Source organism: Glycomyces artemisiae, assembly GCF_003002955.1.
Taxonomy (GTDB): domain Bacteria; phylum Actinomycetota; class Actinomycetes; order Mycobacteriales; family Micromonosporaceae; genus Glycomyces; species Glycomyces artemisiae.
This window is the reverse complement of the sequence record NZ_PVTJ01000001.1, coordinates 1-56,352: the sequence shown is the minus strand read 5'-3', so window position 1 is coordinate 56,352 and position 56,352 is coordinate 1. Positions and strand designations below refer to the sequence as shown.

At 70.0% G+C, this 56,352-nt stretch carries 51 protein-coding genes, 1 tRNA gene and 1 other RNA gene (1 of these 53 only partly in view); 18 read left to right on the top strand and 35 right to left on the bottom strand.

Going from position 1 to position 56,352, the window contains the following annotated elements:
* From B0I28_RS00260 to B0I28_RS00235, 6 genes are all read right to left on the bottom strand, one after another.
* Positions 1–58 carry the beginning of a DUF4233 domain-containing protein gene (locus B0I28_RS00260; protein ID WP_106361832.1) on the bottom strand. Its footprint begins 362 nt before the window's first position, so the window shows 58 of its 420 coding nt (coding positions 1–58); its start codon is at positions 56–58; the stop codon falls past the left edge of the window.
* A complete protein-coding gene (locus tag B0I28_RS00255; protein WP_106361831.1) occupies positions 51–1,388 on the bottom strand; it encodes a bifunctional folylpolyglutamate synthase/dihydrofolate synthase in 1,338 nt (445 codons plus the stop codon). Before B0I28_RS00255 ends, B0I28_RS00260 begins: the two co-directional genes overlap by 8 nt.
* 69 nt (positions 1,389–1,457) lie before the next feature.
* Complete coding sequence (locus tag B0I28_RS00250) at positions 1,458–4,076, bottom strand: valine--tRNA ligase (protein ID WP_106361830.1); 2,619 nt, start codon at positions 4,074–4,076, stop codon at positions 1,458–1,460.
* Positions 4,077–4,118: 42 nt separating this feature from the next.
* Positions 4,119–5,054 carry a methylmalonyl Co-A mutase-associated GTPase MeaB gene (gene meaB, locus B0I28_RS00245; protein ID WP_106361829.1) on the bottom strand — a complete coding sequence of 312 codons (936 nt, stop codon included), beginning with the start codon at positions 5,052–5,054 and terminating at the stop codon, positions 4,119–4,121.
* A complete protein-coding gene (locus B0I28_RS00240) occupies positions 5,054–6,211 on the bottom strand; it encodes an acetyl-CoA C-acyltransferase (protein ID WP_106361828.1) in 1,158 nt (385 codons plus the stop codon). Before B0I28_RS00240 ends, meaB begins: the two co-directional genes overlap by 1 nt.
* A gap of 116 nt (positions 6,212–6,327) precedes the next feature.
* Complete coding sequence (locus B0I28_RS00235) at positions 6,328–7,476, bottom strand: RNA-guided endonuclease InsQ/TnpB family protein (protein WP_106361827.1); 1,149 nt, start codon at positions 7,474–7,476, stop codon at positions 6,328–6,330.
* A gap of 51 nt (positions 7,477–7,527) precedes the next feature.
* Between B0I28_RS00235 and mce the strand changes: the two genes are divergently transcribed.
* The 3 genes from mce (at position 7,528) to B0I28_RS00220 (ending at position 11,348) form a co-directional block, all read left to right on the top strand.
* Complete coding sequence (mce, locus tag B0I28_RS00230; protein ID WP_106362570.1) at positions 7,528–7,956, top strand: methylmalonyl-CoA epimerase; 429 nt, start codon at positions 7,528–7,530, stop codon at positions 7,954–7,956.
* A 215-nt stretch (positions 7,957–8,171) separates the two neighbouring features.
* On the top strand, positions 8,172–9,371 hold the full coding sequence (locus tag B0I28_RS00225) for a coiled-coil domain-containing protein (RefSeq protein ID WP_106361826.1): 1,200 nt from the start codon (positions 8,172–8,174) through the stop codon (positions 9,369–9,371).
* Positions 9,372–9,545: 174 nt separating this feature from the next.
* Complete coding sequence (locus tag B0I28_RS00220; protein WP_106361825.1) at positions 9,546–11,348, top strand: DivIVA domain-containing protein; 1,803 nt, start codon at positions 9,546–9,548, stop codon at positions 11,346–11,348.
* A gap of 71 nt (positions 11,349–11,419) precedes the next feature.
* On the opposite strand, the gene mmsB is transcribed toward B0I28_RS00220, so the two are convergent.
* The 3 genes from mmsB to chvE form a co-directional block, all read right to left on the bottom strand.
* On the bottom strand, positions 11,420–12,715 hold the full coding sequence (mmsB, locus tag B0I28_RS00215; protein ID WP_106361824.1) for a multiple monosaccharide ABC transporter permease: 1,296 nt from the start codon (positions 12,713–12,715) through the stop codon (positions 11,420–11,422).
* Entirely contained in the window at positions 12,712–14,265 is a 1,554-nt protein-coding gene (gene mmsA / locus B0I28_RS00210) for a multiple monosaccharide ABC transporter ATP-binding protein (protein ID WP_106361823.1), read from the bottom strand. Before mmsA ends, mmsB begins: the two co-directional genes overlap by 4 nt.
* A gap of 96 nt (positions 14,266–14,361) precedes the next feature.
* Positions 14,362–15,450: a multiple monosaccharide ABC transporter substrate-binding protein gene (gene chvE / locus B0I28_RS00205; protein ID WP_106361822.1), complete on the bottom strand. Its 1,089-nt coding sequence runs from the start codon at positions 15,448–15,450 to the stop codon at positions 14,362–14,364.
* Positions 15,451–15,788: 338 nt separating this feature from the next.
* Here chvE and B0I28_RS00200 point away from each other — a divergent pair, with 338 nt between their 5' ends.
* On the top strand, positions 15,789–17,096 hold the full coding sequence (locus tag B0I28_RS00200; RefSeq protein WP_106361821.1) for a protein kinase domain-containing protein: 1,308 nt from the start codon (positions 15,789–15,791) through the stop codon (positions 17,094–17,096).
* A gap of 286 nt (positions 17,097–17,382) precedes the next feature.
* Here B0I28_RS00200 and B0I28_RS00195 read toward each other — a convergent pair whose 3' ends face one another.
* The 5 genes from B0I28_RS00195 to ilvA all read right to left on the bottom strand — a co-directional run bounded on the left by B0I28_RS00195 (position 17,383) and on the right by ilvA (position 20,838).
* Complete coding sequence (locus B0I28_RS00195) at positions 17,383–18,150, bottom strand: alpha/beta hydrolase (protein ID WP_106361820.1); 768 nt, start codon at positions 18,148–18,150, stop codon at positions 17,383–17,385.
* Positions 18,151–18,396: 246 nt separating this feature from the next.
* Positions 18,397–18,678, bottom strand: coding sequence for a hypothetical protein (locus tag B0I28_RS00190; RefSeq protein WP_106361819.1), 282 nt, complete (start codon positions 18,676–18,678; stop codon positions 18,397–18,399).
* Between the two features lie 8 nt (positions 18,679–18,686).
* Entirely contained in the window at positions 18,687–18,908 is a 222-nt protein-coding gene (locus tag B0I28_RS00185) for a hypothetical protein (protein WP_106361818.1), read from the bottom strand.
* 22 nt (positions 18,909–18,930) lie between these two features.
* Entirely contained in the window at positions 18,931–19,620 is a 690-nt protein-coding gene (locus B0I28_RS00180) for a uracil-DNA glycosylase (RefSeq protein ID WP_106361817.1), read from the bottom strand.
* Between the two features lie 3 nt (positions 19,621–19,623).
* Entirely contained in the window at positions 19,624–20,838 is a 1,215-nt protein-coding gene (gene ilvA, locus B0I28_RS00175) for a threonine ammonia-lyase (RefSeq protein ID WP_106361816.1), read from the bottom strand.
* Positions 20,839–21,205: 367 nt separating this feature from the next.
* Here ilvA and B0I28_RS00170 point away from each other — a divergent pair, with 367 nt between their 5' ends.
* Positions 21,206–22,483: an ABC transporter ATP-binding protein gene (locus tag B0I28_RS00170; protein WP_106361815.1), complete on the top strand. Its 1,278-nt coding sequence runs from the start codon at positions 21,206–21,208 to the stop codon at positions 22,481–22,483.
* A gap of 53 nt (positions 22,484–22,536) precedes the next feature.
* On the opposite strand, the gene greA is transcribed toward B0I28_RS00170, so the two are convergent.
* The gene (gene greA / locus B0I28_RS00165) at positions 22,537–23,031 is read right to left on the bottom strand and encodes a transcription elongation factor GreA (protein WP_106361814.1); all 495 of its coding nucleotides are present in this window, start codon (positions 23,029–23,031) and stop codon (positions 22,537–22,539) included.
* Positions 23,032–23,163: 132 nt separating this feature from the next.
* The gene (locus B0I28_RS00160) at positions 23,164–23,607 is read right to left on the bottom strand and encodes a DUF4307 domain-containing protein (RefSeq protein ID WP_106361813.1); all 444 of its coding nucleotides are present in this window, start codon (positions 23,605–23,607) and stop codon (positions 23,164–23,166) included.
* A 208-nt stretch (positions 23,608–23,815) separates the two neighbouring features.
* Between B0I28_RS00160 and mca the strand changes: the two genes are divergently transcribed.
* A complete protein-coding gene (gene mca / locus B0I28_RS00155; RefSeq protein ID WP_342761185.1) occupies positions 23,816–24,667 on the top strand; it encodes a mycothiol conjugate amidase Mca in 852 nt (283 codons plus the stop codon).
* 263 nt (positions 24,668–24,930) lie between these two features.
* Complete coding sequence (locus B0I28_RS00150) at positions 24,931–25,515, top strand: YqgE/AlgH family protein (protein WP_106361811.1); 585 nt, start codon at positions 24,931–24,933, stop codon at positions 25,513–25,515.
* Positions 25,516–25,525: 10 nt separating this feature from the next.
* Here B0I28_RS00150 and B0I28_RS00145 read toward each other — a convergent pair whose 3' ends face one another.
* Together B0I28_RS00145 and B0I28_RS28175 are read right to left on the bottom strand one after the other, a co-directional pair.
* Positions 25,526–25,975 (bottom strand): DUF2269 family protein, encoded by a 450-nt coding sequence (locus tag B0I28_RS00145; protein ID WP_106361810.1) that lies wholly within the window; start codon positions 25,973–25,975, stop codon positions 25,526–25,528.
* A 24-nt stretch (positions 25,976–25,999) separates the two neighbouring features.
* Positions 26,000–29,074, bottom strand: coding sequence for an AfsR/SARP family transcriptional regulator (locus B0I28_RS28175; RefSeq protein ID WP_106361809.1), 3,075 nt, complete (start codon positions 29,072–29,074; stop codon positions 26,000–26,002).
* A 125-nt stretch (positions 29,075–29,199) separates the two neighbouring features.
* Here B0I28_RS28175 and B0I28_RS00135 point away from each other — a divergent pair, with 125 nt between their 5' ends.
* The 3 genes from B0I28_RS00135 (at position 29,200) to B0I28_RS26765 (ending at position 32,146) form a co-directional block, all read left to right on the top strand.
* Positions 29,200–29,826 (top strand): hypothetical protein, encoded by a 627-nt coding sequence (locus tag B0I28_RS00135; protein WP_106361808.1) that lies wholly within the window; start codon positions 29,200–29,202, stop codon positions 29,824–29,826.
* 104 nt (positions 29,827–29,930) lie between these two features.
* Positions 29,931–31,031: a M48 family metallopeptidase gene (locus B0I28_RS00130; protein ID WP_106361807.1), complete on the top strand. Its 1,101-nt coding sequence runs from the start codon at positions 29,931–29,933 to the stop codon at positions 31,029–31,031.
* A complete protein-coding gene (locus tag B0I28_RS26765; RefSeq protein WP_146147917.1) occupies positions 31,016–32,146 on the top strand; it encodes a DUF4034 domain-containing protein in 1,131 nt (376 codons plus the stop codon). The genes B0I28_RS00130 and B0I28_RS26765 overlap by 16 nt, the downstream gene beginning before the upstream one ends.
* Positions 32,147–32,201: 55 nt before the next feature.
* Here B0I28_RS26765 and ssrA read toward each other — a convergent pair.
* The 8 genes from ssrA to B0I28_RS00085 all read right to left on the bottom strand — a co-directional run bounded on the left by ssrA (position 32,202) and on the right by B0I28_RS00085 (position 39,667).
* Positions 32,202–32,579: a transfer-messenger RNA gene (gene ssrA, locus B0I28_RS00120) on the bottom strand.
* 104 nt (positions 32,580–32,683) lie between these two features.
* A complete protein-coding gene (smpB, locus tag B0I28_RS00115; protein WP_106361806.1) occupies positions 32,684–33,190 on the bottom strand; it encodes an SsrA-binding protein SmpB in 507 nt (168 codons plus the stop codon).
* A gap of 39 nt (positions 33,191–33,229) precedes the next feature.
* Positions 33,230–34,465, bottom strand: coding sequence for a M23 family metallopeptidase (locus B0I28_RS00110; RefSeq protein ID WP_106361805.1), 1,236 nt, complete (start codon positions 34,463–34,465; stop codon positions 33,230–33,232).
* Positions 34,466–34,537: 72 nt separating this feature from the next.
* A complete protein-coding gene (gene ftsX / locus B0I28_RS00105; RefSeq protein WP_106361804.1) occupies positions 34,538–35,413 on the bottom strand; it encodes a permease-like cell division protein FtsX in 876 nt (291 codons plus the stop codon).
* Between the two features lie 22 nt (positions 35,414–35,435).
* A complete protein-coding gene (ftsE, locus tag B0I28_RS00100) occupies positions 35,436–36,116 on the bottom strand; it encodes a cell division ATP-binding protein FtsE (protein ID WP_106362569.1) in 681 nt (226 codons plus the stop codon).
* Positions 36,117–36,359: 243 nt separating this feature from the next.
* Entirely contained in the window at positions 36,360–37,478 is a 1,119-nt protein-coding gene (gene prfB, locus B0I28_RS00095) for a peptide chain release factor 2 (protein WP_106361803.1), read from the bottom strand.
* Between the two features lie 120 nt (positions 37,479–37,598).
* Entirely contained in the window at positions 37,599–38,102 is a 504-nt protein-coding gene (locus B0I28_RS00090; RefSeq protein WP_106361802.1) for a PadR family transcriptional regulator, read from the bottom strand.
* 230 nt (positions 38,103–38,332) lie between these two features.
* Positions 38,333–39,667 carry a serine/threonine-protein kinase gene (locus B0I28_RS00085; RefSeq protein ID WP_106361801.1) on the bottom strand — a complete coding sequence of 445 codons (1,335 nt, stop codon included), beginning with the start codon at positions 39,665–39,667 and terminating at the stop codon, positions 38,333–38,335.
* Positions 39,668–39,916: 249 nt separating this feature from the next.
* Between B0I28_RS00085 and B0I28_RS00080 the strand changes: the two genes are divergently transcribed.
* Complete coding sequence (locus tag B0I28_RS00080) at positions 39,917–40,723, top strand: PP2C family protein-serine/threonine phosphatase (RefSeq protein WP_106361800.1); 807 nt, start codon at positions 39,917–39,919, stop codon at positions 40,721–40,723.
* Positions 40,724–40,776: 53 nt separating this feature from the next.
* Here B0I28_RS00080 and B0I28_RS00075 read toward each other — a convergent pair whose 3' ends face one another.
* Positions 40,777–41,469 carry a TetR/AcrR family transcriptional regulator gene (locus B0I28_RS00075; RefSeq protein WP_106361799.1) on the bottom strand — a complete coding sequence of 231 codons (693 nt, stop codon included), beginning with the start codon at positions 41,467–41,469 and terminating at the stop codon, positions 40,777–40,779.
* A 120-nt stretch (positions 41,470–41,589) separates the two neighbouring features.
* Between B0I28_RS00075 and B0I28_RS00070 the strand changes: the two genes are divergently transcribed.
* The gene (locus B0I28_RS00070) at positions 41,590–42,264 is read left to right on the top strand and encodes a hypothetical protein (protein WP_106361798.1); all 675 of its coding nucleotides are present in this window, start codon (positions 41,590–41,592) and stop codon (positions 42,262–42,264) included.
* Between the two features lie 56 nt (positions 42,265–42,320).
* Here B0I28_RS00070 and B0I28_RS00065 read toward each other — a convergent pair whose 3' ends face one another.
* From B0I28_RS00065 to eno, 4 genes are all read right to left on the bottom strand, one after another.
* Complete coding sequence (locus tag B0I28_RS00065; RefSeq protein ID WP_106361797.1) at positions 42,321–43,244, bottom strand: Ppx/GppA phosphatase family protein; 924 nt, start codon at positions 43,242–43,244, stop codon at positions 42,321–42,323.
* Entirely contained in the window at positions 43,241–43,774 is a 534-nt protein-coding gene (locus B0I28_RS00060; RefSeq protein ID WP_106361796.1) for a DUF501 domain-containing protein, read from the bottom strand. Before B0I28_RS00060 ends, B0I28_RS00065 begins: the two co-directional genes overlap by 4 nt.
* Positions 43,775–43,802: 28 nt before the next feature.
* Positions 43,803–44,330: an FtsB family cell division protein gene (locus B0I28_RS00055; protein ID WP_106361795.1), complete on the bottom strand. Its 528-nt coding sequence runs from the start codon at positions 44,328–44,330 to the stop codon at positions 43,803–43,805.
* Between the two features lie 116 nt (positions 44,331–44,446).
* Entirely contained in the window at positions 44,447–45,727 is a 1,281-nt protein-coding gene (gene eno / locus B0I28_RS00050) for a phosphopyruvate hydratase (RefSeq protein ID WP_106361794.1), read from the bottom strand.
* A gap of 344 nt (positions 45,728–46,071) precedes the next feature.
* On the opposite strand from eno, the gene B0I28_RS00045 reads away from it, so the two are divergent.
* Positions 46,072–46,701 (top strand): hypothetical protein, encoded by a 630-nt coding sequence (locus B0I28_RS00045; RefSeq protein ID WP_146147916.1) that lies wholly within the window; start codon positions 46,072–46,074, stop codon positions 46,699–46,701.
* Between the two features lie 216 nt (positions 46,702–46,917).
* A tRNA-Glu gene (locus B0I28_RS00040) sits at positions 46,918–46,990 on the top strand.
* Between the two features lie 101 nt (positions 46,991–47,091).
* Here the strand turns inward: B0I28_RS00040 and B0I28_RS28395 are convergent.
* Positions 47,092–47,361 (bottom strand): helix-turn-helix domain-containing protein, encoded by a 270-nt coding sequence (locus B0I28_RS28395; RefSeq protein ID WP_106361792.1) that lies wholly within the window; start codon positions 47,359–47,361, stop codon positions 47,092–47,094.
* A 495-nt stretch (positions 47,362–47,856) separates the two neighbouring features.
* Here B0I28_RS28395 and B0I28_RS26760 point away from each other — a divergent pair, with 495 nt between their 5' ends.
* Complete coding sequence (locus B0I28_RS26760; RefSeq protein ID WP_146147915.1) at positions 47,857–49,788, top strand: hypothetical protein; 1,932 nt, start codon at positions 47,857–47,859, stop codon at positions 49,786–49,788.
* 72 nt (positions 49,789–49,860) lie between these two features.
* On the opposite strand, the gene murJ is transcribed toward B0I28_RS26760, so the two are convergent.
* Positions 49,861–51,414 carry a murein biosynthesis integral membrane protein MurJ gene (gene murJ / locus B0I28_RS00030; protein WP_106361791.1) on the bottom strand — a complete coding sequence of 518 codons (1,554 nt, stop codon included), beginning with the start codon at positions 51,412–51,414 and terminating at the stop codon, positions 49,861–49,863.
* Entirely contained in the window at positions 51,411–52,703 is a 1,293-nt protein-coding gene (locus B0I28_RS00025) for a helix-turn-helix domain-containing protein (RefSeq protein ID WP_106361790.1), read from the bottom strand. The genes murJ and B0I28_RS00025 overlap by 4 nt, the downstream gene beginning before the upstream one ends.
* 422 nt (positions 52,704–53,125) lie before the next feature.
* On the opposite strand from B0I28_RS00025, the gene B0I28_RS00020 reads away from it, so the two are divergent.
* The 3 genes from B0I28_RS00020 (at position 53,126) to B0I28_RS00010 (ending at position 55,825) form a co-directional block, all read left to right on the top strand.
* Positions 53,126–53,446: a hypothetical protein gene (locus B0I28_RS00020; RefSeq protein ID WP_106361789.1), complete on the top strand. Its 321-nt coding sequence runs from the start codon at positions 53,126–53,128 to the stop codon at positions 53,444–53,446.
* Between the two features lie 110 nt (positions 53,447–53,556).
* Entirely contained in the window at positions 53,557–54,645 is a 1,089-nt protein-coding gene (locus B0I28_RS00015) for a GDP-mannose 4,6-dehydratase (protein ID WP_106361788.1), read from the top strand.
* A gap of 31 nt (positions 54,646–54,676) precedes the next feature.
* Entirely contained in the window at positions 54,677–55,825 is a 1,149-nt protein-coding gene (locus B0I28_RS00010) for an NUDIX hydrolase N-terminal domain-containing protein (RefSeq protein WP_106361786.1), read from the top strand.
* Here B0I28_RS00010 and B0I28_RS00005 read toward each other — a convergent pair.
* Positions 55,797–56,270 carry an NUDIX domain-containing protein gene (locus B0I28_RS00005; RefSeq protein WP_106361785.1) on the bottom strand — a complete coding sequence of 158 codons (474 nt, stop codon included), beginning with the start codon at positions 56,268–56,270 and terminating at the stop codon, positions 55,797–55,799. The two genes, B0I28_RS00010 and B0I28_RS00005, sit on opposite strands and share 29 nt — an antisense overlap.
* Positions 56,271–56,352: the final 82 nt, after the last annotated feature.

The following is a 56,352-nucleotide window of genomic DNA, read 5'->3' as shown; positions in this document are numbered from 1 at the left end:
CTTCCCAAGGGGCCTCGGCCTCCTCGGGCGTCTCGGGGTGCTCGTCGCGCTCAGCCACGGCGGCCGACCAGGATGCGGCGGGCGTCGGCGACGGTGAAGACCGAGCCGGTGACGAGGACGCCGCCGCCGGACTCGTACAGGTCGTCGGCCTCCTCGGCGAGCTCGATGCCGCGGGCGAGGGCGTCGCGCAGGTGCGGGTGGACGTGGACGCGCTCCTCGCCGAAGACCTCGACGGCGAGCTTCGCGAGCGACGCGGCGGGCATCGCCCGGTCCGACGTGGACTTGGTGATGACGATCTCGTCGAGGACCGGCTCCAGGAGTTCGAGCATGTGGTCGACCTCCTTGTCGGCGAGCATGCCGACGACGCCGACGAGCTTGCGGAAGTTGAACTCCTCCGCGACGGCCTTCGTCATGGCCTCCATGCCCGCCGGGTTGTGCGCGGCGTCGAGGATGACCGCGGGCTCGGAGCGCACGACCTCCAGGCGGCCCGGGGACGTGAACTCCGCGAACGCCTGCCCGACCACTTCGGCGTCGAGGGCCTTCGCCTCGCCGGCGCCGAGGAGGACCTCGACGGCCGCGAGCGCGAGGGCCGCGTTGTGCGCCTGGTACTCGCCGTGGAGCGGCAGGAACAGGTCCTGGTAGCGGGCGGCCCGGGTCTCGATGGTGACGAGCTGGCCGCCGACGGCGACCTCGCGGGCGGTGACCTCGAAGCCGCGGCCCTCGGGGACGAGCTTCGCGCCGACCGCGGCGGCGCGGCGCAGCAGCGGCTCCATCGCCGACCGCTGCTGCGAGGAGGTGACGAGCGTCGATCCCTCGTGGACGATCCCGGCCTTCATGGTCGCGATCTCCGCGAGGGTCTCGCCGAGCCACTTGGTGTGGTCGATGCCGATCGGGGTGATGACGGCGACCTCGGCGTTGAGGATGTTCGTCGAGTCGGTCTCGCCGCCGAGGCCCACTTCGATGACGCCGACGTCGATCGGCGTGTCGGCGAACGCGCCCATGGCGAGCGCCACGGTCATCTCGAAGTAGGTGAGCGGCTCGGACGCCTCGCGGTCGACGAGTTCGGCGAGCGGCGCGATCTCGTAGTACTGCTGGGCGAGGCGCTCGGCGCTGATGGGCTCGCCGTCGACGTTGATGCGCTCGGTGACGTCGTTGAGGTGCGGCGAGGTGAACATGCCGGTGCGCAGGCCGTGCCCGCGCAGGAGCCGCTCGATCATGCGGGTGGTCGAGGTCTTGCCGTTCGTGCCGGTGACGTGGACCGAGCGGAACGACCGCTGCGGGTCGCCCATGAGGTCGAGCAGCTGCTTGATGCGGTCGAGCGTGAAGTCCCAGCGGGAGAACCCGCGGGACTCCAGTGCCGCTTCGACCTGCGCCAGTTCGGCGTTCAAAGTATCGGTCCCCCAGTGAGAAAGCCCAGTGAGAAAGGGGAGGCCGGGGCGCGGGGCCCCGGCCTCCGCCTAGGCGAGTCGTGCGAGCTGCGCGGTCGCGCGGGCGATGTCGGCCTCGGCGGTCGCCTTGCGCGCCTTGATCTTGTCGACCACGGCGTCGGGCGCCTTCGCGAGGAACGCCTCGTTGCCGAGCTTCGCGGTCGTCCCGGCGAGCTCCTTCTCCGCGGCCTTCAGGGCCTTCTCCAGGCGGGCGCGCTCGGCGGCGACGTCGATCGTCCCCGACGTGTCGAGCCCGACCGTGACCTGGTCGGAGACGGCGAGCTCGGCGGTGGGCGCGAAGCCCTCGGCCTCGGCCTCCAGCCGCACGAGCGCGCGGATGAGCGGCTCCTGGTCGGCCAGGCCGGCCGCGTCCAGGCCCGTCAGGCGCGCGGGCACCGGCTGGCTGGGCTTGACGCCCTGGTCCGAGCGGAAGCGCCGCACCTCGGTCACGAGGTGCTGGAGGGCCCCCACGAGGCGCTCGGCCTCGTCGTCGGACCCGGCCGCCGTCGGCCACGCGGCCACGGTGAGCGAGTCCCCCTGCTCCTCGGTGCCGGTGAGCGTGAGCCACAGCTCCTCGGTGACGAACGGGATCACCGGGTGCAGCAGCCGCAGCAGCTGGTCGAAGACGTGGCCGATGACGCGGCGGGTCTCCTCGGCACGCGGCCCGCCCTCGGCGAGCACCGGCTTCGTCAGCTCCAGGTACCAGTCGAACACGTCGTCCCACGCGAAGTGGTACAGCGCGTCCATGGCCTTCGCGAACTCGTACTGCTCCAGGAAGCCGTCGACGGCCTCCACGGTGTGCGAGAGCCGCGAGAGGATCCACCGGTCGATCAGCGACGGCTCCGACGGCAGGTCGCCGTCCACCGTCGCGCCCGACATGAGCGCGAACCGCGTCCCGTTCCACAGCTTGTTGCAGAAGTTCCGGGAGATCTCGGCCAGTTCGATCGAGGCGATCGCGTCCGCGCCGGGGTTCGCGTCGCGCGCGAGCATGAACCGCAGCGCGTCCGCGCCGTACTGGTCCACCACGTCGAGCGGGTCGATGCCGTTCCCGGAGGACTTCGACATCTTCTTGCCGTTCGCGTCGCGCAGCAGCCCGTGCAGGAACACCTCCCCGAACGGGGCCCTCCCCATCGCGTAGGTACCGAACATCATCATCCGGACCACCCAGAAGAAGATGATGTCCCAGCCGGTCACGAGCACCGCGGTCGGATAGAACTTCTCCAGCGCCCGGGTCTCATCGGGCCAGCCGAACGTCGAGAACGGCCACAGCCCGGAGGAGAACCACGTGTCGAGCACGTCGGAGTCCTGCACGTAGCCCTCGGGCGCGGTCTCGCCCGGTCCCACGCACACCTCTTCACCGCCCGGGCCGTACCAGATCGGGATCCGGTGGCCCCACCACAGCTGGCGCGAGATGCACCAGTCGAGGAGGTTGTCGACCCACGCGAAGTAGCGCTTCTCCATCTCCGGCGGGTGGATCTTCGTCTCGCCCGACCGCACGGCGTCGCCGGCCATCTTCGCGAGGCGCTCCACCTTCACGAACCACTGGAGCGACAGCCGCGGCTCCACCGTGGTGTCGCACCGCTCGCAGTGCCCGACGGCGTGCATGTACGGGCGCTTCTCGGCCGTGATGCGGCCCTCGGCCCTCAAGGCGGCGGCGATCGCCGAGCGCGCCTCGAACCGGTCGAGCCCCTGGAACGGGCCGTGCGCGGTGATCACGCCGCGCTCGTCCATGATGAGGATCGACTCCAGGTCGTGGCGCTGCCCGATCGCGAAGTCGTTCGGGTCGTGCGCGGGCGTCACCTTCACGGCGCCCGTGCCGAACTCGGGGTCGACGTGCGAGTCGGCCACGATCGGGATGCGGCGGCCCGTGAACGGCACCTCCACCGTGGTGCCGATCATGTGCCGGTAGCGCTCGTCGTCGGGGTGGACGGCCACGGCGGTGTCGCCGAGCATCGTCTCCAGCCGGGTCGTGGCGACCACGATCGACTCGTCCCCGTCGCCGTAGCGCATCGACACGAGCTCGCCCGCGTCCTCCTGGTGCTCCACCTCGGCGTCCGAGAGCGCGGTCATGCACCGCGGGCACCAGTTGATGATGCGCTCGGCGCGGTAGATCATGCCGTCGTCGTACATGCGCTTGAACATGGTCTGGACGGCGGCCGAGAGGCCCTCGTCCAGGGTGAACCGCTCGCGGTCCCAGTCCACGCCGTCGCCGATCTTCTTCATCTGCGAGGTGATGCGCTCGTGGTAGACGTCCTTCCACTCCCACACCTTGTCCACGAACGCCTCGCGTCCGAGGTCGTGGCGGGACAGGCCCTCCTTGTCGGCGAGCTGGCGCTCCACCACGTTCTGCGTGGAGATGCCGGCGTGGTCGGTGCCGGGGAGGAACAGGGCCTCCTTGCCGCGCATGCGCTCGCGCCGCACCAGCGTGTCGATGAGGGTGTGGTCGAGCGCGTGCCCCAGGTGGAGCTGCCCCGTCACGTTCGGCGGGGGGATCACGATCGCGTAGGGCTCGCGGTCGGAGTCGTCGGCAGCCTTGAACCGGCCGTCGGCTACCCACTTCGCGTAGCGTCGCGCCTCTACCTCTACGGGCGCGTACGTCTTCGGCAGGTGGGTTTCCGGGGCCGGTGTCTGCTCAGCTGCGTCTGTCACCGTTCCAGTCTACGAAGCCGCATGGTGAGAAGGCGAAGAGGTTTAGCCGGTGTCGCCGAGAACGCTCCGCGCGGCCGAGGCGACGTCGGTCTCCCCGTCCGCGACGGCCGCCGCCAGCGCGTCCGGCACCCGGTAGCGCCGCTTCAGTTCGGCGTCGACGCGGGCGCGGATCTCGGCGGCGGCCCGCTGGCGGCGCTTGGCGGCGAGCCGGTCCCCTTCGGCGAGCCAGTCGCGGTGCTTGCCGATCGCGGCGACGAGGTCGTCGATGCCCTTCGTTTCGGAGGCGACGGTGGTGCAGACGGGCTGGCGCCACTCCCCCGGTTCGCGGCGCACCAGGCTCATCATGGCCTTGAGGTCGCGGACGGTGCCGTCGGCGCCGGGCCGGTCGGCCTTGTTGACGACGTAGACGTCGGCGATCTCCACGACCCCGGCCTTGACGGCCTGGATGCCGTCGCCCATGCCGGGGGCGAGCAGCAGGAGCGTGGTGTCGGCGAGGGAGGCGATCTCGACTTCGGCCTGGCCGACGCCGACGGTCTCGACGACGACCGCGTCGAAGCCGAGCCCTTCGAGGAGGCGCACGCCCGCGGTGGTGGTGGCGGCGAGGCCGCCGAGGTGGCCGCGGGTGGCGACCGAGCGGATGTAGACGCCGGGGTCGAGCGCGTGGTCGGCCATGCGGACGCGGTCGCCGAGGATCGCGCCGCCGGTGAACGGGCTGGACGGGTCGACGGCGAGGACGCCGACGCGCAGGCCCTGGCCGCGCCAGGCGGTGATGAGCGCGGAGACGAGCGTGGACTTGCCGACGCCGGGCGAGCCGGTGATGCCGACGATCTGCGCGTCGCCGCCCTTGACGAGGCCCGCGAGCGCGGGGGCGTCGGCGGTGTCGTTCTCGACGATGGTGAGCAGGCGGGCGGTGGCGCGGCGGTCGCCGGTGCGGGCCGCGGCGACGAGGTCCGGGAGCGCCGTGTCGGTGCGGGCCATCAGGCTCCCTTGAGGACGATGGCGTCGCCCTGCCCGCCGCCGCCGCACAGCCCGGCGGCGCCGAGCGCGCCCGGGGCGAGCTGGCGGGCGAGGGTCTGGGCGAGGCGGGCGCCCGAGGCGCCGATGGGGTGGCCGAGGGCGATGGCGCCGCCGTCGGGGTTGACGCGGTCGAGGCCCGCGCCGAGGGTCTCGGCGGAGGCGAGGACGACGGCGGCGAACGCCTCGTTCATCTCGATCACGTCGAGGTCGGCGGCCTGCTTGCCCGCGAGGCCGAGGGCCTTGCCGATCGCGTTGGCGGGCTGGTCGAGCAGGGAGTTGTCGGGCCCGGCGACGGCGGCGTAGGCGAGGATCTCGGCGGTCCAGGCCCAGCCGTTGGCCTCGGCGGTGGACTTGCGGGCGAGGACGAGCGCGGAGGCGCCGTCGGAGATCTGGGACGCGGAGGCGGCGGTGATGGTGCCGTTCTCGGTGAACGCGGGGCGCAGCTGCGCGAGGCCCTCGGGGGTGGACTCGGGGCGGACCCCTTCGTCGGCGTCGACGTAGCCGCGGCGGGTCTCGACGGGCGTGATCTCCTCGGCGAGGTGCTCGGCGGCCTTGGCGGCGCGCTGGTGGGACTCGGCGGCGAACGCGTCCTGGGCTTCGCGGGTGATGCTGCGGCCCTTGAGGTGGCGCTCGGTGGACTCGCCCATGGAGATGCCGTCGTAGGCGTCGGTGAGGCCGTCGTGGGCGAGGTGGTCGAGGAGGACGGCGTCGCCGTACTTGAAGCCGCGGCGCGAACCGGGCAGCAGGTGCGGGGCGCGGCTCATCGACTCCATGCCCCCGGCGACGACCACGTCGGCGGCGCCGCCGCGCAGGATCTGGTCGGCGAGGCCGACGGCGGCGAGCCCCGAGAGGCACACCTTGTTGATCGCCAGCGCGGGCACGCGCATAGGGAGCCCGGCGGCGACGGCGGCCTGGCGGGCGGGGTTCTGGCCGCAGCCCGCGGACAGGACCTGCCCGAGGAGGACCTGGTCGACCAGGTCGGGGCCGATGCCGGCGCGTTCGATGGCGGCTCTGATCGCGGTCCCGGCCAGGTCGGTGGCGGGGATGTCGGCGAGCGCCCCGTTGAAGCGCCCGATGGGTGTCCGGGCGGCTGCGAGGATGACGGTCGTGTCGTTCATGGCGGACCTCCGTTGGTCGATACGCTCGATCGTTTGGCTTCGACCCGTCCTCGGCGGAGCGGGTTCCGTCCGGTCGCCCAGACGGCCTTCCTGTTTCAACGACGGTTGCCTCCGCGCTACGCGCGCTTCGGTCTTACACCGTCTCCGCAGGCTGCAACCGCCAACCCGGCGGCCAGGATGTTCTTCGCTGCGTTGACGTCCCGGTCCTCGACGTGTCCGCACGCCGGGTCGGGGCAGCTGAATGTTCGCTGGTGGAGCTTCATGCCACCGCGAAGCGCCCCGCACTCGGAGCAGGTCTTCGACGAGGGCAGGAAGCGATCGACGACGACCAAGGTACGCCCGTACCATTCGGCCTTGTACTCCAGCATTTCGCGGAACCGCGACCAGGATGCGTCCGCGATGGCCCCTGCGAGACTCCGGTTCCGCAACATCCCTCTGACGTTCAGGTCCTCGACGCAGATCACTTGGTTTTCGCGAACCAGTCGAGTGCTGAGCTTGTGAAGGACGTCGTGCCGCCGGTCCGCGACGCGGGCTCGGGCGCGGGCCAGCCGAAGCCGGGCCTTGTACCAGTTCGCCGATCCCTTCCGCTTCCGTGAGAGTTCCTGCTGCAGCTTTCGGATCTTCTCCCGGTCCTGCCGTTCGAAACGCGGGTTGGTGATCAGCTCCCCCGAAGAGAGCGCGAAGAGCGCATTGAGGCCCGCATCGACACCGACGCTCTCTTCCGAGACGGGAAGCGCGGAGATGGACTCCTCGACCAGCATGGAGACGAACCAGCGCCCTGCCGCGTCCCTGGAGACGGTGACGGTCGTGGGCTCCGAACCGACCGGAAGCCGTCGGGACCAGCGGATGTCGAGAGGTTCGGCATGCTTGGCGAGCTTCAGCCGACCGCTCTTCCAGGTGAATGCCGACTTGGTGTATTCGGCTGCACCGCAAAAGCGCTTCCGCTTGAGCACCGGGTAGGCGGCGCGACGGTCCCAGAAGTTGACGAAGGCCTTCTGCAGATTGCGGAGCGACTGCTGCAGCGGCACGCTCGACACCTCGTTGAGGAATGCCAGGTCCTGCCGCTGCTTCCATTTGGTCAGAAGGGCGGAGGTCTGCGCGTAGGTGGTGCGCTCCCTGCGTCTGAACCATGACTTGTTCCTGGCGTCGAGCGCCTTGTTGTAAACGAGGCGAACGCATCCGAGCGTCCGAGCGAGATTTTGCTCCTGCTCGGCCGTCGGATAACACCGGAACCTGTAGGCACGGTGCCGGTTCTGAACCGCCATCCTTCACACACTACGGTATTAGTGTCTAAAAGACTCCAGAGGGTGAGCATCATGATCAGTCATATCGGAATCGGATTGCGGCGCATCGATCACGTGGGCATCGCGGTCCCCGACCTGGACGCGGCCCTGGAATGGTACGAGGGGGCGCTGGGGGGCCGGGCGGTGCACCGCGAGGTCAACGAGGCGCAGGGCGTCGTCGAGGTGATGGTGGCGTGGCCCGAGGGCGGGGCGCAGGTGCAGCTGCTCGCGCCGCTCACGCCGGAGTCGACGATCGCGAAGTTCATCGGGACGAAGGGCCCGGGGCTCCAGCAGCTGGCGTTCACCGTGGAGGACGTGGAGGCGGCCGCCGATGCGCTGCGCGCGAAGGGCGCGCGGCTGCTGTACGACGGGGCCCGCGAGGGCACGGCGGGGTCGCGGATCAACTTCGTCCACCCGAAGGACGCGGGCGGCGTCCTCATCGAACTGGTCGAACCCGCTTAGGGCCCTTGCAGGTCAGGGCCGCGAGTCACGGATAGTGTCGGATAGATGACGCCGTTCGGGTGATACCTGGAGGACACCGAAACTTCACCGCGTTCGACATCCGTGTCGTTCCAAGGGATTCGCCCGATTTGCGGCTAGTGTTGCGGGTGGTTCGAGCCCCACAAACCCCTGACCTTGCTGTCGACATTCGCAGTCGCGTCTGCAAGTATTGGTCCATGTCGCAGCAGCCCTCCAGCAGTACCTTTTTCGACAACGACCAATCGGTGCCGGAATTCCCCGTGCAGTTGCGGGGTTACGACCGTCACCAAGTGGATGACTTCATCCAGAAGAACATCGCCAAGCTGACGCAGACCGAGCAGCAGCGGACCGAGGCCGAGCAGCGGATGACCGACGCCCAGCGTCGCCTGCGCCAGGCCGAGCAGCGCATCCAGGGTCTTGAGCAGCGCCTCGCCGAGCAGCAGAAGCAGCTTGAGGAGAACACGCGCCCGACCCTGTCCGGTCTGGGCACGCGCGTCGAGCAGATCCTGCGCCTCGCCGAAGAGCAGGCGAACGAGCACCGCGCCGAGGCGAAGCGCGAGACCGAGGGCATCCTCTCGGCCGCCCGCCTGGAGTCCCGCGAGATCACCGACGCCGCCCGCGGCGAGGCCGGCTCCCTGAAGCAGAACGCCGAGCGCGAGGCCAACGCCCTGCGCACCCAGGTGGAGCGCGAGGTCGCGGAGCTGCGGACCAACGCCCGCCGCGAATGCGAGACCCTCCGCGCCGACGCCGAGCGCGAGACCAAGCAGCTGCGCACCGCGACCGGCCACGAGGTCGCCGAGCTCAAGGCCTCCGTCGAGCGCGAGGTCGCGACCCTCCGCGCCACGGCGGACCGCGAGATCACCCAGCTGCGCGCCAAGGCCGCCCGCGAGGCGGAGGAGAAGCGCGCCGAGGCCGCGAAGCTCTTCGCCGAGGCGAAGGAGAAGCGCGACAAGGACCTCCAGGCCCTCGACCTCGAACTGGCCGAGCGCAAGGAGAAGGCCGAGCGCGAGGAGTCGGAGCGCCACACCCGCGCCGTCGCCGAGACGCAGAAGCTCGTGTCCGACGCCGAGAACCGCGCCCGCGACGCCGAGGAGCGCGCGAAGGCCGCGGAGACCCGCGGCGAGGAGAAGCGCACCGAGGCCGACAAGTACGCCGAGGACACCACGACCAAGGCCAAGAAGGACGCGAACAAGCTCGTCTCGGACGCCAAGTCCGAGGCCGAGCGCCTGCTCGCCGACGCCAAGTCCGACGCGGAGCGGGTCACCAAGGAGGCCGAGACCAAGGTGTCCGAGCTCACCGCGAAGCGCGACCAGGTGCAGGAGACCCTGCGCAACCTCAGCGGTCTGGTCAGCGGCGCCCTCGGCGGGGCGCTCGGGCAGCAGGACGGCGACAAGTAGAAAAACCCGACGAACAAGTAAACCTGGCGAATCCGCGTTACCGTCGAGACCTACGACAGTGAAGAATGATCGTAGGCGTAGGTCGACGGTGGAGGAACCACAGCTCGGCCGCGTCCCGTCACATCCGGTCCCTATCCGGAGGTGGCGGGACGCGGCTTACGTGAGGATGAGGGCATGGCGCGTGAAGACAGACTCGACGATTCCGAACTCCTGACCGGCTTCGATGAGGGCGGACCCATCGACCGGGGGTTCGAGACGGCCCTGCGCGGCTACGACAAGCGGCAGGTGGACCGGTACCTCCAGCAGATGCAGCTCCAGATGGACACACTGGCGGGGGAACGCGCCGAGGCGCTCGCGCAGATCGACCGGCTCGTCGTCCAGATCCAGCAGTTGCAGGCGCAGATCCAGGAGCTGCGGCGCCGCAGCGCCGCGGGCGACAACGCCTCCTACCGGCACCTGGGCGTGCGCATCGAGCACATGCTCACCCTCGCCGAGGAGCAGGCCGAGGAGATCAAGGCCAACGCGCACGCGCAGACCCAGCACCTGCACCAGCGCGCCGACCAGCGCCTGCGCGAGGCCGAGGCGCAGATCGAGCAGGCCCGCAAGGACTTCGAGACCACGCTGAAGGCCCGCCGCGCCGCCGCCGAGAAGGCCGAGGCCGACCGGCGCGCGATCATCGACGCGGAGATCAACAAGCGGGCCCGCGAGGCCCAGGCCATGCTCGACCAGGCCAAGGAGCGCGCCGCGGCCCTCGTCGCCGAGGCCGAGCAGGACGCCGAGAACAAGCGGGCCGCCGCTGACGAGCAGACCCGGCAGCTGGTCGCTCACGTCGAGCGCCTCCGCGCCGAGGCCCAGCAGCTCAAGGACGACGCCGCGCTCGCCGCCGAGCAGGCCGTTGCCGAGGCCCGCGAGAAGGCCGACCGGATCGCCGCCGAGGCCGAGGCCGAAGCCGAGCGCAAGCGCGCCGAGCACGAGGCGGAGCTGCGGGACCTGCGCACCGAGGCCGTCGAGAACCTGGAGCGGTTCAAGCAGGAGACCGAGACGTTCGCGCAGACCGTGCGCACCGAGGCCGAGAACGAGGCCACGCGCCTGCGCGCCGAGGCCGCCGACAACGCGACCCTCACCCGCACCGAGGCCGCCGACGAGGCCAAGCGGCTCCGCCAGGAGGCCCAGCGCCGCCTGGAGGAGGCCGAGGCCGAGGCGCAGCGCGTCACCGCCGAGACCGAGGAGAAGGTCGCGAAGCTGGCCGCCGAGGCCGAGGAGGCCGCCCGCGCCCAGCGCGAGGCCGCCGAGGCCGAGGCCCTGCGGCTCACCGAGGAGACCGAGCGCGAGACCCAGCGCCTGCGCGACGAGGCGGCCGACGCGAGCCGCCAGGAGCGCGAGGCCGCCGAGACCGCCGCCCGCCGCCTCACCGAGGAGACCGCCGCCGAGGCCGAGCGCCTCCGCGGGCAGGCCGCCGCCGAAGCCGACAAGATCACCGCCGAGGCCGCGGCCGAGGCGTCCCGCATCCGCGAGCACGCCGACGCCGCGAAGGTCGAGGCCGAAGCCGACGTCGAGCGCGCCCGCGCCGAGCTCGCCGAGATCGAGGCCGAGCGCGAGCGGCTCGTCGCCGACGCCAAGGCCGAGGCGCAGAAGATCCTCGAACAGGCCAACCTGGAGGCCGAGCAGGTCCGCAGCGAGCGCGACCAGTACGTCTCCGAGGCCGAGAAGAAGGCCGAGACCGCCAAGCGCCGCGCCGAGGAGCTCTCCAAGTCCGCCAAGCAGACCGCGCGGCGCGACTCCGAGGCGATCCTCTCCACCGCCCGCGCCCAGGCCAAGAAGCTCATCGAGGAGGCCCGCGCGGGCCGCGGCGAGGAGCCCGCCCAGGACGCGCCGGTGAACAAGCCCGCCGCGAACGGCAACGGCCGCAAGCGCCCGCAGAACGGCGGCAAGCAGGCCAGCAGCAGCGAGGCCGCCGAGAAGGTCTCGTCCTCGTAGGCGACGCAGATGGAAGGGCCCCGCACCGGATCGGTGCGGGGCCCTTCTGCTACCGAGGGGAGCCTCGGTCCCTAACTGGTGGAGGCCTTCTCGGGCTCCTTCGCGTCCGGCTTCGCCGCGCGTTTGGCCTCGCCCGAGCCGCCCGGGGTGACCCCCACGAGCGGGACGTTGCCGCCGCCGGTGGCGCGCTTCTTGTTCCACACGTCGAACAGGACCGCGGCGAGGACGACCAGGCCCAGGATGACCTGGACGGTGTCGGTCGCGATGCCGAGCACGGTCATGCCCTGGTTCATGATGCCCATGACCAGACCGCCGATGACGGCGCCGATGATGGTGCCCACGCCGCCGGTCACGGACGCGCCGCCGATGAACGACGAGGCGATGGCGCTCAGCTCCAGCGTGTTGCCCGCGCCCGGCGTCGCCGAGTGCAGGCGGGCGGTCACGATGACGCCGGCGAGGCCGGCCATCGCGCCCATGATGACGAACACCCAGAACGTGGTCTGCTTGGTCTTCACACCGGAGAGCAGCGCGGCCTTCTCGTTGCCGCCGCCCGCGTAGATGTGGCGGCCGAACACGGTGCGGTTCGCGATGAACGTGAACAGCAGCACCAGCGCCAGCAGGATCCAGCCGATGATCGGCAGGCCCTTGTACGAGTAGAACGTGTACGCCGCGACGAGGATGACCGCCGCGACCACGATCGTCTTGATGGCCCAGCCGACCGGCGAGGTGCCGACGATCCCGGCCTTGGCCTGGCGGGAGCGCCCGCGGACCTGGAAGAACACCCACAGGACCGCGCCCAGGACGCCGAGCACCAGGGTCGGGACGCGCAGCTCCACGCCGCCGACGTCGTAGCCCGAGGCGAGCGTGTTGAAGGTGCCGGTGGTGCCGATGGTCTCGGCGTCGAGGACCTTCAGGGTCAGGCCGCGGAAGATGAGCATGCCCGCGAGCGTCACGATGAACGCCGGGATGCGCACGTACGCGATCCAGAACGCCTGCCACACGCCGATGAGGGCGCCGATGCCGATGGCGAACAGGACCGCCGCCCACCACGGCCAGTCCCAGCGCGACAGCGCGATCGCCGACATGGCGCCGCTGAACGCGAGGACCGAGCCCACCGACAGGTCGATGTGGCCGTTGACGATCACCAGCATCATGCCGATCGCCAGGATCAGGATGTACGAGTTCTGGAGGATCGCGTTGGTGAGGTTCTGCGCGGTGATGAAGTTCTGGTTCTGCAGCGCCACGTCGAGCACCTGGAACAGGATCATGATCAGCACGAGCGCGATGATCATGCCGTAGGCGCGCAGGTTGATGTTGCGCAGCGCGCCGAGCAGGCTCGGACGCGGCTTGGTCTGGACGGTGGTCATTGGCGTTGCTCTTCTCCCCCGCTGGCGGTCTCAAGGGTCATGAGGCGCATCAGCTCTTCCTGTGTGGCATGTTCCCGGTCGACCTGACCGGTGATGTGCCCGGCGCTCATCGCGTAGATGCGGTCGCACATGCCGAGCAGCTCGGGCAGTTCGGAGGAGATCATGAGGACCCCCTTGCCCTGGTCGACCAGCTGGTGGATCAGCTCGTAGATCTCGTACTTCGCGCCGACGTCGATGCCTCGGGTCGGCTCGTCGAGGATGAGCAGCTCGGGTTCGGTGAACACCCACTTGCCGAGCACGATCTTCTGCTGGTTGCCGCCGGAGAGGTTCCCGGCGAGCGAGTGGACCGACGGCGCCTTGACCCCGAACTCCTTGCGGAGGCGCTCGGAGACCGAGTCGACGCGGTCCTGGTCGACGACCCCGCGCTTCGAGAGCTTGTGGAGGCCGGGGAGGGTGAAGTTCTCGCGCAGGTCGTAGTCGAGGTGCAGGCCGTAGTGCTTGCGGTCCTCGGTGGCGTAGGCCAGGCCGGCCTCGATCGCCTCGGGGACGTTCCGCAGCTGGAGCGCCTTCCCGTCCATGGTCGCGGTGCCGGAGATGTTCGACCCCCAGCTGCGGCCGAACAGGCTCATGGCGAACTCGGTGCGGCCCGCGCCCATGATCCCGGCCAGGCCGACGATCTCGCCGCGGGCGACGTTCAGGGTCGCCCCGTTGACGATGACGCGGTGGCGCTGGTCGGGGTGGTGGACCGTCCAGTCCTCCACCTCGAAGAAGACCTTGCCGATCTTCGGCTCGTGCGGCGGGAACAGGTGCTCCAGGTCGCGGCCGACCATGGCCTTGATGAGGCGGTCCTGCGTGACCGCGTCGGCCTCGGTGTCGAGCGTCTCGATCGACTTGCCGTCGCGCAGCACGGTGATCCGGTCGGCGACGGCCAGCACCTCGCCCAGCTTGTGGGAGATGATGATGCTGGTGACGCCCTCCTCGCGGAGCTGCCGGAGCAGGTCGAGGAGGTTCTCGGAGTCGGTGTCGTTCAGGGCCGCGGTGGGCTCGTCGAGGATCAGCAGCTTGACGTCCTTGGAGAGCGCCTTCGCGATCTCGACGAGCTGCTGCTTGCCGACGCCGATCTTCTCGACCAGCGTGGCCGGGCTGTCCTGGAGGCCGACCTGCGCCATGAGGCGGGCGGCCTCGGCGTTGGTGCGGTCCCAGGAGATGACGCCGCGCTTCTTCTGCTCGTTGCCGAGGAAGATGTTCTCGGCGATGGACAGCTCGCCGACCAGGGCGAGCTCCTGGTGGATGATCACCACGCCGGAGGCCTCGGAGTCGCGGATGCTGCGGAACTCGGCGGGCTTGCCGTCGAACTCGATCTCGCCCTCGAAGTCCCCGTGCGGGTACACGCCCGACAGGACCTTCATCAGGGTCGACTTGCCGGCGCCGTTCTCGCCGACGAGTGCATGGATCGTGCCCCGCTTGACCCCCAACTCGACCCCGGACAGTGCGAGCACGCCCGGGAACCGCTTGGTGATCCCCCGCATTCGGAGGATGTCTTCAGACATTGATTCGTCCTATTTGGAGAATTGGACTGCTCTGGGGAGAGGTTCGGGGGCGCCCAGGCGGGCGAGCGCCCCCGAGAGGAAGGGTCTGCGGGTCGACTAGCCGAGGTCGGCTTCGTCGATGTAGCCCGAGTCGATCAGCTCGGCCTGGTAGTTCGTCGCGTCGACGCTCACCGGCTCCAGCAGGAACGCCGGGACGACGTGGTCGCCGTTGTCGTAGGTCTCGGTGTCGTTGACCTCGGGGTCCTTGCCGTCGAGGACGGCCACGACCATGTCGACGGTGACGTCGGCGAGCTCGCGGGTGTCCTTGTAGACGGTCATGGCCTGGGTGCCCGCGATGATGTACTTCACGGAGTCGACCTCGGCGTCCTGGCCGGTCACGATCGGCATCGTGGTGTAGCCGGCCCCGTCGAGGGCGGCGATGATGCCGCGGCTGATGCCGTCGTAGGGCGCCAGCACGGCGTCGACCTTCGTGTCGCCGGTGTAGAAGGAGGTGAGGATGGTCTCCATGCGGTCCTGGGCGACGGCGCCGTCCCAGTTCTCGGTCGCCACCTGCTCCAGGTCGGTCTGGCCCGACAGCACGACGAGCTGGCCGCCGTCGATGTAGGGCTGGAGGACCTCCATGGCCCCGCCGAAGAAGTACTTGGTGTTGTTATCGGTCAACGCGCCCGCGAAGAGCTCGATGTTGAACGGACCGGTCTCGCCCGCGGTCAGGCCCAGCTTCTCGGCGATGTAGGTGCCCTGGAGCGTCCCGACCTTGGTGTTGTCGAAGCTGGTGTAGTAGTCGACGTCCGGGGTGTCCAGGATGAGGCGGTCGTAGGCGATGACGGTGACGTCCGCCTCCTTCGCCTGGGCCAGGACGCCGTTCAGGGACTTGTTGTCGATCGCGGCGATGACCAGCACGTTGACGCCCTGGCCCACCATGGTCTCGATCTGGGAGACCTGGTCGGCGGCCACGTCGTTCGCGTACTGGAGGCTCACCTCGTAGCCCTGGTCCTCGAACGAGGCCTTCAGGTTGTCGCCGTCGAGGATCCAGCGCTCGGAGGTCTTCGTGGGCATCGCGATGCCGACCTTCTTGCCAGCGCCCGAGCCCGAGTCGCCGTCCTCGGAAGCGCAGGCGGAGGCGACGAGGGCGACCGCCGCCGCGCCGACGGTTCCGGTAAGCAGGTGGCGTCGGTTGACGTTCATCTGTTAGTACTCCTTCGTACCGGGCGTGCCGGGGCATGACCGACGTCGCCCTGGGGTCAAGACGGATTCGATAGTTCAACGTTTTTCCACAACCGTCAACAGCGGATGCGTCTCGTGTCCGAATCGTTGCTTTTCCAGTTCACCGAATTCCGACACACCCTCATCACAGGGCACATCGGACTCCGGCAGGGCTCCAGGATATGACCGAGAGTGCCGGTTCGATCACCCTTTCGTGCCACATCCCTACGGCCGACTACCGCTCGACCGATCGGATGGGATAGCCTCACATTTAGTGCCAAATCACGACACCGATCAGCGGACCCCCTGAGGAGGTGAGGATGTCGAGCACCCAGACCGTCGGACCCGCAGCCGTCCACCGTTTACTGCACCGGGACGCGGTGTGCAGCGTCTTCGGCGGCACCGTCGCGGCCGACCCCGCCGAGCTGCTGTGCGTGACCGTCGCGCATGAGCGCGTCGACGGCTCCCGGCGCGAAGTCTTCCTCGAATGGGCCGCGAAGCTCACCGGCCTCCCCGCCCACCCCCATCTGTCCCCCTGCGCGGCCGTGGGCCTGACCGAGAACGGCCGCCCGTACCTCGCGGTGGGCACGGCGCGCCGCACCCTCGCCGACCTCCTCGCCGAGCAGGGGCCCATGCCCCCTGGGCAGGTGCGCGCCCTCGGCGTGGCCTTGAGCGACGCCGTCGCGGTCTACCACCGCGCGGGCCTCATCCACGGCGCGATCCAGCCCTCGCACATCCTCGTCGGCTCCGGGCACCACCTCCAGCTCACCGCCTACGACGTCACCGCCCCCGTCCTGGCGGCCCCCCTCCCCCCCACCCCCTACACCGCCCCCGAGCACCTCGACGCCGCCGTCGCGGGCGAGGTCGCCGCCAGCCCCGCGGGCGACGTGTACGCCCTCGCGACCGTGCTCTACGCCGCCCTCGGCGGGCGGCTGCCTTGGGTGCGCCACGCCCGCGAGGACGCCGCCGACCCGCTGCTGCGCGCCGCCCCCGTGCCGCACGTCCCCGGCGTGGACTCGGACCTCACCGACCTCATCGGGGCCGCCCTCAGCCCCGACCCCCGGCGGCGCCCCACCGTCGACGTCTTCCGCGAGCACCTCACCCGCATCGCCCTCGGCGGGCCGGTCGCCTCCGGCCTGCGCCCCGATTCAGTGGCCGCGGGCCTCCTCCCCCGCCGCGGGCTGCGCCCCGTCACCGTGGCGTCCTCGACCGAGCTGGCGCCCTACCGGCCCGGCCGCGAGCGAGTAGGGCTGCGCCCGCGCCTTCGCTCGATCGCCACCGCGACCGCGGGGATCGCCCTGACGGGAGCGCTCCTGGGCGGCGCCGCCCTCGCGACCTACGCGGCCACCAATCCCGAGAGCACCGGGACCGTCTGCACCGACCCGGCCGTGCTCGGCATGCGGATCAGCGAGCAGCTCGACGACGGCGAGGTCGTGGAGAGCTGGTGCGCCGACGGCGGCGGCTATGTCGCGGCCACAGTGGACTACCCGGGCGGATCGGGCGGCGACGGCGAGGGCTCGACCGAGCGCCGCGTCTGGCGCATCGAGGGCGAGGACCTCGTGGCCGTCACCGGCTGCACCGACACCGCGATGCCGCCCAGCATCGTCGAATTCCTCGAATGCGTCTGAGCCCGGCGGCGGGCCCGGGCCCCCGCCGCTTGGGGCCGACGCTCGGCACCTCGGCTCGATCGTCCACCCGGGAGCGGGACCGGACCTGAAGTCCCGCAACCCGATCGATGCCGGCCTGGGCCCGTCCGGCTGTCCGGCGCCGGTGCTGAATCAGAGTCCGTCATCGTGTGCCTCCTTCGCTCCGTCCGGCGGTCCGCCGGGCGTGGAGGCAATAGTGCGGGGGCGAACCTGAAGGGGACCTGAAGCCGCCTGAAGACCGCTTCAGGTCCCGTGTGGAGCGCCGGGGTCAGTCCCGTTCGGGTTTGGGAAGAAAGCCTCCGAAAGCCGCCACGGACTTGTCCGCGTAGGCGGAGGTGTCGCCGCGCTCCATCGGTCCGTCCCAAGTGGTCGGCAGCGGGGCGCGGCCGGGGAGGATGCGGTCCACGATGCGGTCCAAGGCCTCCTCGGCCTTGCCGACCCACAGGTGGCCGCCGCCGGCGATCTCCACGACCTCGGCCTGCGGGACCGCGGCGAAGCGCTGCTTGGCCTCCGGGTACTGGAGGTAGTCGTCCTGCTCGGGGATGAGCGCCAGGAGCGGACGGCCGTCGTCGGCCCAGCGCTCCAGATCGTCCTCTTTGGAGTACCGCAGGGGCGGGGAGAGGAGCACCGCGCCCTCGACGCCGGGCTCCAGGCCGTACTTGAGGGTCAGGTCGGTGCCGAAGGACCACCCCACCAGCCACAGCCGCGGCAGCTCCGCGAACTCGGCGTACTCGACCGCGGCGGCGAGGTCGAAGCGCTCGCCCACGCCGTTGTCGAAGGCGCCCTGGCTCTTCCCCTGCTGCGACTCGGTGCCGCGCGTGTTGAAGCGCAGCACCGCCATGTCGGCCAGTGCGGGGAGCCGCCAGGCGGCCTTGCGGAAGACGTGCGAGTCCATCATGCCGCCGTGGGTGGGCAGCGGGTGGACGCACACGATGGTCGCCTCTGGTTCGCGGTCGGCGGGCAGGGCGAGTTCGCCGACGAGTTCGAGCCCGTCGGCGGTGTGGAGCGTGAGCGCCTCGCGTCTGGCGGGGAGCATGCTCGCGGATCTGATGACAGCCACGCCGGAATTATCCCCGGCAGCGCGGGTGCGGGGCCACCCGCTGTGTCGCACCCCTCGCTACGTTGGTTCCCGCCATCCCTATCCCCCACCCGCCCGGGGAACGGTGGGTCCCAGATTCGCGCGGGGGTCCGACAGGAACCGGCCCCCGCGGCCGCGGTGTCACCCGATCGGGGCCGCCCGCCGCGTCGGAGGGCTCAGCGCCGGCGGCTCGGTGCCGGCCGCTCAGCGCCAGCGGCCGGGCCTGCGGCGGTCGCGGGCGTTCCAGCAGCCGGTGTGCCAGTGGCGGCGGTCGTCGCCGTCGCCGTCGTCGGCCCACGCGACGACATGCGGTGTGCCCGGCTGGATCTCAAGGTCGCAGCCGGGGCACCGGTAGACCTTCTCGGCGCCTGCGCCGGGGATGCGGCGCACGCGGACGGGCCCGCCGGGACCGTCGACGAGGCTCGGGTCCTGGGCGCCGGAGGTCGGCCGCCGGGGTTCGTCCCGGCGGCGGTTCTTTCGGGGCACGGCAGGGCCTAGGCGGGTTTGGCGTCGTCTTCGGTCGCCGTCGCCGTCGCGGCCTCAGCGGCGGCGGCCTCGCGCTCGAAGCGCGCGTTCGAGCGCCGCACGTGCTTGTTCATCCCCCTGATCAGGAAGATGATCGTCACGAGGAGGAAGACCGTCACGAACGCCCCGAGCGGACCGGCCATCGCCTGGTCGCGCTCCGGGCCGAACTCTTGCGCCAGGATCTCGATCACCCTGCAACCGTATCCCGGCCGCTCAGGCCTCGTTCAGCGCCGGGAGGCGCCAGTCGACCGGCTCACCGCCCTGCTCGGCGAGGAGCTCGTTGACGCGGCTGAAGGGCTTGGAGCCGAAGAAGCCGCGGCGGGCGCTCAGCGGCGACGGGTGCGCGGACTCGATCGAGGGGATCGGGCCGAGGAGGTCCTTGAGCTTGCGGGCGTCGGCGCCCCAGAGGACGGCCACGGCGGGGCCGCCGCGCTCGGCGAGGGCGCGGATCGCCTGCTCGGTGACGGCCTCCCAGCCCTTGCCGCGGTGCGAGGCGGGCGTGCCGGGCGCGACGGACAGGGACCGGTTGAGCAGGAGCACGCCCTGGTCGGCCCACGGAGTGAGGTCGCCGTTGGCGGGGAGCGGGTGGCCCAGGTCGTCGCGGTACTCGTTGAAGATGTTGACGAGGCTCTTGGGCAGGGGGCGCACGTCGGGGGCGACGGCGAAGGACAGGCCGATGGCGTGCCCGGGGGTCGGGTAGGGGTCCTGGCCGACGATGATGACCTTGACGTCGTCGAAGGGCTGCTGGAACGCCCGGAGGATGTGCTCGGAGGCCGGCAGGTACTTGCGGCCTTCGGCGACTTCGTTGCGCAGGAACTCGCCCATCTTGGCGACGTCGTCGGCGACGGGGGCGAGGGCCTTGGCCCAGCCCGGTTCCATGAGTTCGTCCAGAGTTTTCGTCATGCCTCAGATGCTAGGACCCTCCACCGACACGAAGTACCCCGCGTCGCGCAGGGCCGCAACGATTTCGGTCGCGTGTTCGGAACCGCGGGTCTCGATCGAGAGGTCGACGGAGACTTCGCCGACGCTCAGGCGCGGGTCGGAGCGCTGGTGGTAGACGTCGACGATGTTGCCGCCGTAGCGGCCCACGAGTCTGAGGACGGTGGCGAGGGCGCCGGGGCGGTCGGCGCAGCGCAGGCTCGCGCGCATGAAGCGGCCCGAGGCGCCGAGGCCGTGTTCGATGAGGCGCATCAGCAGCAGCGGGTCGATGTTGCCGCCGGAAAGGACCGCGACGCACGGCTCGTCGTAGGCCACGGAGTAGTTGAGGAGCGCGGCGTAGGCGGTGGCCCCGGCGGGCTCGACGACGAGCTTGTTGCGTTCGAGGAGCGACAGGAGCGCGCGGCTGATGTCCTCCTCGGTGACCGTGACGATCTCGTCGACGAGCGAGGCGACGTGCGCGAAGGGGACGTCGCCGGGGCGCCCGACCGCGATCCCGTCGGCGATGGTGTGCATCTTGTCGAGCTTGACGGGGCGGCCCGCGGCGAGGGAGGTCGGGTAGGCGGCGGCGCCTTCGGCCTGCACGCCGACGATGCGGATGCCCGGCTTGAGCTGCTTGGCCGCGGCGGCGATCCCGGCGATGAGCCCGCCGCCGCCGACGGAGGTGACGATGGTGGCCGTCTCGGGGAGCTGGTCGAGGATCTCCAGCGCGATGGTCCCCTGCCCCGCGACGATGTCGCGGTGGTCGAAGGGGTGGATGAGGGTCGCGCCGGTCTCGTCGGCGAAGCGGTGCGCGGATTCGAGGGCGTCGTCCACGGTGAGGCCGCCGAGGATGACGTCGGCGCCGTATCCCTTGGTGGCGGCCACTTTCGGCAGCGGCGCGGCCTCGGGCATGAACACGGTGGAGCGGATGCCGAGGGTGGAGGCAGCGAGCGCGACCCCCTGGGCGTGGTTGCCCGCGGAGGCGGCGACGACGCCGTGGCGGCGCTCCTCGTCGCTGAGGCCGGAGACGCGCATGTAGGCGCCGCGGATCTTGAACGACCCGGCCCGCTGGAGGTTCTCGCATTTGAGGTGGACGCCGTCGAGGACGGGGTCGCGGGAGGGTTCCAGCGGGGTGCGCCGGACGATGCCGGCGAGCGCGTCCGCGGCGTCGCGGACGTCGGCCAGGGTCACGAGTTCCGTCACGCCTCGATCGTAGTGCCCGCGGTGCGCACGGTGCCCGCCCGCCGTTCCGGGGCCGGTTCCGCGCTTCTCCAGAACGCCCCGATAACGGTTGCCAGCGACCGATTTGTCGATTCCGCACCTCCGTGGGCGGCTCCATTCCGCCCATCGAAACGGCTGGTCGCACCCGGGGCGAATCGGTGCGCACCTGACGCGCCGGACTTCTGAAACAGCGGGTGACCCCCGTTACCCAAAGAGACCGGAAGGCTTAAGCTACGAACAGTCAGCCCGTAACCGTGGCGCAGCTCGCGGGACACATACCGGCCACCGCCCGCCCAGCGCCGCCGCCCGACCACCACCTGTCCATCCCCTTGAACCCCTGGAGTCAACGGTGACTGCTGTCACGCTGAAGAACGTGTCGAAGGTGTTCCCCGGCGACACCCTGGCCGTGGACTCGCTGAGCATGGAGGTCAACCACGGCGAGTTCCTCGTCCTGCTCGGCCCCTCCGGCTGCGGCAAGTCCACGGTGCTCCGCATGGTGGCCGGCCTGGAGACGCCCTCCGACGGCGAGATCCTCCTGGACGGCGAGTACGCGAACGACCTGCCCCCGCGTGAACGCAACGCCGCCATGATCTTCCAGACCTTCGCGCTCTACCCGCACATGACCGTCGGCGACAACATCGGGTTCCCCCTCAAGCTCGGCAGGCAGAACGGCGCCCAGTCCGTACCCGACGCCGTCGGCGACATGGCCGGGGCCCTGGGCATCTCGGACCTGGTGGACCGCAAGCCGAGCCAGCTCTCCGGCGGCCAGCAGCAGCGCGTGGCGATGGGCCGGGCCCTGGTGCGGCGCCCGAAGCTGTTCCTCATGGACGAGCCGCTGTCCAACCTGGACGTGGGCCTGCGCGCGGAGCTGCGCACGGAGATCTCCTCGCTCGTGCGCCGCCACGACGCGACGACGCTGTACGTCACGCACGACCAGACCGAGGCCCTGACGATGGCCGACCGGGTCGCGGTCATGCGCAAGGGCGTCCTCCAGGACGTCGGCACCCCCGACGAGGTGTACGAGCGGCCCGCGACCATGTACGTCGCGGCGTTCCTGGGCACCCCGCGCATGAACCTCCTCGAAGCGCGCGTGAACGTCTTCCTCGACCGGTACGTGGCGCTCGACTTCGGCGACCAGGAGCTGCGCCTGCCCTGGCACGACCTGCGCGGCCGCGCCGTCGCCCGCTACCACGGCGAGAACATCGTGGTCGGCATGCGCGCGGAGGCGCTCGCGCCGGTCGCCGAGGGCCACCCGGGCCAGTCGATCCAGGGCCGCGTCCGCTTCTACGAGCACCACGGCCACGAGACGCTCGTGTTCCTCGACATCGGCGCGACCGCGGTCGTCCCCGACGGCATCGGCGACAAGCCGGACCTGGCGCGCTCGGGCTCCAAGCCGCGCCGGCGCCTCGGCGGCCTGTTCTCCGGCTTCGGGCAGGCCCCGGCCGAGCGCCGCGGCGACACCGACTCGGGCCCCATCCGCAAGCCCGCGGACCTCGTGTTCCGCCTCCCCCCGCACATCCCGGTGTCCGCCGGGCAGCCGATCACCGTCGCCGTCCACATGGACGCGCTGCACTACTTCGACAAGTACGGCAAGCGGATCGACGTCGGCTGGACCCAGCGGGCCTAGGCCCCGCGTGCGCGAAGGGGGCCCGCCGCGGCGGGCCCCCTTCGCGCGCAGCGCTAACCGAGGAACTTCTCGGCCTCGACGATCTTGACGGAGATCTCGATCTCCTTGGGGGTCTTGTAGACGACGGTGTCGCCGATCTTGTGGCCCAGGATCGCCGCGCCGAGCGCGGAGTCCGGGCTGTACACGGTGAGGTCCGTGGTCGCGGCGATCTCGCGGGAGCCGAGGAGGAACTTCTCGGTGTCGTCGGGGTCGCCGTCGAACGCGATGGTGACGACGGTGCCGATCTGGATCTCGTCGGAGTCCTTCGCCTCGCCCACCTTCGCGTTGCGCAGCAGGTCTTCGAGCTGGCGGATGCGCCCCTCCTGCTTGCCCTGCTCGTCGCGGGCGGCGTGGTAGCCGCCGTTCTCCTTGAGGTCGCCCTCCTCGCGGCGGGCGTTGATCTCCGCGGCCATCAAGGGGCGGTTCGCAATGAGCTCGTCCAGCTCGTCCTTGAGGCGGTCGTAGGCCTCCTGGGTCAGCCAGGTGCCCTGGTTAGCGTCGGTAGCCATGTGTTCTCAATCCTCCGATTAGTGCGATCCGTGTTGCGGGTCCCGCCTCAGCGCGCCGCGTGCCGAGCGCGGGCCCCGGATAGCGAAAGGCCCGCCGACCGGAATGCGGTGCGACGGGCCGGAAGTCTGTGCTCAGTCGGCCTGCCAGCACCTCAGTACTTCACCGGTGTTGGCGTCGCCCTCCACCGGGAGGACGTAGGTCATCTCCACGCGGGTGGAGTCGTCCGCCGGGACCTCCACTTCGGCGTAGCCGATCTCGGCTCCGGCGAGGTCGCGGGACCGGACGGCGCACACGGCGCCCTCGCCGGCCGGCTTGTAGACCTCGAACGTGACGGCGACCTGGCCAGCGACGGAGTCGTCGTAGGCGAGGAGGCGCTCGGAGACCTCGTCCTGGCCGTAGGACTCCATGAGGAGCCACGCGGCGGCGACGCCCGCGACGACGACCCCGGCCGTGAGGGCCGCGGTCAGCGCCGGGCGGCGCTTGGCGGGTTGGCGGCGCCGACCGTAGCGACCGTCGGGGAAGGACACGTGGGCCGTATCGGGCACGCGTCCGTCCGTGGTCTGCGTCTCAGTCATTGGCGCGGCTTTCCTTCGCGATCAGCGGCTTCGCCGCCGGGAGTCCGGATTCCGGGAGAAACCGGGAAGCATTGATTATCGAGTATCGTTGCACAGAATGCCGGAGCCGACAACTACCGCGGTGCGCGAGTCGGTCCGAGCGACGAGGATCCCTGTCTCCCAGCCAGCGAGGTCGACTGCTGTGACGAACCGAAGCACCCTGCGCCTGATGTGCGTGCACGCCCACCCCGACGACGAGTCGAGCAAGGGCGCGGGCACCATGGCGCGCTACGTGCGCGAAGGCATCGAGGTCCTGGTGGTCACCTGCACCGGGGGCGAGCGCGGCGACGTCCTCAACCCGAAGATGGACCGCCCCGAGATCCAGGAGAACCTCCCGCGCGTGCGCAGCGAGGAGATGGCCCGCGCCCGCGAGATCCTCGGCGTGCAGCAGCACTGGCTCGGCTTCACCGACTCCGGGCTCCCCGACGGGTGGCTCCCCGACTCCGGGATCGACCTCCCCCAGGACGCGTTCTACCTGGTGCCCACCGAGCAGGCCGCCGCGCCGCTCGTCGAGGTCATGCGCTCGTTCAAGCCCCACGTCGTCACCACGTACGACGAGGAGGGCGGCTACCCGCACCCCGACCACGTCAAGACCCACGAGATCTCCGTCGCGGCCTTCGCCGCCGCCGGGGACCCCGCGAAGTACGTCGACCGCGGCGAGCCGTGGCAGCCGCTGAAGCTGTACTACAACCACGGCTTCGGCAAGGCGCGCATCGAGGCCCTGCACTACGCGATGGTCGACGCGGGGCTGGAGTCGCCGTACAAGGACTGGATGGACGCCGGGGACTGGACCCGCGACAAGAGCGAGCGGGTGACCACCCGCGTCGAGTGCGCCGAGTACTTCGAGATCCGCGACGCGGCCCTGAAGGCCCACGCGACCCAGGTCGACCCGGACGGGTTCTGGTTCGCCGTGCCGCGCGCGATCCAGGAGAAGGCCTGGCCGACCGAGGACTACGAGCTCGTCGAGTCCCGCATCGACACGCGCCTCCCCGAGGACGACCTCTTCGCCGGACTCCGGTAGCCACTGACATCACATGGGCCCCAGGGGAACCTGGGGCCCCTTCTTCCACTTGCGACGGCGCCTCCGACGGCGGATCGTCCCCTCCCGTGCACCCTCCGTGAGGAAACAACTGTCGGGCTCCCGACACCACGGTGTAATTCTCCGGAAAGTGCGAGAACCTTGCTGCAAGCGCGCTCCCGCGGGTTACCGTGCGGGTGAAACCGGGCCGCACCCAGGACCCCGAGCACTCCTCGCCGAAGCGGGCGCAGAACGGAGGTGGAGCCATGGTCAGCCGTGAGACGACGCCGGCGCGGACGAGGTCGTTCGTGGGCAGTCTCCTCGTCGCCACGCCGAGTCTTCAGGACCCGAACTTCGACCGCACCGTCGTCATCGGCGTCGGACACGAGTCCGACGGCGTGCTCGGCGTGGTCCTCAACCGCGCCACCGAGCGGAAGGTCGCCCACTACCTCGACCAGTGGGCCGTGCTCGCCGGGCACCCCGCGGTCCTGTTCGAGGGCGGTCCGGTCCAGCCGGACGCCGCGATCGGCCTGGGCTGGCGCAAGGCGGACGCGCCGTTCTCCGACGCGTTCCGGCCCGTGCTCGGGCGCCTCGGCACCCTCGACCTGTCCCGGGACCCCGACGAGGTCGCACCGCTCCTGGAGGGCATGCGCGTCTTCACCGGGTACGCCGGATGGGCGCCGGGCCAGCTGGAGTCCGAGATCGAGGCGGGCGCGTGGATGGTCTTCGACGCCCTCCCCGCCGACCCGTTCTCCGCCAGCCCCGAGGACCTCTGGTCGATGGTGTGGAAGCGCCAGGGCGGCATGCTGTCCGCGGTCGCGCACTACCCGTCCGACCCGTCGATGAACTAGACACCGCGAGCTAGGCGCCGGGCCGCCAGGCCATGAGGATGACGACGGCGGTGTAGAAGACGAGGTTCAGGCCCGACAGGGCCAGGAGGCGCCCCCGGTGCTGCTCCAGCAGCTCCCCGTCCATGACCCCGTGCGCGTCCTGGAGTTCCTTGCCGATCCGCGCGAGCACCGCGGGGATGACGGCCGCGCCGTTGACCACCGCGACCGCGTACAGGGTCGAGGCGATGATGAGCCACGCGTCGGCGAACGAGTAGCGGTCGCTGGTGGCCGTCGCGAGCACCCCGAACAGGGCCGCGACCAGGGTCAGCGCGTTGTACAGCATGGTGCGCCGCCCCGCCTGGTGCACGCGGTCCCCGTCCCGCTCCCGCAGCGCCCGCTCGCCCAGCCACGGCAGCAGCATGGCCGGGCCGACGCAGACCACCACCGTCAGCACGTGCAGGACCACCAACAACGTGTGCATAGTGTGATCTTAAGGACATAGCGCTCAGCGAGCGGCGGAAACGGCGGCGCCGAGGAGCCGCAGCGACCGCTCCTCCCCCGCGCGGTGCCCGGCGGCGCGGTGCGCGTCGAGGGCCCGCGCGGCGAGGTCGCGGGCGGCGCGCGTCTCGCCGCGGCCCAGCAGGATCTCGGCGGTGAGGTCGCGCGCCGCGGCCGCCGCGAGCGGGTACCCCTGGTCCTCCAGGGCGAGGAGCTGCGCCGCGTCCGCTTCCGCCGCATCGGGTTCGCCCAGTGCGAGCCGTCCCGCCGCGCGTTCGGCGAGGGCCCGGATCCGGGTGGTCGTCAGTTCGCCGCGGGCCAGTCCGAGGACCTGGGCGGCGGCGGCCACCGCCTCCTCGTGGCGCCCGGCCCCGTTGAGCGCCGCCGCGGACGCGGCGAGCCCGATCGCCTTGCTCGCGCGGTCGCCGCGCAGGTCCGCTTGGCGCACCACCATGTCCGCGTACGCCAGCGCCTCGCCGTAGCGTCCCTGCGCGCAGTGCAGGTCGGCGAGGAACGCCGCGGTGGAGGCGCCGAGCTCCCGCTCGCCCGCGTCGACCTCGATGGCGGTGACGGCGGCCAGGTGCCGTTCGGCCTCGCCGAGGTCGCCGAGGCCGATCGCGGCGGCGGCGAGGCCGCGCAGGTGGGAGGCGCGCAGGGCGGTGTCGCCGGCCGACTCGGCGAGCGCGAGGGCCTCGGTGAGGAGCCGGTGCCCGCCGCGCAGGTCGCCGAGGTCCGCGGCGACGACGCCGAGGGTGCCGAGGTTGACGCTGGCGGCGCGGGTGCGGCCGGCGGCGCGGTTCATGGCGAGCGCGGCCTCGCCGCGGCGGCGGGCGTCGCGGGGCCGCCCGAGGTTCCAGGCGACGAGCGCGGCGTTGTGGTGGGCGGAGGCTTCGCCTGCGTCCCAGTCGATGCGGCGGCACCGGTCGGCGGCGCGGGCGGCGTGGCGCCCGGCGTCGGCGAAGTCGCGGGACTTGAGGTAGGCGGTGGACATGCACAGTTCGGCGGCGGCCTCGCCTTCGGCGGAGCCGCGGGCGCCGTGGAGGGCGGCCTGGCCGAGGGCGAGGAAGTCGGCGGCGGCCAGGTCGGTCCAGGCGTGGCCGCGGAGGATGTCGGCGAGGCGCCAGGCGGTCTCGCCGCGGCCGTGCTCGGCGGCGTGGCGGGCGACGGCGAGGAGGTGCTCGCGCTCCTCGTCGAGCCAGCGGGCGGCGTCGGGCGGGGCGTCGGCGCCGCGGGCGGACCCGGGGAGGCGCGCGTAGCCGGGGTGCCGGAGGCGGCAGGCGGCGTCGGCGTGGTCGAGGTACCAGTCGTCGAGGCGGGCGCGGGCGTCGGCGCGTTCGGTGTCGGTGGCGAGGTCGTCGGCGTAGTCGCGGATGAGGTCGTGGAGCACGAGCCTGCCGCGGGCGTCGCGGTTCGCCATGTGCGCGTGGGCGAGTCGTTCGGCGGCGCGTTCGGTCTCCGCGGTGCTCGTGCCTGCGGCGGCGCTCGCGGCGCCGACGGCGAGGGACCGGGCGGGGACGGCGCCGAGGAGCCGGAGGAGGCGCTGCGCGTCGGGGTCGAGGGCGCGGTAGGAGGCGTCGAAGACGGCTTCGACGCCGTCCGCGCGGGGCGCTGCGGCGGTGCTCGCGGCGGCGAGGCGCAGGGCGAGCGGGAGGTATCCGGCGCTGCGGGCGAGGTCGGCGAGGTCGGGCCGGTCGGCGGTGCGCGGCAGGCGCAGGAGCGAGCGCAGGAGTCCGGCGGCTTCGCCGGGGGTGAGCGGGGCGAGGTCGAGCCGGCGGGCGCCGAGGAGGTCGCCGAGCCGGTTGCGGCTGGTGGCGATCACGAGGGAGCCGGGGCCGCCGGGCAGGAGCGGGGCGATCTGGTCGGCGGTCGCGGCGTCGTCGAGGAGGAAGAGGAGGCGCTTGTCGGCGGTCGCGGTGCGCAGGCGCGCGGCGGCCCGGTCGGGGTCGGCGGGGATCTGGTCGCCGGTGAGGCCGAGGGACCGCAGGAGGGCAGCGAGGGCCGCGGCCGGTTCGAGCGCGGGGAGCGCGGTGTGGCCGCGGAGGTTGAGGAAGAGCTGCCCGTCGGGGTAGTCGGCGGCGATGCGGCGGGCCCAGTGGACGGCGGTCGCGGTCTTGCCGACGCCGGCCATGCCGGAGAGGACGACGAGCGGCGCGGGCGGGGCGCCGTCGGCGCCGAGGCGGGCGGATTCGAGGTCGCGGAGCTCGGCTTCGCGGCCGGTGAATCCGGGGGCCTCGGGCGGCAGTTCGCGGGGGACGGTCCGGGCGGTGTCGATCCGCTTGCGGGCGTTCGGGGTCCAGGGTCCGTCGAGGGTCCCGGCGGCGACGACGTCGAGGCGCTCGTCGTCGCGGAGGACCGCCTCGTGGAGGCGCTGGAGGAGCGGTCCGGGGTCGATGCCGAGCTCGCCGCCGAGGGCGGCGCGCGTCTCGCGGTAGACCTGGAGGGATTCGGCGCGGCGTCCGGCGCGGTGGAGGGCGAGCATGCGCAGGGCGGTGAGGCGCTCGCGGAACGGATGGGCGCGGGCGAGCGCTTCGAGCCCGGCGGCGGCCCGGTCGTGGAGGCCGAGGTCGAGGTGGACTTCGTGGAGTTCCTGCGCGGCGAGGAGCCGGTCCTCGCCGAGGCGGTCGGCTTCGGCGCGGATGAGGCCGGTGTCGGCCACGTCGGCGTAGGCGTCGCCGCGCCAGAGCGCCGCGGCCCGCGTGTAGGCGTCGGCGGCGGGTTCGAGGCGGCCTGCGGCGCGTTCGCGCCGCGCCGCGGCGGCTTCGGCGGCGAACGCGGCGGCGTCGAAGTCGTCCGCGGTGACGTGGATGCGGTATCCGGTGGGGCCGTGGGTGATCCGCTCGGGTTCGCCGATGGCGCGGCGGAGGCGGTGGAGGGCCACGAGGAGGGCGTTGCGGGCGTCGCGGGGCGGGTCGGCGTCCCAGATCGCGTCGGTGAGCGCGTCGGCCGAGACGGGGCCCGATCCGGCGAGGAGGGCCGCGAGCAGCCGCCGCTGGAGCGTGGCGCGCAGGAGCAGGGGCTCGCCGCCGCGCGACGCTTCGAGTGGCCCGAGGACGCCGAACCGGAGCGCGCCCGTGTCTGGCATGGGCACCAGGCTAGTCGAGCCGCGCGGCCGGGCCGCAAGTGCGGTGTAAGTCGGCGGTAACCGGGCCCGGGCAGGATGGCCGCGAGATCCGGGGCGCGGTGGGCGCTCCCGAGCGAGGAGGGGCCATGGCGAAGGTCGGCTGGCTGGTCCGCAGGTCGGACCACGTGATCATCACGGCGCCGGGCGCGCCGCCCGGGACCGGGCCCGCGGTCGCGCGGCTGGCGGAGGCCCTCGACGGGTTCTCCGGCCGCAAGCCCGCGTGGTTCCGGTTCCTGGACCGGCTCGGGTACTGGTGGTACCTGGTCTGCATGGTCGCCACGGCGGTGCTCTTCGCGTTCTTCGCGCGCAACGGCCTGGTCATGAACCTCGTCTACGGGTTCTTCGCCGGGATCACCGTCGCCGTGGTCACCGCCATGGTCCTCACCGGGATCGCGCACCTCCAGGCGCGGCTCGTCGGCGGGAAGTCCGCCGAGCAGGCGAAGCGGGACGTCGCCGCGCTGGCGCGTCCGGGCGGCGGCGTCGCCGAGCGGGTCGAGGCGATCCTCGCGAAGGACCCGTCGCTGGAGGAGCGCGTGCACCGGCTCGCGTGGCAGGCCGCCGAGATCCACGGCATGGAGCGCAGCGCCGCCGACGACGAGCTCACCGAGCTGTGGGAGGCCGCCGACCCGGTTGCCGCTGCGGAGCTCGAAGCGGAGCTGCGGAAGATCCGGGAGCTCGCCGAGCGCATGAAGAAGCCGAAGGACCGGCGCTGACCTCGCTGCGGGCCCTGTGGTGGGCGGCGCTGACCGGGGCCGTCCCCGCGCTGATCCTCGCGGTCGGGGGCGGCCTCCTCGGCGGCGTCGCGTACGCGTTCACGGTGTCCCCGTGGGGAGGCGCGAAGATCGCGGTCGCGCTCCTGCCGCTCCTGGCGGCCCTCGGGTACGGCCTGTGGGCGCTCGCCGCCGCCGACCGCGAACCGCCGGACGGCGTCCTCGTGGAGGAGCGCGACCAGCCGCGCCTGTGGGCCCTGGTCCGCGTGCTCGCCGCGGCCGTCGGCACCGGTGCGCCGCACGAGATCCGCCTGACCGCCGACGCGAACGCCGCCGTCAGGGAGGACCGCCGCGGGTGCCGCACGCACCGGACCATGTCCGTGGGCGCGCCGCTGTTCGCGGCGATGACCGCCGCGCAGCTCGCCGCGGTCCTCGCCCACGAGCTCGCGCACTACGCGGGCCGCGACACCCGCTTCGCCGGGGCCGCCTACCGCAGCCGCCGCACCTACGTGCGGACCCTCGGCGCGCTGAACGGGGACGATCTCCTCCAGCGGGGCCTGCGCGCCGTGCTCGACCGCTACGGCACGTTCGTGCTGCGCGCCTCCGCGGGCCTCGCGCGGGCCCAGGAGCAGGCCGCGGACCGCGCCGCCGCGCTCGCGGCCGGTTCGGCGGCGACCGCTGGCGCGCTCGCACTGCTCGACCCGTCCGGTCCCGCCGCGGCGGACCCGTACGACACGCATCCGCCGACGGCCCGGCGCATCGCGGCGGTCGCCGCGATGCGCGCGCCCGGTTCGGTGCCGGTCCCGGCCGGAGCCGCGGCCGGGCTGCTGCGCGACTCCGAGCGCCTCTTCGGCGCCGTCGCCGGTCCGCCCGCGAACACCGATGCGGTCCTTGCGAACGCGGCCCGGGCCACCGGCCGCGAACCGTCCCTGCCGGTGCTCCTCGACGCGCTCGACGCGGGGCTCCTGCCCGACCTCGCCCCGGCCTCGCCTGGCGACCCGCCGCGGGTGCGGCGCGAACGCGCCCGCCTGTACGTCCGCGACGGCCTGCACGGGGCGGCCGCCGCGGCGCTGACCGGCGCGGACGCCCGCACCGCGCTCCCGGCGGCGCTCGACGCCGCCGTGGCCGACGACCCCGACACCGCGCCCCTGCGCGCACTGCTCACCTTGACCACCGGAAAGGCGAACACCTCATGGCACTGCTCCTGAAGGCGAAGACCCGCGTCCTGATGTCCATGCGGAAGGAGGCGAAGCGGCGCGGCCAGTCCCTCTCCGCGTACATGGACACCGTGTCCCAGTCCGACGTCATCGCCCTCATCCAGGCGACCGACCCCACGGTCAACCCCGCCGAGGTCATCCCCGGCCTGCCCGACATGCCGCCCGTGGACGTCACCAGGTGGGGCATGCCTCCGGCGGCCGCGCTCAGCACCGACGTGAGCCGCGCGGTGCCCGCGATCGCCGCGGCCGTCGCCGCCGCGCGCCGGGGCGACTGGAGGCCCGCCGCCGACCTGCTCCAGCGCAGCTACGAGGAGTGGACGACGCGCTCGGCCGCCGTCCACGCCCTCGGCGAGGCCGCCGCCGCCGACGGCGCGTGGCTCCAGGCGTGGCGCGCCGCAGGCGGCGACGAGCGCCACATCGCCGTGGTCGACGCCCACGGCCTGTTCTGGCTCGCATGGAAACTGCGCGGCGATCGGCCTCCGGAGGAGACCACACCGGAGCAGCACGACGCGTTCTACCGGACGGTCGCGCGCACCGAGGCCGCCGCGCAGCACGCGGCCCGGCTCGCCCCCGAGGACCCGACCCCGTGGTTCACGCTCGTCGTCCTTGCGCGCGCCCGCGGCTACGACGCCGACACGTTCAATGCGATCTGGCGCGAGCTCCAGGCCCGCGACCCGCTCCACCGCGCCGGGCACGAGTTCGCGCTCATGTACTGGTCCCCCGAGGGGCAGGGCTCCTACGACCCGCTGTTCGCCTTCGCCGAGCGGGCCGCCGCCGCGCATTCGTCGCTCGCGTTCCTGGTCGTCGCGGCCGCCTACGACTACGAGGACGTCAACGAGCACGTCTGGAAGGACCCGCGCGTCCACCGCGCCCTCGACGCGGTCCTCCACCGCCTCGGCACCCGGGAGGGGGCGACGGGCCCCTACACGAACGCCGACCGCAGCTGGGCCGCGTACGGCCTGGTCAACGCCGGTCGCGGCGCCGAGGCCGTCCCCCTGTTCGCCCAGCTCGCCACCGACGCCTCGGCCCGCCCCTGGGAGGACTTCGGCCCCGACGCCCGCACCGTCTTCGACGCCTACCGCCGCCGCGCCTGCGCAGCGGCCTGAACGGGCCCCGGACACGACAAAGGCCGCGACGCTTCCGCGTCCCGGCCTTGTCTGTCGGTGGAGCTGCAGGGAATCGAACCCTGGTCCTCCGCGGCCTTCGTGAGGCTTCTCCGGGTGCAGTCCGCTGTGCCTTTTATCGAGCCCCACCGATCACGCGGACGAGTCGGTGCGACGGGCTCTAATCGCCGAAAGTCTCGGACGGCGTCCCAGCGATCAAGACGACGGCCACAGCATCCTCAGATGATGCCGCTGGTCCAGGGCGGATGCGCCCCTGGAACGGCAAACTTCACGCTCGCTTAGGCAGCGAGGGCGAAGTCAGTGCGTTGCTTTGCGTTGGCACTTATTGGTTTCCAACATCGGTTTACGAGACGGCGTTGGCTTCCTCGACCCGCTTCCCTCACGTCAACGTACGGAGTCGAAACCGATCAGCCCCTGGATGGTGCCAGGTGCAACGTCGAGTGAGTGTTCATCACCCTGTTCAGTTGTGCTGTGGAATTCTACCCCGTCTCAACGGACGGGGTCGACCCGATATTCCCGTCAGCTCCCGCCGCGCTTGTTGGCGCGGCCGATGGCCCGCTCGATCTCGCGGTCGGACTCGCGCTTGGCGATGGCCTGGCGCTTGTCGTAGTTCTTGCGCCCGCGGCCCAGGCCCAGCTCCATCTTGGCGTACCCGTTCTGGAAGTACACCGACAGCGGGACGAGCGTGAGGCCGGCCTCGTCGAGCTTCGGCGCGAGCTTGTCGATCTCGGAGCGGTGCAGCAGGAGCTTGCGGATGCGCCGCGGCGGGTGGTTCGTCCACGTCCCGTAGTCGTACTCGGGGATGTGGAAGTTGTGGACGCGGGCCTCGCCGTTGTGGATCTCGGCGTACGCGTCGACGATGTTCCCCCGGCCCTGGCGCAGCGCCTTGACCTCGGTGCCCGACAGGACCATCCCGGCCTCGAAGGTGTCCAGGATCTCGTAGTCGTGGCGGGCCTTCCGGTTGGTGGTCACCACCGAGCGCTCGGGACCCGAGTGCTTGACCTTTTCCTGCTTCTTCTTGGACACCAGGCAAGCTTAACGATCGAACAGTCGTACGTCGAAAGCTTATCGGCACAGGCAGGACGGCAGGTACGGCACGGGGTTGACGCGCTCGCCGTCGACGCGCACCTCGAAGTGCAGGTGCGGGCCGGTGCTGTCGCCGGTGGTGCCGACCGCGCCGATGCCCTCGTCGCGGTCGACGTGCTCGCCGTAGGAGACCCAGATGCTCGACTGGTGCGCGTAGCAGCTGGTGATGCCACCGCCGTGCGAGATGCACGTGAGCTTCCCGTAGCCGGAGCTCCAGCCCGCGTAGACCACTTTGCCGGAGGCCGCGGCGTGGATCGTGGTGCCCGAGGACGCCGCGAAGTCGGTGCCGCCGTGGAGGCGCGCGTACCCGAAGATCGGGTGCATCCGCCAGCCGAAGTCCGAGGACTTCCAGCCGTCGACGGGCACGACCCAGCCGCCGCCACCACCGCCGCCGGAGGACGAGCCGCCGCCGTGGTCGTTGTCGTCGTCGTCCTCGCGGCGCAGCTGGTCGGCGAGGCGCTCGGACTCGGCTTCGAGCTCGTCGTAGTCGGCCTGGGCCTCGTCGCGGGAGGACTCGGCGACCGCGAGCGCGGCCTCCTGGTCGGCCTGGAGCTGCTGGACGGCGAGCTGCGCGGCATGGGCCTCGGCCTCGCGGGCCTGGGCGTCGGCGAGGGCCTGCGCGGCGGCGGCCTCGGCCTCCGCCGCTTCGGCCTCGGCCGCGGCGGCGGCGTTCTCGGCGTTGGCGGCCTCGCGGCGCGAGAGGGTGACCTCCTGCACGGCCTGCTCCTTGCCGTCCATGAGGAATTCGAGGTAGGTGAGGCCGTCGACGGCCTCGGAAGGGTCGTCGGAGGCGAGGATCGCGTCGACGGTGAGCAGTTCGGCGCCGCGGGCGGTGGCGTTGAACAGGGCGGCGCGGGACTCGCGGGCCTCGTCGACGGCGGCGGCCGCCGCGGCGTACTCGTCCTCAGCGGCGGCGAGCGCCTCGCGGGCGGCCTCGGCTTCGCGGGCGGCCTGCGCGGACTCGGCTTCGGCGGCGGCGACGCGGCCCTGGGCGACGTCGACGTCGTGCTGGGCGCCGGGCAGGCGGGCCTCGGTCTCGGCGAGGACGGCGCCCGCGGCGCGGACCTCGTCGGAGGCGTCTTCGAGCTCGGCGGCCATCTCGGCCTTCTGGCGGTCGACCTCGTCCAGATCGGACTGGGAGACCCCGAATGCGGGACTGCTCGCGGTCCCCGCCGTGAAGAGCAGGGCCGCGAGCAGCCATCCGATTCGCCTCATAACGCCAGAATCTAGTCCATCTGCGACGGATGTTCAGGCGGATCGGCGCTCATCGCCCCGATCAGGTGAGGGTCAGACCTTGATGTTGAACCGCAACGTGATCCACGCGGTGACCGCGGAGATGAGCGCGGAGATGCCCGTCAGGATCGGCAGGAGCAGCAGGATCGACTGCATGCTGATCGGCGGCATCAGGGAGAACAGGTCCTTGAACTGGCCGTCGATGACGAGGAACTTCGCGGCGATGAGCGTCGCGAACGCGAAGATCGCGCCGATGACGCCGGCGAAGACGGCCTCCAGGACGAACGGCGCCTGGACGAACCAGTTCGGCGCGCCGACGAGCTTCATGATGGCGACCTCGCGGCGCCGCGAGTACGCGGCGACCTGGATCGTGTTGGCGACCAGCATGAGCGCGGCGACGCCCTGGACGAGCGCGACGATCAGGGTGAGGCGCTGGGCCCCGCCGAGGATGTCGAACACCTGCTGGAGGATGTCGCGCTGGTTGGTCACCTGGTAGACGCCCTCGCGCTCCTGGAAGTCCGCGATGAGCTTCGGCGCGTCGTTGATGTCCTTCATCTTGATGCGGAAGGCCGCGGGGAGGACTTCGGCGTCGACGGAGTTGACGAGGTCCTCGGACTCCTCGAACGTGTCCTTGAACCGCTCGTAGGCCTTGTCCTTGGACTCGAACACGACCTGCTCGGCGTAGCCGCTGGCCTCCAGGTCCGCCTGGAGCTGGTCCGTGGTCGCCTGGTCGATGTCGCGGTCGAGGTAGACCACCACTTCGAGGTTGGTCTGGTAGTACTCCTCGATCACGTCGACCTGGTTGTACAGCAGCAGGCCCGCGCCGAGCATCGTCAGCGAGACGGCCATGGTGATGATCATGGCGACGGTCATGGAGATGTTGCGCCACAGTCCGAGGAAGACCTCGGACATCACGTACTTCGCGCGCATTAGCTCTGGTTCTGCCTTTCGCTCAGCCGTAGACGCCGCGAGCCTGGTCGCGGACGATCTGGCCGTTCTCGATCTCGATGACGCGGCGGCGCATCTGGTTCACGATGTTGGAGTCGTGGGTGACCATGAGGATGGTGGTGCCGGTCCGGCTGATCCGGTCGAGGAGCCGCATGATCTCGATCGAGGTGTCGGGGTCGAGGTTGCCGGTGGGCTCGTCGGCCAGCAGGAGGAGCGGGCGGTTGACGAACGCGCGGGCCACGGCGACGCGCTGCTGCTCGCCGCCGGAGAGCTCGTGCGGGTAGCGGTGCTCCTTGCCGCCGAGGCCGACCAGTTCGAGGACCTCGGGGACGACGCGGCGGGCCACGGACTTGGGCTTGCCGATGACCTCCAGCGCGAACGCCACGTTCTCGGCCGCGGTGCGGTTCGGCAGGAGCCGGAAGTCCTGGAACACGCAGCCGATGCTCCGGCGGTACGCCGGGGTCTTCCAGCGGCGCAGCCGGGTCACGTCGGTGTCCCCGACGGTGATCTTGCCCTTGTCCGGGATCTCTTCGCGGAGCAGGAGCTTGATGATCGTGGACTTACCCGCACCGGTCGGGCCGATGAAGAAGACGAACTCTCCCTTGTCGATGAAGACGTTCATGTCCTCGACCGAGGGCCGGTTCGACCGGGGGTAGTGCTTGGTTACACCCTCAAGCTGAATCACGAGGCGGAGTCTATCCGCCGAATTCCGGAGGCGGTCCGGCGGCTCCAGCACAAGCGTGGCATATTCCGTCGTTTCCGACCCATATGTCACGACCGCCCGGTGGTAACGACGTGATTTCGTCCGAACGGGGGAAGCACATGTGGTCAGGAGGCCCATGCGGGGTCGCCGGAGGGTCACCGGGCGGGCACGGGGGGTCCACAGCGGATCGTAGATCCTATACGAAACAGGATCTACGATCCGGTGCTAGTCGGTCGACTTCTCGCCGCTCTTGCGCCAGCGGATGCCCGCCTCCAGGAAGCCGTCGATGTTCCCGTCGTAGACGCCCTTGACGTCGGCGGTCTCGAAGCCCGTGCGCAGGTCCTTGACCATCTGGTACGGGTGCTCGACGTAGGAGCGCATCTGGTCGCCCCACGAGGCGGTGGCCGAGCCGCGCAGCTCGTCGACCTTCGCGCGCTCCTCGTCGCGGGTGCGCTGGAGCAGCTTGGCCTTGAGGACGGCCATCGCGGTGGCCTTGTTCTGGAGCTGCGAGCGCTCGTTCTGGCAGGAGACGACGATGCCGGTGGGCAGGTGGGTCAGGCGCACCGCCGAGTCGGTGGTGTTGACGCCCTGCCCGCCGGGGCCGGAGGAGCGGTAGACGTCCACGCGGATCTCGTCCTCGGGGATGTCCTCGATCTCGTCGGTCTGCTCCAGGGCCGGGACGACCTCGACGGCGGCGAAGCCGGTCTGGCGGCGCCCCTGGTTGTCGTACTTGCTGATGCGCACGACGCGGTGGGTGCCCTGCTCGACCGAGAGGTGCCCGTAGGCGTAGGGGCCCTTGACGGCGAAGGTCGCCGAGCGGATCCCGGCCTCCTCGGCGTAGGAGACGTCGTACACCTCGGTGCCGAAGCCGTGCGGCTCCGACCAGCGCAGGTACATGCGCATGAGCTGCTCGGCGAAGTCGCAGGCGTCGGCGCCCCCGGCGCCGGAGCGGACGGTCACGACGCAGTCGCGCTCGTCGTACTCGCCGGAGAGGAGGGTGCGGACCTCCAGCTCGTCGACGGCCTTGCGGATCGAGGCGAGCTCGGCGCCGGCCTCGGCCGCCGCGCTCGGGTCGTCCTCGGCGTCGGCCAGCTCGAAGAGGACTTCCACGTCGTCCATGCGCCCGTGGAGCGAGGCGAGCTTCTTGAGCTCGGCCTGCACGTAGGAGAGGCGGGAGGTGAGCTGCTGGGCGTGATCGGGGTCGTCCCACAGCCCGGGGTCGGCGGCCGCGGCCTCAAGCTCGGACAGCTCGCGCCGGAGCGCGGGGAGGTCGAGGACGGCCTCGACGCTGGCGAGCGTCGCCTTGAGTTCGCGGAGATCGGCGGAAACATCGACACTGGTCACAACAGATCAGGGTACGCCTGTATTCGGGCTCATACGAAACGGGACGCGAGCCCCTCAGGGCCGCGTCCCGCTCCGTGCTTGATCTCGTGCGTCCGGCCCGCGGGCCGGGGGTCTAGCCGTCTACCGCTTCTTCAGCCAGCTGAGGGCCGAGCGGTGGTAGCCGATCGCGAACTCCATCGCGACGGCGGCGTTCGGGTCCTCGTCGGCGTAGTCCTTCGCGGCGGCACGGGCCTCTGCCAAGGCCTCCTGGTGCTGCTCGACCGCGTCGGCGAACATCTCGTCGGCGGTGTCCTTCGAGAGGTAGTCGAGGAAGGCCGTGCGCAGCGCGACGGGGTCGCGCAGCTGGCCGATCCGGGCCGGCTCGTTGAGCCAGCGGGTGAACGCCCGCTTGCCGTTGGCGCTGATGGTGTAGGGCACCGAGGCGCGGGGCCCCGGCTTCCCGACGCGCACCAGGCCGCCTTCGGCGAGGGCGGGGAGTTCGCGGTAGACCTGCGAGCGCGTCATGGTCCAGTACGGACCGAGGCGACGGGTCGCCTCCGCCATGAGTTGTCCGCCGGTCATCGGTCCTTCGTGAAGCAAGCCCAGCAATGCTGCCGAGGTCGCGTTGAGTTCTTTTCCTGCCATGCCCGACAGGATGCCATGTGGATGCCGCCCTGACAAGTGGACAGCTCCAATGTGTCGATAGACCCCGACCGATGACTCATGCTGCGTGACCACGGATTCCGCTGCAAGCCTTGTGAATCCGACGGCGACCGATACGGTATTGCAACGCTTGATCGGAGAATTCCAATCGTGTGATCCCCATCGCCCTCATCGGTTCGGGTGACGCGGCGTCACTCGCCGCGCATGGATCATTATCGACTGTCGCGGCCGTTTTCACTTGTCGGCATGGGGGAACCGATGAGGTCCGATCCGGGCGACTCATCGTCGGAACCGCCCTCAGTGGAGCCTCCGGATTCACCCTCTGATCCGGACATATCAGTTGATTCCACCCCGCCGTCGGGGCTCTCCGACTCCGGCCCTTCGGGAGTGGGGGACGCAGCGTCACCGGACGGGGACTCAGTGGAGGCCGGTTCCGTTGGGTCCCCAGAGGACTGGTCCCCGGCCGGGATGGACGTTCCGGCCTCTTCAGACGGATCGCCCGCATTCTCCGCATTCGGGACGTCGGGTCCGGTGAGGGTCGCGACGGCCCAGACCGCCGCGGCCGCCAGGCCCACGAGGACCAAGGCGGCCACGAGGAACCGGCCGCGGCGCGCGGGCTCGGGCGGCGGCTCCTGCCCGGCGGCGAGGAGCGCGCCGATGCCCTCCCCGGCGTGCGGTGTGACGGGCTCGTAGGCGAAGGATTTCGTCGCGTCCCGTTCGCGCAGTTCGGGTTCGATGGGCGCGGTGGCCTGGCGGGAGAGGCGCGGGGCGAGGCGGCGCAGCTCGGCGGCGACGGCGTCGAGGTCGCCGCGGGCGCGCGGGTCGAGCGACAGCAGCGTCTCGACGACCTGCCACAGGTCGCGGTCGACGACGGCGGGCTTGACGGGGATGCGGGTGAGGTGGCGCTCGACGACCTCCGTGATGGACCCGCCCCGGTAGGCGCTGTGCGCGGTGAGCGCCTCGTAGAGGACGAGGCCGAGCGCGTAGTTGTCGACGCCCGTGCTCGCGGAGTCGCCGGAGGCGACCTCCGGGGCGATGTACTCGGGGGTGCCGTGGGAGGGCGCGGTGCGGGAGGCGGCGGCGCGGGCGATGCCGAAGTCGACGAACTTGACGCCCTCGGCGCCGTGCAGCATGAGGTTGCCGGGCTTGACGTCCGAGTGGCGGTAGCCGGAGCGGTGGATCGCGGCGAGGGTCTCGGCGGCGCTGGCGCACCGCAGCGCGGCCTCGGCGGCCGGGAGGGGCCCGTGGAGGCGCAGGTGCTCGCGCAGGTCCAGGCCCTCGATGAACTCCAGGACGACCGCGCAGACCGCGTCGGTGACGATGAAGTCCTTGACGCCGACGACCCCGGGGTGGTCGATGGTCCGCAGGATCTCGGCCTCGGCCCGGAAGGACTCGAAGATCTCCGCCTCGCCGCGCAGCTCCTCGCGGAGGATCTTGACGGCCACCCAGTCGCCGGTGATCCGGTCGAACGCCCGCCAGACCACGCCGACCGCTCCCCGCGCGATCTCGTGCTCCAGGACGTAGCGGTCGGCCAGCACGGACTTCATGGCAGCTCCCAGGGGTGGGTGGCGAAGCGGGCTGAATCCACTGTAATCGGGGCGTCACCCCAGCTCAGCGGCGGGTTGGCAGGGTGGCACGAACGGGGGATACAGCGCCGGGCCCGGCCGGTGCGCGGACCGGGGTTCAACGGTCGCGTGCTGTGAGTGCGGGACCACTACACTTGCGCCCATGTCCCTCGAACGGCCAAGCTTTGAACAGACTGCCGAAACTCAGTGCCGAATCAGTGGTGATCGCCTGTGACCGAATTGCGATGGCGCTACGGCGCCGCCACCGACGTGGGCAAGGTCCGCGACCTGAACGAGGACTCCCACCTCGCGTCGCGGCGTCTGCTCGCGGTGGCTGACGGCGTGGGCGGCGCCGCGGCCGGCGAGGTCGCCAGCGGGGTGACCATCGCCGAGGTGACCCGCCTGGCGCGCCGCTCCCCCGCCGACGCCCACGCGGAGCTGGGCGAGGTCGTCGAGGCCGCCCGCGACCGCATCCGCGCCGCCGTGGCCGAGAACCCCGAGTCCGAGGGCATGGCGACGACCCTGACGGGGCTGTGGCTCGGCGACGACGCCGTCGACATCGTCCACATCGGCGACTCCCGGGCCTACCAGGTGCGCGGCGAGGACTTCGTCCAGGTGACCGTGGACGACTCGTACGTGCAGCACCTGGTCGACGAGGGCGCCATCACCCCCGCCGAGGCCCAGGACCACCCCTACAAGTCCGTCGTCACCCGCGTGCTCCAGGCCAACCCCGCCCCGGCGCACTTCGAGACCCGGCCCGCGCAGATCGGCGACCGGTACATGCTCTGCTCCGACGGGCTCAGCGACGTCGTGGACGACGCCGTGATCGAGAACGTCCTGCGCGACTTCGCCGACCCCCAGGCGGCCGCCGAGGAACTCGTGCGCCTCGCCCTCGAAGGCGGCGGCCCCGACAACGTCACCGTGGTCGTCGGCGACGTCTCCGAGCACCGCGCGCGCCGCCGCTGGCCGTGGGTCCTCGCCGCGGTCGCGGCGGTCCTGGTCGTGGCCGCCATCGCCCTGGGCCTGTACTTCTTCTAGGCCGCTGAGACTTCAGGGCCGCCCGGCAGTGCCGGGCGGCCCTCTTTCGTCTCCTAGTCGAAGGCGAGGCCCAGGTTCGCGCCCTCGGCGCGGGCCGCGTAGTCGAAGAACGCGGCGTCGTCGGCGGTCACGTTGTTCAGGTGCCCGTGCAGCTCGTAGCCGATGATCCCGACGAGGCGGTTCCAGGCGAGGATGAGCCGCGCGGTCTCCTCGACGGTGAAGGCGCCCTCTTCGAGCAGGACGAGCATCGCCGGGTCGATCGCGGACGGGTCGCACTCGGGGCCGGTGTAGGGACGGAGCCCGTTGCCGCGCTTGGCGTCCGCGACGATGCGCGCCAGCGTCAGCGGCATGCGCGCGGCGATCTCGGTGGTGAGGTGCGGGGCGGCGTAGCCGGGGACCGGGGTGCCGAACAGCAGCGCGTACTCGTGCCGGTTCGCGAGGGCCCAGTTGCGCACACCGTTCCACACGCCGATCCAGCGGTTCTCGGGGACGGCCTTGGGGCGGTCGGCGCCCTCGGCGGCCTCGCCGACCTCGTTGTAGGACTCGATGAGGAGGGCGGTCAGGAGCTCGTCGCGGCTCGCGAAGTACCGGTACACGGCCGAGGAGGCCATGCCCAGGTCGCGGGCGACCGAGCGCAGGGACAGCCCCGGTGCGCCGACCTCGCCGAGCTGGCGACGCGCGGTCGCGAGGATCTCCCTGGTGAGCTCGGCGCGGGCGCGTTCTCTGGCGGTTCTCGGCGCGTTCATGAGACCAGTGTACAGAAACGAGAGCACCGCTCTTGCATCCTCGGGAACGATGTGCAATCATTGCTCTCAACAGAGAGCACCGCTCACGGAAATGAGCGGTGAACCCCATAAGGAGCCCCGATGACCCGCACCGCCCCCGACCCCCGAGCCCGCATGGGCGCCTTCGCCTTCGCGCTCGCCGGGATCCTCTTCGTCCTCTACGAGGCCGTCGCGCCCCGCGAGGACCAGACCACCCTCGAAGGCGCCGCGTCCTGGGCCAGCGCCGGATGGTCCATCGCCCACGTCTCGGCCATCGTCGGCCTCATCCTCATCCCCCTCGGCTACGGCGCCCTCCGCGGTTTTCTTGAGGGAACGAAGAACGAGAAGACCGCGTTCCTCGCCGCCACCATCGGCTACATCGGCTCGGGCCTGACCATCTCGTACTACGGCGCGGAAGTGTACGGCCTCAAGGCGATCGGCGAGCGCGCCGTCGCCGACGGGGACGCCTCGCTGACCGAGGTCGGCGACGCGTTCCGCCTCGACCCGACCGCGATGACCGTGTTCGCGATCGGCCTGGCGCTCATCGCGATCGCAGGGGTGCTGGCCGCCGTCGCGGTGTGGCGCTCGGGCGTGCTGTCGAAGTGGTCCGGCGTGCCGTTCGCGGTCCTGATGGTCACGTACCTGCCGCAGTTCTTCATTCCGCAGGCGGGCCGGATCGCCTGGGGCGCACTGGTGACGGTCTCGGCGCTGTGGCTGGCGGCCGAGCTGTGGCGGGCCTCGTCGAAGGCTCCCGCGAAGGAACTGCAACCGGCGTAACGGAACACGGAGCGGCCCCGCTGCGATCGATCGCAGCGGGGCCGCTCCGTTTCGTCCTATGCGGAGAGCGCGATGCCGTCGAGGATGTCGTGCTCGGAGATGAGCACCTCTCCGATCCCGCTGCGCTCCATGATGGTGCGCAGCACCAGCGCGCCGCCGACGATGACGTCGGCGCGGCCCGGGTGCATGACGGGGATCGCCAGGCGCGCGGCGTGGTCGGCCGCGGCGAGGTCGGCGGTGACCTTCGCGACCTGCTCGTACGTCAGGCGGGTCCCGTCGATCGCGTCGGGGTCGTAGGCGGGCAGGCCCAGCGAGATCGCGGCGACGGTGGTCGCGGTCCCGGCGACGGCGACGAGCTCGGTGGCCTCGCGGCCCGGGTCGGCGACGGCCAGGGCGCGGTCGGCGATGCCGGTGATGTCGGCGGTCGCGGCGTCCATCTCGGCGGGGCCGGGCGGGTCGGAGCGCAGGTGGCGCTCGGTCATGCGGACGCAGCCGACGTCGACGGAGATCGCGGCGATGACGTCGCCTCCGGTGCCGCGCACGAACTCGGTGGAGCCGCCGCCGATGTCGATGAGGAGGCGCTGGCCGTCGTGGGCGGGGAGGGTGGCGACGGCGCCGGTGAAGGACAGGCGCGCTTCCTCGTCGCCGGTGATGACCTCGGGGGCCTGGCCGAGGACGGCCTCGACCATGGCGGTGAAGTCGGCGGCGTTGGCGGCGTCGCGGCTCGCGGAGGTCGCGACCATGCGGATCGCCTCGGCCCCGTGCTCGCGGATCTGCGCGGTGTAGTCGGCGAGGGCTGCGCGGGTGCGCTCGATGGCGGCGTCGGCGAGGCGGCCGGTGCGGTCGACGCCTTCGCCGAGGCGCACGACCTCCATGCGGCGCACGACGTCGTGGAGGCGGCCGTCATCGTCGATGTCGGCGATGAGGAGGCGGATGGAGTTGGTGCCGCAGTCGATCCCCGCGACGCGTCGCGCGCTCATTCGGCGGCCTCCTGCCTCGTCGCGCAGCTGGAGGTGCGCCACCATTCGGGGAGCTTGTCGATGGCCTCGTCGCCCATGGGGCTGACGCCGGGCCCGGCGGCGAGGGCGTGGCCGACGAGGGCGTGGAGGCATTTGACGCGGTCGGGCAGGCCCCCGGCGGAGACCCCGGCGATCTCGGGGACGTCGCCGAGGCGGGCGCGGCGGGCGAGGTAGTCCTCGTGGGCGCGGCGGTGGTGCTCGGCGAGCTCGGGGTCGGCGTTCAGGCGGTCGTTCATGTCCTTCATGACGCCGCCGCCTTCGAGGCGGCCGATCGCGGAGGCGGCCTTGGGGCAGGTCAGGTAGTACGTGGTGGGGAACGGGGTGCCGTCGGGCAGGCGCGGCTCGGTCTCGACGACGGCGGGCTGCCCGCAGGGGCAGCGCCAGGCGACGGCGTGCGCGCCGCGGATGGGGCGCCCGAGCTGCGCGGAGACGGCGGCCGCGTCCGCGTCGGTCACCGGCTGCGGCTCCTGCGGCCACGCTTCGGGCTTCACAGGGCCACCTGCTCCACTGCCTTCACGGTCATTCCCCCGGTTCCTCGGTCTCGTCCGGATCAAGCTGATCGGCGTCTTCAAAGGTATCGGTGAGCGATTCGTACCAGGGCTTGTCGGCCCCGGATTCGTCGTCCTCGCCACCGGTGTGCTTCGGGTCGTCCTCGTCGATGACGATGACGAGGTCCTCGCCGGGGGGCACGAGGAGGAGGCTGGAGCGGATCTGGGCCTCGACGTACTCGGGGTCGTCCCATTTGAGGCGCTCGGCTTCGAGGTCGTCGATGCGGTCCTGCTGCGCGGACTGCTCGGCTTCGAGGCGGTTGATCTCGATGCGCTGCTCGACGTACGTGCGCAGGGGGTAGGCGTACGCGAGGGCGAGCGCGGAGAGGACGAGGGCGAGGACGGCGGCGCGGCGGGAGACCTTCCGGGCGGGCCGGTACCGGACCCGCTTGACCTCGGCGCGGCCCGCGGTGCCGGGGGCGGGGCGCCGGGCGGCGCGGGTGCGGCCGGGACCGGTGGATCGTCCTCCGGGGCGGCTGGGTCGACGGCTCGCGTTCACGGGCCCAGCCTAGTCGATGCGGCACGGCGGAGGCCCCCGCGCCGAAGCACGGGGGCCTTCACTTCAGGTTCCCTTCAGGCAGCTTCAGGTCCGCTTCAGGTTCCCCTGGATACGTTCTACTTGCCGAACTTGGGGAAGGCGGAGGCGCCGGCGTAGCGGGCGGCGTCGCCGAGGTCTTCCTCGATGCGCAGCAGCTGGTTGTACTTGGCGACGCGGTCGGACCGGGCCGGGGCGCCGGTCTTGATCTGGCCGCAGGTCATGGCCACGGCCAGGTCGGCGATGGTGGTGTCCTCGGTCTCGCCGGACCGGTGGCTCATCATGCAGCCGAAGCCCGCGCGGTGGGCCATCTCGACGGCGTCGGTGGTCTCGGTGAGCGAGCCGATCTGGTTCACCTTGACCAGCAGGCCGTTGGCGGCCTTCTCGTCGATGCCGCGGCGGATGCGCTCGGGGTTCGTCACGAACAGGTCGTCGCCGACGATCTGGAGGCGCGAGCCGACGGCGGCGGTGAGCGCGGACCAGCCGGCCCAGTCGTCCTCGGAGAGGGGGTCCTCGATGGACACGAACGGGTAGGCCGCGATGAGCTCCTCGTAGTAGGCGCTCATCTCGTCGCCGGTCTTCTTCTGGCCCTCGAAGAGGTAGGCGCCGTCGGTGAAGAACTCGGTGGCGGCGACGTCCATCGCGAAGGCGATGTCGGTGCCGAGCTTGTACCCGGCCTTCTCGACGGCCACGGCGATGAGGTCGAGCGCGGCGCGGTTCGACTCCAGGTTCGGCGCGAAGCCGCCCTCGTCGCCGAGGCCGGTGGACAGGCCGCGGTCCTTGAGGACCGACTTGAGCGCGTGGTACGTCTCGGCGCCCCAGCGCAGGGCCTCCTTGAACGTCGGCGCGCCGATCGGGGCGATCATGAACTCCTGGACGTCGACGTTGGAGTCCGCGTGGGAGCCGCCGTTGAGGATGTTCATCATCGGCACAGGCAGGAGGTGCGCGTTCGGGCCGCCCACGTAGCGGTACAGCGGCAGCTCCGCCGAGTCGGCGGCGGCCTTGGCGGCGGCGAGGGACGCGCCGAGGATGGCGTTCGCGCCGAGGTTCGACTTGTCCGGGGTGCCGTCGGCGTCGAGGAGCGCCTGGTCGACGAGGCGCTGCTCGGAGGCCTCGATGCCGATGAGGGCGTCGCGGATCGGGCCGTTGACGTTGTCCACGGCCTTCTCGACGCCCTTGCCGAGGTAGCGGGACTTGTCGCCGTCGCGCAGCTCGATGGCCTCGAAGGCGCCGGTGGAGGCGCCCGAGGGCACGGCCGCCCGCTGGAGCGTGTCGTCGTCGAGCAGGATCTCCACTTCGACCGTGGGGTTCCCGCGGGAGTCGAGGATCTCCCTGGCCCGGATGTCTTCAATTGCAGCCACTGTCACTCCTGAGATAGCCGAATCATGACTGTCGGCCCGATTACGGGGCCGTGTCCGAAGGATTTCGGCCGACCCGACACTGCGCCGGCCACAGCACCCCAGCCTACGCCCCGGCCCCGGCGGCAGTGCCTCCGAGCCGCGAAAACGCGATGGCGGCGACGGGTCCTCCTCGTGTTACATGGAGGCTGGTTAGGGCGCTATAAGGTGGAGTCCTATCTCAGATCAGACACCTGTGCTAGGCGTGCCCCCCGGATGCCGACGGCCGAGTCGCGGCTCGCGAGCGCCGCCGAGAGCGGCCCCGGCGCCTCCATCGCCGAGCACAACGGAAGTGGAGCCCCATGATCGTGCAGAACCCCCTCCGGCGCTGCGCCGCCTTCGGCGCGGCGGCGCTGCTGGCGCTCGCCGCCGGCTGCTCCGGAGGCGCAGGCGGCGAGGAGACGGCCTCGGAGGACCAGGCCGCGCTCACCGAGCTGAGCGAGCGCCTCGTCGACGGCGAAGGCCACGCCTACACCGCCGAGTACCTCCTCGAAGGCTCGGACGACGCGCTGCTCGTGGCCGTCGACCCCGAGGCGGGCACCGCCGCGGTCGTCGTCGGCGACCGCCCGTCCCTGTGGGCCGGCGAGGACGACGCCGACCTCGCCGTCTGGCTCGGCCAGGAGCTCGACGGCCTCCTCCCCACCGACGACGACGTCGCCTCCTGGCTCGCCGCGGCCGCGGCCGACGCCGCCGCCAGCGCCGAGTTCACCGACACCACCCTCGCCGGCGAGCTCGCCGACTGCGTCGACGTCCAGGGCGCCGCCGAAGCGCCCGTCGGCTCCTTCGAGGTCTGCGTGACCACCGTCGGCGTCATCGCCAGCATCACCGCCAAGGTCGGCGACGACGCCTTCGGCGCCAAGCTCGTCAACTACCACGACGGCGTCGACGCCGCCTGGCTCGACGGCATCACCGGACAGGCCAGCACGAGCAACCAGTGAGAATCGCGCCGCGCCCACCGGCGCGGCGCGTTACAGTCGCCCGGCGGGCCGGGGCCGGCGCAACGGGGGTTCACCTGAAAAGGTGTCGGCGCCACGCCCCGGCCCGCCACGCTTCAGGTAGGCCACATCACAAGCCATATCCCGCTTGCGCACCCCCCTCCCCGACCATGTACAGTTGTCTCCGTTGCCGCGGCCAGCCCGCGAACGACAAGGCAAGCTCCCGTCGTCCAGGGGCCTAGGACGCCGCCCTCTCAAGGCGGAAACGGCGGTTCGAATCCGCTCGGGAGTACAGGTAAATACACAGCTCAGGGGCCAACTCCGGTTGGCCCCTGAGTCTATCACCAGGCCCTGTGATAGCACCGTGGTAGCAGGACCGCCCACCGCTTCCGGTCAGCGCCCGACCGTCTCCCCCACATTCCGACCCTCCGGCTCAACCCCGTCGAGGAAGTCCAGCAACCCCCTCACCGGAACCCGGTACTGCCCGCCGACCTTCCGGATCGGAGCCGGAAAGCTCCCCTCCCGAGCAAGCCGGTACACCACTGTCCGCCCGATCCCCAGAATCTGCCCAGCGGTCTCCACATCACAGACCACCCCCAAAGCCACAACTCGCTCTCGCGTCCACGCCTCATCAACCTGCTTCGCGCCCCTACAGTCAGCCATTGCCGCCCTCTCTTGTCTCGAACTCACTTGAGGGGCAATCTTGACGATGAAGCGTGCCGCCGACAAGGAGTGCCGCAAAAACTACAGTGACCGCATCCTCCGGCCCCTGCGAAGCACTTGCCGACCCGTCAAGTACACGTTGAGCCGTTACCTCACCTGTCCCAGAGCTTCGATGGCAGCACACCCAGCATTTAGAACTCGGTCAGGACTCTTCTATTACGGTCAAAACGGCGGAAACTGAAACCTCTGATTCGGGCATACAGTTCCATCATGGCTTTGAACCGAGCAGTTGACGTGAGTGCCCATTCCAATTCCAATGGATCCGGACCCCAGGAAGTGAATGTTGGCCATATAGTGAGCCTATAGAAGCGGTCTTGCTTTAACAAACTGTTCAATTCTTGTCATATTATCGGAATTTATCCTTTTAAGGTCCAATTTTCACATCCAAGGCAACGAATCGTCAAGGGTACGATTCCCTGCATCCGGAGGAGCCTGATGAGCAAGGGGCAGCGTAACAAGAATAGAAGGCGAGACGCGGACCAACGGCGCGCCACGAAGGAAGCTATGAGAAAGGCTAGAAAAGCTGATCTTCGTGGACGACTGATAGGTTCGACCGTACCCGAATACGAACACGTCTGCAAATCTGGGGACGAACGCCTCTATGAAACACTTGTAGCAAGATATACACAGCGGATGGAACATATTGAATCCTTGCCGGAATTTATTAAAGGACCGATGCTATCGTGCCTTGCTCCAATACCTGTCATCGATAAGTTCCTGATTCACTATGGTGCCGATAGCAGGCGTCACCCTTCGAGCTATGTCGGAGAATGGGTCGACCACCTAGCTTGGGGCGTTGATAGCGCCGTCACTGCAGTAAGACTGCTCCTCTGCGGCCAGGTTGTAGGGGCCGCTACTATCGCACGAACCCAGTTCGAACGATGGACCATGCATCGCGCATTTAACGCCAACATCCAGCAATCCCCAGGAGAAAAGACAATTGACTACATCGCACGCACATGGAGTAGTGGCGATGTTTTCAAAACAATCCATCAACCGGTCAACCACTCCGAATCATTTCCTGACCAGGACGATGAAATCATTTCTATAGAAGAGCCCGAATCAGATCACCAACACATTCATACATCTGACGGGTTCGAAATATGTCCTCCTATGCTTTATGGCCTCCTTAGCGAAATGATGCATGGCCGCGAGCTGATTGACGCAATTGGTTGGGATGGCGAGTCACTATTGCGATCCCAAGACTGGCCCGATGAAGTCTTTATCGCAATAGCAGCTATTACAGATACCATTACCTTGTGTCTCCGTCAAATACGCATCGCTGGCATGAGCATTGCCGCCGAGGCCGGCGATGCATCTGGAGTAAGGCTAATGCGCGCAAGCTTGGATGGATTCTCGGAACCCAGCGAAGGCAACGCAAATTCTCAGGAAGACGCAGGCGACACAGTTTACTCAACCAAGTCCTCTCAGGAACCGACCTTTTCAAAAGGCTACCTTGCCGCACCTCCTCTCATCGCGCTCGCTCCCCTGCTCCCCCGCGAGGGCCTGCGTGACGATTGGGTCCATGTCATTGAAGCTATGGCAAATACGTTCACAGCCACTTCTAAAGGCCATAGACCTGCTGGCCGCCTTTTCCAGGATGATGAGTTCGTGATGTACGCTTTCGCATGGCATCGGTCTCGCAGTGTGCGGTTTGCGAGAAGTGTGATGTTGACCGAGAGCGAAGACCTGGGAGACAACTTCGATATCGACGCTTTTGGAGGCAGCGTCAACCTCTCGGTCGCCTTGACCGAAGCAGCCTCACTTCTCGCAAAATGGCACCCTCGTCAGGAATCTGCGGCCGCCGCATCTCTAATTGGAAGTGCGGTTCGCTCCTCTTACTGGCTTTGGCTAGAGGACGATAGCAGAGCACTAGGCATTCTGCGGTGCGTCCTTGAACAGACCTCAAGGCTGCGAGTTTGGCGCATGAAACCTGATAAGGCAATGACCCTTGAACAACGAGCAGAGACCACCCCTAGAGATTGGCTAGAGAAAGCTGGATGGAAACGTTTGAGCGCACTTCATAAAGCGCTGGGGGAATATGCTCACACCAGCGCCACCTCAAAATGGAGCGGCGCGCACCAGCTTCTAGCCCAACTTCAACCCGGCGCAGATCCAGATCGCGCCATTCTCACAGCTCGCGGCGCAGCAATAGATTTCGTCGCACTCCTAGCAGCCCGAGAAATAACCACCGAAATACATAACATTTCGGAACCTGTCGCAATTACTCTCGAAGCACTTTTCGAAAGATACGGGTTCGATATGTCCAAAGACTCTTCCAAGATTGAATCTCACTTCAATCACATCTGGGAAAAGCGCGGTGCCAGCCTCGGTGACCCTGATTTCAGAATGCCATCCGCTGAGTGAGCGCTCATGAGATTCCTTCTTCAACGCTCGAGAGACTTATTTGCCCTGCAGGAGCAATACTCAAGCAAAGCTTCAATGTGAGATCCTGATGTGTGATGCGCGGAACGCTAGGAGATAGGTCGTTGCGAATACTGGTGCGCATCCGATCAAGGTCAGGAGTGCCGCGGTCCTCGGCGTGGTAACCAATACCGAGGCCGCCCATTCGGTCGCAAAGGCGAAAACGAGAAGTACTGCAATGCCTCCGCTCCATTTGATCAGAGACTCGATAGCTACGATATGCCTCGCGGCCAACAGGCGGTGGAGCACATGGGCTGAAGCCACCGAGACGATTGTGTAAGCGATCGCGTTGACCAGCATCAGGACTGCGGCCAAGTGCGCAGCGGGCACGAGCGCGAAGACAGCGAGACTGAGTGCGACTCTGATGATGGTCGACCAGATCACGATCAGCGCGGGTGTCCGTGCATCGCCGATGGCAAGGAACGTGAAGAACTGGAGCTGCGAGATCGAATACGGGATCAGGGCCAGACCAGCAGCGGCGATGACGGGGCCTGTCGCCAAAGCTGCTGAGTGCGTGTAGTCGCTCCACTCGAAGAGGACCACTGCGATGGGTTCTGCCAGCGCGATCATAGCGGCGACGGCTGGGGCGGTGAGCATGAGGAGGAGCCGCACCCCCCGTTGATACTCGTTCGCAGTCTTTGTCGAATCCGGTCGGATGCGTTTGGAGAGTTCGGGTGTGAGTGCGGTGATGACGGGTAGTGCGAGGATGCCGTAGGCCATCATGAGCAGGACCCAGGCGTTGTTGTAGATCAGCGGGCCGGGGCCGCCTTCTGCGGCTGCGGCTCGGATGAGTCCGAGGATGACCAGGAGTCCGAGCTGCCCGGCGGCGACGTATGCGGTGACCCAAAGGATCGTCTTTGAGAGTTTCCGGAGTCCGAATCCTCGCAGGCTTGGCTTCCATCGCCAGGGCACACCCGCTTTTCGCATGGCGGGGATAAGAATCAACGCTTGGAGCGCAGCGCCGATCAATGTGGCGCCGCCGAGCAGGATCGTGCGGAGGTCGCCGAAGTCGCTGGCGGGGAATGCGATGAGGGCCAGGGCTGCGGTGATGAGGGTGAGGTTGTTGCAGGCCGGGGACCAGGCGGGGAGCGTGAAGGTGCCGCGTGCGTTGAGGATTGCGGTGGCGACGGCGCCGATGCCGTAGAAGAACACGGCGGGCACGGTGAACATCGCGAATGCGGTGGTCAGGTTCGCGCTCTCGCCGTGGGTTGCCGAGCCTCCGAGGAGGGGGATCAGCAGCGGTACGGCTGCGGTTGCGACGAGGGCGGCGAGGCCGAAGGCGACGGCGGCGAAGCTGAAGAGTCGTTGGGCAAACTCGCGGCCGCCATCCTGATGGTTGGCCCTGGCCTGGTTCAGGAGTGGAACGAGGACCGCGGTGCCGATGCCGCCGAGGAGGATCTCGTAGACGATGCCGGGGAGCATGACGGCGGTGGTGTAGGCGTCGCCGACCAGTCCGGCTCCGAGGGCGGCGCCGATGGCGGCGGTGCGGATGAAGCCGGTGATGCGGCTGGAGAGTGCGCCGACGGCGATGAGTGAGCTTCGGCCGAGCAGGGTTCTCGCACTGGTCATGCGATCGGGACGACCTGCCCGGTCAGGAGCTTGTCGATCCGAGTGGAGGCGGCGGTCGCTTGCTGGTTCCCGGAGGGAAGGGACTCGCGCAGGATGCGGAGTTCTCGGCGGATGCGGGTGGAGCGGACGAGCTGGAGGTCGCCGACCGCTTGCCCTGCAAGCGAAATGCCCTCAGCGGATTCTCCGGCGGCACAAGAGATCGAGGCTTGTCGCAGTCGGCAGAGGGTGGCTGATCTGCCTCGTGAGCTGCCGAGCGTGCTGCTTGCGGCGGCGAGGTGTTCGAGCGCGGTAGAGGCTGCCAGGACGTGTCGGTTCTGCTGGTAGCTGAGGTAGGCGGCGAACCCGGTTGAGGCCATGAGGGTCTGGGGTCCGCGGAAGGCCGGGAGCCAGACGGGTGCGTCGTCCGGAATCTCGCTGTCGATCGCGCGTTCGTTGGCGAGGTCGATGTAGCGCAGGGTCTCGTTGAGCTCGCCGAGCTGGCCGTACGCTTCAGCGGTCACGCCCAGGAGAGCGGCCTTGAGCTGGTCGACGATCGAGTCGTCAGCGAGTGCGAGTTCAGCACAAGCGAGGGCTTCGGAGGGCTTTCCGAGGAAGACCGCCTGTCCGGCCATGTCGCAGAGGGCCTGAGCGGTCAGGTTCCGGTCGTCGGCTTCTACGGCGAGGCGGACGCCGAGACCGAACATGCGGGTCGCCTGGTCATGGAGTCCGAGGTCGAACGCGGTCCAGCCGGTTCGGTCAGCGAGGTAGCCGGCGGCCGAGGCGAGGCGTTTGCGGAGCGATTCGGATCGGGTCTGTTCGATCAGGCCGGTGGCCCAGGTCAGCAGCGATTGGCCTTCGCTGATGAGGGCGTGGCCGCCTCCTCGCAGGTCCCGGGAGGTGAGCGCCAGCGCGGCCTGCTCCAGTTCCTCGGCGTCGAACTCGCTGACCATGCTCGGGGACGCGACTGGGCCGGTCACGCTTTCGATCTCGTCGGCCAGAGGGGAGCCAGCTCCGATGCCGGTCGTGGTGGCCACGAATCCGCGGAGGAGCGTACGTCGTCTCATCTCGGCCTCGTCAATGTCGTCGTCAGCAGGTACGGAGCCTGCGGCCCTGGTCGTGACTCCGATCGGCAGCGACCACCCTAGCGCGCGGTGGTAGGCGAGCACGATCCCTGGAGTCAGCGGCCTGATGCCGCGCTCGACTCGCGACAGGTGGCTCTTCGACTTGCCGGTGATGCGGGCGAGGATGTCCAGCCCGATTCCAGCTTCGATTCGCGCGGCGCGAAGCCGGGCTCCATCTGCATCGTCCATGACGGCCTCCCATAAGTGCCACGTTGCGGAACGTCCATTTTGAGTTGCCGCAACGGCGCAACGGTGACAGCCGGTGTGTCCCCGCTCATTCTAGTTTCCAGCGGTGCATGTCGCATCGCCCGAAAGCGGCGGACCGCCACCGGAGACTCACGATCCCGGCGGCCCGCATCACCAGAACGAGATGGAAGGCGAACTGGTGACATGGAGACCATACTGGCCGATGCCAAGGCGGCCGACATGCAGGCGGCGATAGTCGTCCATCGTCCTCGCCTGACGTGGGCGGGAATCAAGACGTGCCGACGGTGTCGCCAGCGTTGGCGAGGCCGCGGCTGTCAGGACTTCCGCGATGCCTTTGCCTACCTGGTGATCCGCGGGGCGGTGGGGGCTCCGCGGCTCTCGGGGAGGCGCTCAGGTGGTGCGGGGTGAACGGCACCGAGGAGATCGATCTCGTGGGAGACGCGCTTCCGCTGGAAATCGTCGACATCGACGGCCAGCGCCTCACCTTCACCTGGTACTTCCTCAGCGGCGTCGACCGGCTGACTGTCACCGCAAGCGGCGACCACCTCGGTGTGGTCGAGCAGCTAGAAAGCAACAGCCCACGCCTGCTCCCAGATTCGGACTGGTCCGACTGGCTCGACACCGACGGCCGCGCAGACCGGGTCGTCGCAGCGGCACAGCGGCAGTGGCATCACCGAGGCGAGATCGTCGCCGACCGCGCTCTACGCGAAGGCGGGCAACTGTGAGCTGACCTGCCTCAGCTCGATGACTTCATTCCAGAGGGCCGCCGTGGGTGGACGGCGGCCCTCACTCCCACTCATCCAACAGCCCTCATCGATGGAACGGAGACTCAGTCATGATCGAAGCGCTCGCTAGCGGAACGTTCACCCACGAGGAGATCGCCGCGCTCAAGCGCGACTTCGCCGACGCCTACCGGGACGCCCCCGTCCTCATCACCGGCGCTGACGGATTCCTCGGCTCGCACCTGACCGATGCCCTCGTCGAACTCGGCGCGGACGTCCACATCACGGTCCGTCCCAAGGCCCACCGGCAGCTCCACCACCTCGAACACCAGCGAGGGCGCCTCACCCTCCACTGGTGCGACCTCACCGATCGCCTCGCGGTGGACCAAGCCGTCCGCGCCCTTACCAACGCCGAGCGCCCGGTCTACGTCTTCAACTTCGCCGCGTTCAGCCACGTCGGCTACTCCTGGCACCTCCCTCAGGCCGTCTTCAACGCCAACGTCAGCGCGACCCTCAACCTGCTCCAGTCGCTCGTGGACCACCGCATCGAACTCGCGTGCTTCGACCAGGTCGGCACCTCCGAGGAGTACGGCAACGCCCACGGCCTGCACCACGGCGACGACCTCGACGAGGTCGTCTTCACCGAGACCTCGCCCTTGGACCCCCAATCGATCTACGGCACCTCGAAGGTCGCGCAGGACTTCCTGGCCCGCAACTTCCACGCCGCCTACGGCTTGCCGGTCATCGTGGTCCGCATGTTCAACCACTTCGGCCCCCGCCAGTCCCTGGAGTTCATCACCGGCGAAATCATCCGCCAGGCGTCCCAGTCCGAGCGGATCGTCCTCGGCGACCTCCGTCCACGCCGCGACTTCACCTTCTTCGTCGACGGCATCCGCGCCCACCTCGCCCTCGCCGCGCACGGCAAGGCCGGCGAGGTCTACACCTACGGCAACGGCCGCAGCATCACCATGAAGGACTGGGCCCAGCTCATCATCGACCTCGGCGAGCAGGCCGGACACTGGAGCGCCCGGACCCTGCTCTCGGACACCGACCGGTTCCGCCCCGGCGACTCCGAAGTCCTCGCGCTGCGGGTCGACGCCACGAAGGTTCGTGACGCCGTCGGCTGGGAACCGACCGTCACTTGGGAGGCTGGGTTGCGCCGCACCATCGACTACGTCAACAACGCAAGGATCCCCCACTAGAACGACCGATGCACCGATCGAAGGACGCCCGATGACCGAGCACGCCGACAGCCTCCGACTCGCATGGCTGGCCGACCGCTTCCGTGCACAGGCCACGCTCGGCCTGCACTACCGACCCGACCAATTCGATCGAGAACGGTTCACGCGCCTGCGACGGCACGCGGCCGAACTCGCATCGCTGATCTATCCACAAGACGTTGACGTCATCGAGGAATCCTTCCGGACCGACAGCGGCATCCACACTCCCAATGCCGCCGTCGCCTTGTACATCGAGTGCGCGGACGGGGCCCGGCTCTGGCGGGCCTTCCTCTTGGAGCCGGGCAGACTCCTGCCGGACGAAATCAATGCTGCGGCTGCGCGGATTGCTGCGACCGAACCGGGTCAGCCTGTCGCTCTCACCGACAGCCGAGTGTTGGGCCTTCCCGACCCGCACACCTACCTCGCGATCTACCGGACCACCAGTTCGCTCACGCGCGCCGACTTGCGAGAGGTCTGGCCGACGCCCGACACTGCGATTCAGCGACCGTTGACAGGCATCGCCCCCGCGTCCATACCCGCCTTGCCCCGACAGATCGACGAGCGGCCCGTCATCGTCAGCCCCGTCGTCGCCGCCATCTGCCGTGACATCGCGGAGATCGCGGAGGAAGGAGGCCTGGAGACGGCCGATCCGTACAACGTCGAACGCTTCGAGCACCTCGGTGAGCTCGCCGCGAACATCTCCCCAGAGTCAATCGGCTACCAGCGATTCGGTCCGTTCGAGCTCCATCCGTCCGCGGCGGCAACAGGGGCGGAGATCGCCATCCGGGACGAAGCCGGCCGAGTTCTGCTGATCCAGAGGTCTGACACTGGTCAGTGGGCAATCCCTGGCGGAGCCTGCGAGGTCGGAGAGGACTGGGCTGCTACGGCCGTCCGCGAAGCCCGAGAAGAGATCGGGCTGAGTCTCGATCCGTCTGACCTCGCCTTGGTCGACGTGTTCGACAACCGTGCCATCACCTCGGAGCCGACCACCATTCCCGTCATCGCCGTGTTCAGCATGGTTCTCAAACCCAACGGCAGCACGATCACACGGAACCGCGAAGTCGACAACACCGCGTGGGCAACCTTGTCCGACCTGAAGGACCTCGACTTGTTCAGAGGCCACCGCACGAAGATCACCGCGGCCTTGGAACAGGCCGACTGAACAGCATTGAGCTGATGTCTCGGCGGAGTGGTAAGGCGGTGATCCCTGCCGCTCCGCCATCTTCCAGGTATCGAGTCGAATCCGCCTGAGTCGCCTGGAAGATGCGCCGGAAGAGTCGAGCCGGAGTGCGGGCCTCGATCGCAGACAACTTGTAGTACCCCCACGAGGAAACCTCTGACTCACGAAGCTTGATGGCCGCTTCCTGGTCAGCGCTGAGCTGCCCACCATCGAAGACGAACAGGATTTTCTCGCCCTCGCTCGGCGCGGGAGCCCAGTCAACGACTAGAAGGCCGCCGAGAGCGATGCCAATGCCCAGCTCCTCCCGGACTTCTCGAAGACACGCCTCGACCGGAGATTCGCCGACTTCGGCGTAACCGCCCGGCAGCTCCAAGGGCTCCTTGTAGGTGGGCTGGACCATGAGGACGTCACCGGCCTGAAAGCTCATGCAAAAGCCTCTTTCGAGTGACGCCGATACATCTGGAGTTTGAGCACGGTTTGCAGGGTCCGGTCGGCTTTGGGGAGGGGTC

What these genes read in the sequence shown, in the direction of transcription:
- B0I28_RS00085 (WP_106361801.1), bottom strand. Translation starts at nt 39,667, where the DNA reads ATGAAGTCCGTGCTGGCCGACCGCTACGTCCTGGAGCACGAGATCGCG.
- B0I28_RS28395 (WP_106361792.1), bottom strand. Translation starts at nt 47,361, where the DNA reads ATGGCTGACTGTAGGGGCGCGAAGCAGGTTGATGAGGCGTGGACGCGA.
- mmsB (WP_106361824.1), bottom strand. Translation starts at nt 12,715, where the DNA reads ATGACCACCGTCCAGACCAAGCCGCGTCCGAGCCTGCTCGGCGCGCTG.
- B0I28_RS00220 (WP_106361825.1), top strand. Translation starts at nt 9,546, where the DNA reads ATGGCGCGTGAAGACAGACTCGACGATTCCGAACTCCTGACCGGCTTC.
- B0I28_RS00025 (WP_106361790.1), bottom strand. Translation starts at nt 52,703, where the DNA reads ATGGACGATGCAGATGGAGCCCGGCTTCGCGCCGCGCGAATCGAAGCT.
- murJ (WP_106361791.1), bottom strand. Translation starts at nt 51,414, where the DNA reads ATGACCAGTGCGAGAACCCTGCTCGGCCGAAGCTCACTCATCGCCGTC.
- mmsA (WP_106361823.1), bottom strand. Translation starts at nt 14,265, where the DNA reads ATGTCTGAAGACATCCTCCGAATGCGGGGGATCACCAAGCGGTTCCCG.
- B0I28_RS00150 (WP_106361811.1), top strand. Translation starts at nt 24,931, where the DNA reads ATGGTCAGCCGTGAGACGACGCCGGCGCGGACGAGGTCGTTCGTGGGC.
- B0I28_RS00065 (WP_106361797.1), bottom strand. Translation starts at nt 43,244, where the DNA reads ATGAGCGCGCGACGCGTCGCGGGGATCGACTGCGGCACCAACTCCATC.
- B0I28_RS00110 (WP_106361805.1), bottom strand. Translation starts at nt 34,465, where the DNA reads ATGAGGCGAATCGGATGGCTGCTCGCGGCCCTGCTCTTCACGGCGGGG.
- B0I28_RS00180 (WP_106361817.1), bottom strand. Translation starts at nt 19,620, where the DNA reads ATGACGAAAACTCTGGACGAACTCATGGAACCGGGCTGGGCCAAGGCC.
- B0I28_RS00075 (WP_106361799.1), bottom strand. Translation starts at nt 41,469, where the DNA reads ATGAACGCGCCGAGAACCGCCAGAGAACGCGCCCGCGCCGAGCTCACC.
- meaB (WP_106361829.1), bottom strand. Translation starts at nt 5,054, where the DNA reads ATGGCCCGCACCGACACGGCGCTCCCGGACCTCGTCGCCGCGGCCCGC.
- B0I28_RS00135 (WP_106361808.1), top strand. Translation starts at nt 29,200, where the DNA reads ATGGCGAAGGTCGGCTGGCTGGTCCGCAGGTCGGACCACGTGATCATC.
- B0I28_RS00235 (WP_106361827.1), bottom strand. Translation starts at nt 7,476, where the DNA reads ATGGCGGTTCAGAACCGGCACCGTGCCTACAGGTTCCGGTGTTATCCG.
- B0I28_RS00010 (WP_106361786.1), top strand. Translation starts at nt 54,677, where the DNA reads ATGACCGAGCACGCCGACAGCCTCCGACTCGCATGGCTGGCCGACCGC.
- ftsX (WP_106361804.1), bottom strand. Translation starts at nt 35,413, where the DNA reads ATGCGCGCGAAGTACGTGATGTCCGAGGTCTTCCTCGGACTGTGGCGC.
- B0I28_RS00090 (WP_106361802.1), bottom strand. Translation starts at nt 38,102, where the DNA reads ATGGCAGGAAAAGAACTCAACGCGACCTCGGCAGCATTGCTGGGCTTG.
- B0I28_RS00015 (WP_106361788.1), top strand. Translation starts at nt 53,557, where the DNA reads ATGATCGAAGCGCTCGCTAGCGGAACGTTCACCCACGAGGAGATCGCC.
- B0I28_RS00070 (WP_106361798.1), top strand. Translation starts at nt 41,590, where the DNA reads ATGACCCGCACCGCCCCCGACCCCCGAGCCCGCATGGGCGCCTTCGCC.
- B0I28_RS26765 (WP_146147917.1), top strand. Translation starts at nt 31,016, where the DNA reads ATGGCACTGCTCCTGAAGGCGAAGACCCGCGTCCTGATGTCCATGCGG.
- B0I28_RS26760 (WP_146147915.1), top strand. Translation starts at nt 47,857, where the DNA reads ATGAGCAAGGGGCAGCGTAACAAGAATAGAAGGCGAGACGCGGACCAA.
- B0I28_RS00225 (WP_106361826.1), top strand. Translation starts at nt 8,172, where the DNA reads ATGTCGCAGCAGCCCTCCAGCAGTACCTTTTTCGACAACGACCAATCG.
- B0I28_RS00195 (WP_106361820.1), bottom strand. Translation starts at nt 18,150, where the DNA reads ATGCTCCCCGCCAGACGCGAGGCGCTCACGCTCCACACCGCCGACGGG.
- B0I28_RS00145 (WP_106361810.1), bottom strand. Translation starts at nt 25,975, where the DNA reads ATGCACACGTTGTTGGTGGTCCTGCACGTGCTGACGGTGGTGGTCTGC.
- chvE (WP_106361822.1), bottom strand. Translation starts at nt 15,450, where the DNA reads ATGAACGTCAACCGACGCCACCTGCTTACCGGAACCGTCGGCGCGGCG.
- B0I28_RS28175 (WP_106361809.1), bottom strand. Translation starts at nt 29,074, where the DNA reads ATGCCAGACACGGGCGCGCTCCGGTTCGGCGTCCTCGGGCCACTCGAA.
- mce (WP_106362570.1), top strand. Translation starts at nt 7,528, where the DNA reads ATGATCAGTCATATCGGAATCGGATTGCGGCGCATCGATCACGTGGGC.
- B0I28_RS00200 (WP_106361821.1), top strand. Translation starts at nt 15,789, where the DNA reads ATGTCGAGCACCCAGACCGTCGGACCCGCAGCCGTCCACCGTTTACTG.
- B0I28_RS00240 (WP_106361828.1), bottom strand. Translation starts at nt 6,211, where the DNA reads ATGAACGACACGACCGTCATCCTCGCAGCCGCCCGGACACCCATCGGG.
- B0I28_RS00160 (WP_106361813.1), bottom strand. Translation starts at nt 23,607, where the DNA reads ATGACTGAGACGCAGACCACGGACGGACGCGTGCCCGATACGGCCCAC.
- B0I28_RS00005 (WP_106361785.1), bottom strand. Translation starts at nt 56,270, where the DNA reads ATGAGCTTTCAGGCCGGTGACGTCCTCATGGTCCAGCCCACCTACAAG.
- mca (WP_342761185.1), top strand. Translation starts at nt 23,816, where the DNA reads ATGTGCGTGCACGCCCACCCCGACGACGAGTCGAGCAAGGGCGCGGGC.
- greA (WP_106361814.1), bottom strand. Translation starts at nt 23,031, where the DNA reads ATGGCTACCGACGCTAACCAGGGCACCTGGCTGACCCAGGAGGCCTAC.